The organism is Achromobacter veterisilvae (assembly GCF_037619525.1).
GTDB classification, from domain to species: domain Bacteria; phylum Pseudomonadota; class Gammaproteobacteria; order Burkholderiales; family Burkholderiaceae_B; genus Achromobacter; species Achromobacter veterisilvae.
The window spans coordinates 1,132,286-1,188,575 of the sequence record NZ_CP148753.1; the positions used below are offsets into that span (position 1 = coordinate 1,132,286).

Annotated in this window: 50 protein-coding genes (2 of these 50 cut by a window edge); 14 read left to right on the forward strand and 36 right to left on the reverse strand. The window is 67.4% G+C overall.

Annotated features, from left to right (window positions below; genetic code table 11):
• Together WHX56_RS05300 and WHX56_RS05305 are read right to left on the reverse strand one after the other, a co-directional pair.
• Positions 1-424, reverse strand: partial view of an RNA polymerase sigma factor gene (locus WHX56_RS05300; protein WP_338880661.1) — the 5' portion only. The gene continues 122 nt to the left of window position 1, outside the view; only the first 424 of its 546 coding nucleotides appear in the window; its start codon is at positions 422-424; its stop codon lies off the left edge, out of view.
• Between the two features lie 133 nt (positions 425-557).
• Positions 558-1,160, reverse strand: a complete 603-nt coding sequence (locus WHX56_RS05305; RefSeq protein WP_338880662.1) for a TetR/AcrR family transcriptional regulator — start codon at positions 1,158-1,160, stop codon at positions 558-560.
• Positions 1,161-1,249: 89 nt separating this feature from the next.
• On the opposite strand from WHX56_RS05305, the gene WHX56_RS05310 reads away from it, so the two are divergent.
• Positions 1,250-2,716, forward strand: coding sequence for an MFS transporter (locus WHX56_RS05310; RefSeq protein ID WP_338880663.1), 1,467 nt, complete (start codon positions 1,250-1,252; stop codon positions 2,714-2,716).
• A gap of 39 nt (positions 2,717-2,755) precedes the next feature.
• Here WHX56_RS05310 and WHX56_RS05315 read toward each other — a convergent pair whose 3' ends face one another.
• On the reverse strand, positions 2,756-3,976 hold the full coding sequence (locus tag WHX56_RS05315) for an MFS transporter (protein ID WP_338880664.1): 1,221 nt from the start codon (positions 3,974-3,976) through the stop codon (positions 2,756-2,758).
• 172 nt (positions 3,977-4,148) lie between these two features.
• Between WHX56_RS05315 and WHX56_RS05320 the strand changes: the two genes are divergently transcribed.
• On the forward strand, positions 4,149-5,081 hold the full coding sequence (locus WHX56_RS05320) for a LysR family transcriptional regulator (RefSeq protein WP_338880665.1): 933 nt from the start codon (positions 4,149-4,151) through the stop codon (positions 5,079-5,081).
• A gap of 3 nt (positions 5,082-5,084) precedes the next feature.
• On the opposite strand, the gene WHX56_RS05325 is transcribed toward WHX56_RS05320, so the two are convergent.
• The 9 genes from WHX56_RS05325 to WHX56_RS05365 all read right to left on the reverse strand — a co-directional run bounded on the left by WHX56_RS05325 (position 5,085) and on the right by WHX56_RS05365 (position 17,538).
• The gene (locus WHX56_RS05325; RefSeq protein WP_338880666.1) at positions 5,085-6,101 is read right to left on the reverse strand and encodes a tripartite tricarboxylate transporter substrate binding protein; all 1,017 of its coding nucleotides are present in this window, start codon (positions 6,099-6,101) and stop codon (positions 5,085-5,087) included.
• Between the two features lie 38 nt (positions 6,102-6,139).
• Positions 6,140-7,372 (reverse strand): CaiB/BaiF CoA-transferase family protein, encoded by a 1,233-nt coding sequence (locus WHX56_RS05330; protein WP_338880667.1) that lies wholly within the window; start codon positions 7,370-7,372, stop codon positions 6,140-6,142.
• Between the two features lie 58 nt (positions 7,373-7,430).
• Positions 7,431-8,009, reverse strand: coding sequence for a UGSC family (seleno)protein (locus WHX56_RS05335; RefSeq protein ID WP_129245564.1), 579 nt, complete (start codon positions 8,007-8,009; stop codon positions 7,431-7,433).
• A gap of 32 nt (positions 8,010-8,041) precedes the next feature.
• The gene (locus WHX56_RS05340) at positions 8,042-9,154 is read right to left on the reverse strand and encodes a hypothetical protein (RefSeq protein WP_338880668.1); all 1,113 of its coding nucleotides are present in this window, start codon (positions 9,152-9,154) and stop codon (positions 8,042-8,044) included.
• 208 nt (positions 9,155-9,362) lie between these two features.
• Positions 9,363-11,375 carry an acetyl/propionyl/methylcrotonyl-CoA carboxylase subunit alpha gene (locus WHX56_RS05345; protein ID WP_338880669.1) on the reverse strand — a complete coding sequence of 671 codons (2,013 nt, stop codon included), beginning with the start codon at positions 11,373-11,375 and terminating at the stop codon, positions 9,363-9,365.
• A 56-nt stretch (positions 11,376-11,431) separates the two neighbouring features.
• Positions 11,432-13,039: a carboxyl transferase domain-containing protein gene (locus tag WHX56_RS05350; protein WP_129245570.1), complete on the reverse strand. Its 1,608-nt coding sequence runs from the start codon at positions 13,037-13,039 to the stop codon at positions 11,432-11,434.
• A gap of 226 nt (positions 13,040-13,265) precedes the next feature.
• Positions 13,266-14,447 (reverse strand): acetyl-CoA C-acetyltransferase, encoded by a 1,182-nt coding sequence (locus tag WHX56_RS05355; RefSeq protein ID WP_129245572.1) that lies wholly within the window; start codon positions 14,445-14,447, stop codon positions 13,266-13,268.
• Positions 14,448-14,480: 33 nt separating this feature from the next.
• Complete coding sequence (aceK, locus tag WHX56_RS05360; RefSeq protein WP_129245574.1) at positions 14,481-16,349, reverse strand: bifunctional isocitrate dehydrogenase kinase/phosphatase; 1,869 nt, start codon at positions 16,347-16,349, stop codon at positions 14,481-14,483.
• 10 nt (positions 16,350-16,359) lie between these two features.
• Positions 16,360-17,538: an isovaleryl-CoA dehydrogenase gene (locus WHX56_RS05365; RefSeq protein ID WP_129245576.1), complete on the reverse strand. Its 1,179-nt coding sequence runs from the start codon at positions 17,536-17,538 to the stop codon at positions 16,360-16,362.
• A 247-nt stretch (positions 17,539-17,785) separates the two neighbouring features.
• Between WHX56_RS05365 and WHX56_RS05370 the strand changes: the two genes are divergently transcribed.
• Complete coding sequence (locus WHX56_RS05370) at positions 17,786-18,964, forward strand: M20 aminoacylase family protein (protein WP_338880670.1); 1,179 nt, start codon at positions 17,786-17,788, stop codon at positions 18,962-18,964.
• Between the two features lie 32 nt (positions 18,965-18,996).
• Here the strand turns inward: WHX56_RS05370 and WHX56_RS05375 are convergent, their stop codons facing one another.
• Positions 18,997-19,377 carry a MerR family transcriptional regulator gene (locus WHX56_RS05375; RefSeq protein WP_129245580.1) on the reverse strand — a complete coding sequence of 127 codons (381 nt, stop codon included), beginning with the start codon at positions 19,375-19,377 and terminating at the stop codon, positions 18,997-18,999.
• Between the two features lie 73 nt (positions 19,378-19,450).
• Between WHX56_RS05375 and WHX56_RS05380 the strand changes: the two genes are divergently transcribed.
• Positions 19,451-20,518: an MBL fold metallo-hydrolase gene (locus WHX56_RS05380; RefSeq protein ID WP_129245582.1), complete on the forward strand. Its 1,068-nt coding sequence runs from the start codon at positions 19,451-19,453 to the stop codon at positions 20,516-20,518.
• A 28-nt stretch (positions 20,519-20,546) separates the two neighbouring features.
• Here WHX56_RS05380 and WHX56_RS05385 read toward each other — a convergent pair whose 3' ends face one another.
• Positions 20,547-21,173 carry a LysE family translocator gene (locus WHX56_RS05385; RefSeq protein ID WP_287754938.1) on the reverse strand — a complete coding sequence of 209 codons (627 nt, stop codon included), beginning with the start codon at positions 21,171-21,173 and terminating at the stop codon, positions 20,547-20,549.
• A 135-nt stretch (positions 21,174-21,308) separates the two neighbouring features.
• On the opposite strand from WHX56_RS05385, the gene WHX56_RS05390 reads away from it, so the two are divergent.
• The gene (locus WHX56_RS05390) at positions 21,309-22,034 is read left to right on the forward strand and encodes a nitroreductase (protein WP_287754939.1); all 726 of its coding nucleotides are present in this window, start codon (positions 21,309-21,311) and stop codon (positions 22,032-22,034) included.
• 294 nt (positions 22,035-22,328) lie between these two features.
• Positions 22,329-23,522, forward strand: coding sequence for a cystathionine beta-lyase (metC, locus tag WHX56_RS05395; protein ID WP_287754940.1), 1,194 nt, complete (start codon positions 22,329-22,331; stop codon positions 23,520-23,522).
• Between the two features lie 20 nt (positions 23,523-23,542).
• Here metC and WHX56_RS05400 read toward each other — a convergent pair whose 3' ends face one another.
• From WHX56_RS05400 to argS, 5 genes are all read right to left on the reverse strand, one after another.
• Entirely contained in the window at positions 23,543-24,508 is a 966-nt protein-coding gene (locus WHX56_RS05400) for a hypothetical protein (protein WP_338880671.1), read from the reverse strand.
• The gene (locus WHX56_RS05405) at positions 24,487-25,704 is read right to left on the reverse strand and encodes an ABC transporter substrate-binding protein (protein WP_129245592.1); all 1,218 of its coding nucleotides are present in this window, start codon (positions 25,702-25,704) and stop codon (positions 24,487-24,489) included. Before WHX56_RS05405 ends, WHX56_RS05400 begins: the two co-directional genes overlap by 22 nt.
• A gap of 148 nt (positions 25,705-25,852) precedes the next feature.
• Positions 25,853-26,482: a thiol:disulfide interchange protein DsbA/DsbL gene (locus WHX56_RS05410; protein WP_129245594.1), complete on the reverse strand. Its 630-nt coding sequence runs from the start codon at positions 26,480-26,482 to the stop codon at positions 25,853-25,855.
• 81 nt (positions 26,483-26,563) lie between these two features.
• On the reverse strand, positions 26,564-27,292 hold the full coding sequence (locus WHX56_RS05415; protein WP_338880672.1) for an SPOR domain-containing protein: 729 nt from the start codon (positions 27,290-27,292) through the stop codon (positions 26,564-26,566).
• Between the two features lie 9 nt (positions 27,293-27,301).
• Positions 27,302-28,987, reverse strand: coding sequence for an arginine--tRNA ligase (gene argS / locus WHX56_RS05420; RefSeq protein WP_129246719.1), 1,686 nt, complete (start codon positions 28,985-28,987; stop codon positions 27,302-27,304).
• 323 nt (positions 28,988-29,310) lie between these two features.
• On the opposite strand from argS, the gene WHX56_RS05425 reads away from it, so the two are divergent.
• Entirely contained in the window at positions 29,311-29,658 is a 348-nt protein-coding gene (locus tag WHX56_RS05425; RefSeq protein ID WP_287754944.1) for a DUF1840 domain-containing protein, read from the forward strand.
• A gap of 82 nt (positions 29,659-29,740) precedes the next feature.
• Entirely contained in the window at positions 29,741-30,058 is a 318-nt protein-coding gene (locus WHX56_RS05430; protein WP_129246715.1) for a hypothetical protein, read from the forward strand.
• Between the two features lie 240 nt (positions 30,059-30,298).
• On the opposite strand, the gene WHX56_RS05435 is transcribed toward WHX56_RS05430, so the two are convergent.
• The 6 genes from WHX56_RS05435 to WHX56_RS05460 all read right to left on the reverse strand — a co-directional run bounded on the left by WHX56_RS05435 (position 30,299) and on the right by WHX56_RS05460 (position 36,362).
• Positions 30,299-31,099, reverse strand: a complete 801-nt coding sequence (locus WHX56_RS05435; protein ID WP_062685245.1) for a carbohydrate ABC transporter permease — start codon at positions 31,097-31,099, stop codon at positions 30,299-30,301.
• Complete coding sequence (locus tag WHX56_RS05440) at positions 31,096-31,971, reverse strand: carbohydrate ABC transporter permease (protein WP_129246714.1); 876 nt, start codon at positions 31,969-31,971, stop codon at positions 31,096-31,098. The genes WHX56_RS05435 and WHX56_RS05440 overlap by 4 nt, the downstream gene beginning before the upstream one ends.
• Before the next feature lie 16 nt (positions 31,972-31,987).
• Positions 31,988-33,283, reverse strand: coding sequence for an ABC transporter substrate-binding protein (locus WHX56_RS05445; RefSeq protein WP_287754945.1), 1,296 nt, complete (start codon positions 33,281-33,283; stop codon positions 31,988-31,990).
• 33 nt (positions 33,284-33,316) lie between these two features.
• Positions 33,317-34,372: an ABC transporter ATP-binding protein gene (locus tag WHX56_RS05450; protein WP_287754946.1), complete on the reverse strand. Its 1,056-nt coding sequence runs from the start codon at positions 34,370-34,372 to the stop codon at positions 33,317-33,319.
• Between the two features lie 121 nt (positions 34,373-34,493).
• On the reverse strand, positions 34,494-35,291 hold the full coding sequence (locus WHX56_RS05455) for a phosphodiesterase (protein WP_129246708.1): 798 nt from the start codon (positions 35,289-35,291) through the stop codon (positions 34,494-34,496).
• A 48-nt stretch (positions 35,292-35,339) separates the two neighbouring features.
• Positions 35,340-36,362, reverse strand: coding sequence for a substrate-binding domain-containing protein (locus WHX56_RS05460; protein WP_129246706.1), 1,023 nt, complete (start codon positions 36,360-36,362; stop codon positions 35,340-35,342).
• Positions 36,363-36,680: 318 nt separating this feature from the next.
• Between WHX56_RS05460 and WHX56_RS05465 the strand changes: the two genes are divergently transcribed.
• Positions 36,681-38,009, forward strand: coding sequence for an amidase (locus WHX56_RS05465; RefSeq protein ID WP_338880673.1), 1,329 nt, complete (start codon positions 36,681-36,683; stop codon positions 38,007-38,009).
• A 74-nt stretch (positions 38,010-38,083) separates the two neighbouring features.
• Here the strand turns inward: WHX56_RS05465 and leuA are convergent, their stop codons facing one another.
• The gene (leuA, locus tag WHX56_RS05470; RefSeq protein WP_129246703.1) at positions 38,084-39,796 is read right to left on the reverse strand and encodes a 2-isopropylmalate synthase; all 1,713 of its coding nucleotides are present in this window, start codon (positions 39,794-39,796) and stop codon (positions 38,084-38,086) included.
• 561 nt (positions 39,797-40,357) lie between these two features.
• Positions 40,358-41,002, reverse strand: a complete 645-nt coding sequence (locus WHX56_RS05475) for a hypothetical protein (RefSeq protein ID WP_338880674.1) — start codon at positions 41,000-41,002, stop codon at positions 40,358-40,360.
• Between WHX56_RS05475 and rpoN the strand changes: the two genes are divergently transcribed.
• Both rpoN and WHX56_RS05485 read left to right on the forward strand, forming a co-directional pair.
• Complete coding sequence (rpoN, locus tag WHX56_RS05480) at positions 41,001-42,446, forward strand: RNA polymerase factor sigma-54 (RefSeq protein WP_287754951.1); 1,446 nt, start codon at positions 41,001-41,003, stop codon at positions 42,444-42,446. The genes WHX56_RS05475 and rpoN overlap by 2 nt on opposite strands.
• A 121-nt stretch (positions 42,447-42,567) precedes the next feature.
• The gene (locus WHX56_RS05485) at positions 42,568-42,849 is read left to right on the forward strand and encodes a (2Fe-2S)-binding protein (RefSeq protein ID WP_129246697.1); all 282 of its coding nucleotides are present in this window, start codon (positions 42,568-42,570) and stop codon (positions 42,847-42,849) included.
• 33 nt (positions 42,850-42,882) lie between these two features.
• Here WHX56_RS05485 and WHX56_RS05490 read toward each other — a convergent pair whose 3' ends face one another.
• Positions 42,883-43,740, reverse strand: coding sequence for a LysR substrate-binding domain-containing protein (locus WHX56_RS05490; protein ID WP_338880675.1), 858 nt, complete (start codon positions 43,738-43,740; stop codon positions 42,883-42,885).
• Between the two features lie 130 nt (positions 43,741-43,870).
• Between WHX56_RS05490 and WHX56_RS05495 the strand changes: the two genes are divergently transcribed.
• Together WHX56_RS05495 and bfr are read left to right on the forward strand one after the other, a co-directional pair.
• Entirely contained in the window at positions 43,871-44,785 is a 915-nt protein-coding gene (locus WHX56_RS05495; protein ID WP_129246693.1) for a DMT family transporter, read from the forward strand.
• 366 nt (positions 44,786-45,151) lie between these two features.
• A complete protein-coding gene (gene bfr, locus WHX56_RS05500) occupies positions 45,152-45,628 on the forward strand; it encodes a bacterioferritin (RefSeq protein WP_129246691.1) in 477 nt (158 codons plus the stop codon).
• 73 nt (positions 45,629-45,701) lie between these two features.
• Here the strand turns inward: bfr and WHX56_RS05505 are convergent, their stop codons facing one another.
• From WHX56_RS05505 to WHX56_RS05520, 4 genes are all read right to left on the reverse strand, one after another.
• Complete coding sequence (locus tag WHX56_RS05505; RefSeq protein ID WP_208742467.1) at positions 45,702-46,385, reverse strand: hypothetical protein; 684 nt, start codon at positions 46,383-46,385, stop codon at positions 45,702-45,704.
• 24 nt (positions 46,386-46,409) lie between these two features.
• Positions 46,410-48,017 carry a peptide chain release factor 3 gene (locus tag WHX56_RS05510; RefSeq protein ID WP_129246687.1) on the reverse strand — a complete coding sequence of 536 codons (1,608 nt, stop codon included), beginning with the start codon at positions 48,015-48,017 and terminating at the stop codon, positions 46,410-46,412.
• Between the two features lie 108 nt (positions 48,018-48,125).
• Positions 48,126-48,755, reverse strand: coding sequence for a LysE family translocator (locus WHX56_RS05515; protein ID WP_129246685.1), 630 nt, complete (start codon positions 48,753-48,755; stop codon positions 48,126-48,128).
• A 42-nt stretch (positions 48,756-48,797) separates the two neighbouring features.
• Positions 48,798-50,354 (reverse strand): DEAD/DEAH box helicase, encoded by a 1,557-nt coding sequence (locus WHX56_RS05520; RefSeq protein ID WP_338880676.1) that lies wholly within the window; start codon positions 50,352-50,354, stop codon positions 48,798-48,800.
• A gap of 303 nt (positions 50,355-50,657) precedes the next feature.
• Between WHX56_RS05520 and WHX56_RS05525 the strand changes: the two genes are divergently transcribed.
• The gene (locus WHX56_RS05525) at positions 50,658-52,133 is read left to right on the forward strand and encodes a YdgA family protein (RefSeq protein ID WP_129245947.1); all 1,476 of its coding nucleotides are present in this window, start codon (positions 50,658-50,660) and stop codon (positions 52,131-52,133) included.
• 77 nt (positions 52,134-52,210) lie between these two features.
• Here WHX56_RS05525 and WHX56_RS05530 read toward each other — a convergent pair whose 3' ends face one another.
• The 4 genes from WHX56_RS05530 to WHX56_RS05545 all read right to left on the reverse strand — a co-directional run.
• Positions 52,211-53,419 (reverse strand): metal-dependent hydrolase family protein, encoded by a 1,209-nt coding sequence (locus WHX56_RS05530; protein ID WP_129245949.1) that lies wholly within the window; start codon positions 53,417-53,419, stop codon positions 52,211-52,213.
• Between the two features lie 25 nt (positions 53,420-53,444).
• The gene (locus tag WHX56_RS05535) at positions 53,445-55,175 is read right to left on the reverse strand and encodes an ABC transporter ATP-binding protein (RefSeq protein WP_338880677.1); all 1,731 of its coding nucleotides are present in this window, start codon (positions 55,173-55,175) and stop codon (positions 53,445-53,447) included.
• A gap of 7 nt (positions 55,176-55,182) precedes the next feature.
• Entirely contained in the window at positions 55,183-56,109 is a 927-nt protein-coding gene (locus WHX56_RS05540; RefSeq protein ID WP_338880678.1) for an ABC transporter permease, read from the reverse strand.
• Between the two features lie 91 nt (positions 56,110-56,200).
• Positions 56,201-56,290, reverse strand: the 3' end of a protein-coding gene (locus WHX56_RS05545) for an ABC transporter permease (RefSeq protein ID WP_129245955.1). Its footprint extends 882 nt past the window's final position; 90 of the gene's 972 nt are visible here — the last part of the coding sequence; the start codon falls outside the window, past its right edge — the gene reads right to left on this strand; it ends in the stop codon at positions 56,201-56,203.

Sequence of the window (56,290 nt, forward strand, 5' to 3'; positions counted from 1 at the left end):
ACCGATAAAGCAGGAAGGCCTCGCGCTGGCGCGGGGGCATGGCGTCGATGGCGGCCTGCAGCAGGCGCAGGCGCTGGTTCACGTCGGCGCGCGCCTCGGGCTGCGTTCCCGCGTCGGCGGCCAGGCTGCCGGCCTGCGGCGCGAAGTCCTGGTCGTCCAGGCTGGCCACAACGTGCTCGCCGCGCACGCCTTCGCGGCGCCAGTGGTCGCGCAGCAGGTTGCGCGCGATTTCATACAGGTAGGCGCGGGGCTTCTCGGGCGGTTCGGCGCCGTTGCTGGCCGCCAGCCATTTGGCGAAGGTCTCCTGCGCCAGGTCCTGGGCGGTGTCCGGCGAGCGCTTGAGCTGGCGGTTCAGGAAACCGACCAGTTCCGTGTTCCACGCTTTGTACGCCTCGGCGATCACGCCGAAGAAACGCTCCCCCATGGTGCCCCTGGATCCACGTTCGTCGCGCGGCCAGTGGAGCAGGCGCGTCGTTATGAGTTGAATGAAATGATAATGATTCCTATTGTATCAACTTTGGCCTGCCGCGCATAAAAGGCCCGGCGGCTGCCCGCCCTTATTTCGCCGAGACGATTTCCAGCGAGCGTTCCCGCGCCATGGTGAACTGCGCCTCGTCGCCCATTGCGGCGGCGACGTTGGCGATGGCCTGGTAGGCCAGCAGATCGAAAGCCAGCCTGACCGGGTTGGCGGCCGCTGGCAGCGCTTTCGCCGCGATCGCCTCGCGCGCCAGGGTTTCGAAGCGCTCGCGAGCCTCGTTCCTGTGCTGCTTCACGCGATCGCGGATCGCGCCGGGCCGGGTGCGGTATTCATTGCTGGCCGCCGTGAGGAAGCAGCCGCCCGGCAGGCTGCGGTCCTGCACGAACTGGAACCAGCCCGTGACCAGCGCGCGCAGCCGCTCGTCCGGGCGGGCGAGGGCCATGGCGGGCTCCACCACCGCCACGCGGTACAGGTCCACCGCGCTTTCCAGCGTGGCCAGTTGCAAGGCTTCCTTGTCGCCGAACAGCACCTGGATGTTGCCTTTGGCCACGCCCGCCTCGCTTGCCAGGCGACCGAAAGTCAGGCCTTCCAGTCCTTCGACCGATGCGATGCGCGCCGAATGGGCCAGCACGCCGGCGCGCGCCTTTTCGCCCCGGATGCGGCGGCGATCCGTTTCAACCATGAGTCCGTCCTCGCTTGTCAGCATGCAATGCTTCAATTTAATATACGGTCGTACGTATATTAATACTTCCCCTCTTCCGGGCCAACGATATGACCGACACACCTTCCGCCGGCTCCGGCCGCTGGTTCGCCCTGGCCGCGCTGCTTTCGGCGAATTTCCTCATCATTCTCGACCTCTTCATCGTCAATGTCGCCCTGCCCAGCTTGCAGACGGGGCTGGACGCCAGTTTCTCGCAGGTCCATCTGGTGATCGTCGCGTACAACGCCGCGCTGGCCGTGCTGCTGATCACCGGCGCCCGGCTGGGCGATCTCTTCGGCCGCCGCCGGATCTTCCTGTGGGGCATGGGGCTGTTCACCGCGTCATCGCTGATCTGCGGGCTGGCCCCCGGTCCCGGGATTCTAATTGGCGGGCGCGTGATCCAGGGGGCTGCCGCGGCCATGCTGATGCCGCAGGTCCTGGCCTCCATCCGCGTCATGTTCGCCGGCGCCAGCCGCGCGCGGGCCTTCGGGGCGATGGGCGCGGTGCAGGGCGTGGCGGCGACCATCTCGCAGCTTGCGGGCGGGTATCTGATCGAGCAGGACTATGCCGGCCTGGGTTGGCGCGCGATCTTCCTGATCAATCTGCCCTTGGGGCTGGCGGCGATGCTGGCGGCCTGGCTCTGCATCCGCGAGACCCGCGCCTCGGTGGCGAGCCGGCTCGATATCGTGGGCGCGGTGCTCGCGGCGCTGGGCCTGTTCCTGCTGCTGGTGCCCATCATGCTGGGGCATGACCACGGCTGGCCCTGGTGGTCTTACTCCGGTCCGGTGGCCGCGGTGCCGGTGTTGGCCGCCTTCGTGCGCTACGAGCGCGGACTGTCGCGGCGCGGCGGGGTGCCGTTGATCGAGATGGCCCTGTTCGCCAATCGCCGCTTCGTCACAGGTATCGGCGCGGTGTTCCTGTTCTTCTCGGCCATTAGTTCTTTCTTCCTGTCGCTGACTATGCTGCTGCAGTTCGGCCTGGAATTGAGCCCGTTCGCCGCGGGCGCGGTGTTCACGCCGTCGGCGGTCGCGTTCTTCGCGGCGTCGGTCAGCGGCCCGCGCCTGGCGGAGAAGCTGGGCCGCCGCGCGCTGCTTCTGGGCGTGCTGGTGTTCGGCGCCGGCATCGCGCTGTCGGCGGCCGGCGCGATCCTGGACGCCGCCAATCTGCCGCTGATCGTGGCGGCGCTGGTGCTCAATGGCGCGGGCCAGGGCATGGTGATACCCCTGGCGTTCAACGCCGTGCTGGGGTCGGTGCGGGCCGAAGACGCGGGCATGGGGTCGGGCATTTCGTCCACCATGCAATTGACCGGCACCACCGTCGGTGTGGCGGTGGTCGGCGTGGTGTTGTTCTCGGCCATCGGCTCGCCCGATCTGCCGGGTGTGGCGCAGGCGCAGCACTACGGCCATGCGCTGGCGTGGGCCACGCTCTACAACCTGGCCGCGGTGGCGGCCAGCTTCCTGTTGTTCGCGCGGTTGACGGCCAAGACGGCGGAGTCCGGCGCCGTGCCGACGGCGCGCGCGGCGCCAGCGGGCGACTGACCCGCCCGCCGTCCCCTTATCCGGTGAGGCGCCGCCGCGTCAGGCCGGGGTCAGCGAGCGCAGCTTGCGCAGCTCCGGGAACCACCACATCCACAGTCCCGCCACCGCCATGGTGCCGGCGCCGCCGATCACCACGGCCGGCACGGCGCCGACCAGGGCGGCCAGCATCCCAGACTCGAATTCGCCGAGCTGGTTGGACGCGCTGACGAAGAGCGTGTTCACCGCGCTGACGCGGCCCAGCATGTGGTCGGGCGTGTTCAACTGCACCAGCGAGGACCGCACCACCACGCTGATGGAGTCGGCCGCGCCCAGCACCACCAGCGCGGCCACCGACAGCGGGATCGAGGTCGACAGGCCGAACACCGTGGTCGCCAGGCCGAACAGCATCAGCGCGCCGAACAGCAGCCGCCCGACGTGCTCGCCCAGGCTCAGCCGGGCCAGCGTCAGGGACATGAGCACGGCCCCGCAGGCCGGCGCGGCGCGCAGCGCGCCCAGGGCCCAGGGGCCGGCGTTGAGGATGTCCTTGGCGAAGATGGGCAGCAGCGCGGTCGCGCCGCCCAGCAGCACCGCGAACAAGTCCAGCGACAGGGTGCCCAGCAGCAGGCGGCGCTGGAAGATGAAGGTGATGCCCGCGAACAGCGTGCGCCAGGTGGTCGGTTCCTTGCGCGGCGGCGCGCGGTCGATGCGCATGCTGGCGATGGAGGCGAAGGCCGTCAGGTACAGCGCGGCGGCCACGCAGTAAATCCAGCCCGCGCCCAGGCCGTAGCCGACGCCGCCCAGCGCGGGCCCGGCGATCTGCGCCATCTGTCCGCCCGAGGACGACAGCGCGGTGGCGCGCGGCAGCCATTCGCGCGGCACGATGGCGGGGATCAGCGTGGTGAGGGTGGGCGCCTCGAAGGCACGGGCGGAGCTCATGACGATGAGCGTGGCGTAGATCAGCGGCCGGCCGCCCAGGCCATGCAGCGCGGCCACCGCCAGGGTCAGCGTGGCCAGGGCCTCGATGGCCATGCAGATGGCCACGATCTTGCGGCGGTCGTAGCGGTCGGCCACGTGTCCCACCACCAGTGTCAGCACGGCCATGGGCAGGAACTGCGCCAGTCCGATCAGGCCCAGGTCCAGCGCGCTGCCGGACAGCTCATAGACCTGCCAGCCCACCGCGACGGACACGATCTGGAACGCCAGGGACGCGCCCACTCGGGCGCAGAGGAAATGCAGGAAGGCGGGACGGGAAAGCGGACTGGGGGAGTCGGGGACGGGCATGGAGGGGTTGGATGGCGGGCGCGCGGCGGGCGCCGGAACCGGCATTCTAGGGACAATTCGCTGACGGGAAACTAAGAGGGCCCACGAGTCCCGGCCCATTTATGCACGAAATGGCGGCTTGGTATCTATACTTCCATTTTCCGCATCGCCGCCTTCGACGGGCGAATCAGCCATGGCCGCGCTTCCCGACCTGAGTTCCCGCGAGTTGCAGGCGATCTGCACGGTTGCCGAGTGCGGCAGCTTCGTGGCCGCCGCCCTGACCATGAACATTTCGCAGCCGGCGTTGACGCGCACGGTGCAGCGCGTGGAAAAAGCGTTGGGCGTGGAGCTGTTCCATCGTTCCACGCGGCGGGTCGAGACCACGGTGGCGGGCCAGGAGTTCGTGTCGCTGGCGCAGCGGGTGCTGGCCGATCTGCGCATTTCCGTGGAGAACATGCGCGAAATCTCCGACGAGCTGCGCGGCCGCAGCATCGTGTCGGCGGTGATGTCGGTGGCCTACACGCAATTGCCCCGCATTGTCGCCCGGTATCGCAAGTCGCGCCCCGGCATCGAATTGCAGGTGCGCGAAGGCGTGCACGGCACGGTCATGGACGACGTGCGCAGCGGCGTGGCGGATATGGGGATCACCTATATCGACGACGTGCCGAACGAGTTCTCGGTGGTGTCGCTGGGCCGCGAGGCCTTTCATGTGGTGATGCCGCGCAATCATCCGCTGTCCGCGCAGGCCGGCGTGACGCTGGAAGCGCTGGCGCCGTATGCCCAGGTATCGTTGCCCCGGGAGGCCCAGACCCGGCGCCTGATCGACAGCCATGCGGCGATCGCCGGCGTTCCCTTGCGCCACACGGTGACCGTGAGCCAGTTCGCTACCGTGATGCAGTTTGTCTGGGCGGGCGTGGGCGTCGCGATCGTGCCCGGCGGCGCGGTGCCGGCCGCGCTGAGCGCGGACCTGGTGGCGCGGCCGCTGACCCGGCCGGCGCTGAGCCAGGCGATCGGCGTGGTGTTTCTCAAGGAACGCGGCCTGACCCCAAGCGCCAACGGCTTCCTGGCGCAATTGCGCAGCGATTGGGTCCAGGTCGTCGCTGCGCCGCGTTCGCGGCGCCGCTAGGGCCTATTGCAGCCGGATGCCGGCAAGCTTCACCAGTTCCGCATAACGCTTGGCCTCGCTGCGGCAATACGCGTCGAAGTGTTCCGGCGTATCGCCTATCGGCATGGCCTGCGCTTCGATCAGGCGGGCCCGCACGTCCGGCTGCCGCAGTATTCCGCTGACGCTGTTGTAAAGGCGCGCGATCAGGTCCGGGGGCGTTTTCGCCGGAACCCACATGCCGTACCAGGTGCTGAGGTTGACCGTGGGGTAGCCGAGTTCGGCGAAGGTCGGCACGTCCGGCAGCGCGGCCACGCGCTGCGGCGCGGTGACGGCCAGCGCGCGCAGCTTGCCGCCCTTCACCAGGGCGATCGACGACGGCATGGAGTCCAGCATGTAGGTGACCTGCCCGCCGACCACATCCGTCAGCGCGGGGGCGCTGCCTTTGTACGGCACGTGCGTGACGTCGAGTTTGGCCGCCGCCTTGAACGCTTCGCCGGCCAGGTGGCCGGGCGTGCCGTTGCTGGACGACGCGAAGTTGTGCCGGCCGGGCTGGGAGCGGACCAGGGCGATCAGGTCCGCCACCGAGCGCACCGGGGAATCGGCGCTGACGATCAATTGGATGGGCGTGGAGGCCAGGTTGGTGATGCCGCTGAAATCCTTCAGCGGATCGTGCGACATGTTGGTGTACAGCGAAGGATTGATCAACTGCCCCGACACATTGATGAGCAGCGTGTAGCCGTCCGGCGCGGCCTTGGCCACCATGTCGGCGCCTATCATGCCGCTGGCGCCCGGGCGGTTCTCGATGACGACGGATTGGCCGAGCTTGTCGGAGAGCGTGGCCGAGACGATGCGGCCGACGATATCGGTCGGGCCGCCGGGCGGATAAGGGATGACGACCCGCAGCGGCTTGGACGGGTAATCGGTTGCGGCCAGCGCCCCGGCGGCGCCGCCGAGGGTGCCCAGCGCCGCGCCGGCGGCGCCGATAAGCAGGCGGCGCCTGGATGGATTGACGACTGCCTTTGCGTGAACGGATGGTTCCATGGTTTGTCTCCCTTGTCGCCTTCTTGTGTGGGAACAGCTCAGGGTCCGACTGCGATCGCGCCATTGCGCCGCAGTTCGGCAAGCGCCTGCGGCGCCAGTCCCAGCACTTCGCGCAGTACCGGTTCCGTGTGGGAGCCCAGTACCGGCGGAGCGCTGCGGTATTCCACGGGTGTCGCTGAAAGATGCAGCGGGTTGCCGACCAGGTCGGCGCAGCCCGCTTGCGCGTCCGGCATCGGCACGCGCATGCCGCGTTGCAGGACCTGCGGATCGGCGAACACCTCGGCCAGGCCGTTGATGGGGCCGCAAGGCACCCCCAGCGCCTCCAGCTCGCGCAGCCAGTGCGCGCTGGGATGCAGCGCCATCCGCGCCTGGATCAACGGGATCAGCGTATCGCGCGAAGCCAGCCGCGCGGTGTTGTTGGCGTAGCGCGGATCGTCCGCCACGTCCGGCAGGCCGAGGGCGCCGCAGAACTTGCGGAACTGCGTGTCGTTGCCCACGGTGACGATGACATGGCCGTCGCGGGTGGCGAAATCCTGGTACGGCACGATGTTGGGGTGGGCGTTGCCCAGGCGCGCCGGTTCGCGGCCGCTGGCCAGGAAGTTCATGGCCTGGTTGGCCAGCACGGCGACCTGCACGTCCAGCAGGGCCACGTCGACGTGCTGGCCCTCGCCCGTGCGGTCGCGATGCGCCAGCGCCGCCTGGATGCCCGCGGTGGCGTACAGGCCCGTCAGGATGTCCGTGAGCGCCACGCCCACCTTCAACGGCCCGGCGCCGGGCTGGCCGTCTTCGCGGCCGGTGATGCTCATCAAGCCGCCCATGCCCTGGACCAGGAAGTCGTAGCCTGGGCGGGCGGCGTAGGGGCCGCTCTGTCCGAAGCCGGTAATGGAGCAGTACACCAGGCCCGGATGCTGGCGTTTCAGCGTGTCGTAGTCCAGCCCGTAGGCTTGCAGTCCGCCCACCTTGAAGTTCTCGATGAAGACGTCGCACTGCGCCGCCAAGGCCGCCACCAGGCGCCGGCCTTCGGGCGTGGCGATGTCGACGGCGACGGATTTCTTGTTGCGGTTGGCGCCGGCGAAATAGGCCGATTGCGCCACTTCGCCCCATTGGGGGTCGCTGATCCACGGCGGCCCCCAGCCGCGGGTATCGTCGCCCAGGCCCGGGCGCTCGATCTTGATGACTTCCGCGCCCAGGTCCGCCAGCAACTGGCTGGCCCAGGGGCCGGCCAGCACGCGCGAAAGGTCCAGCACCCGCAAGTGCGACAGTGCGCCCATCTTTCTCCTCCCCGTTTACGCCGCGGCGCGAGAGGCGCGCCGCGACGGAACGCCGCCGCTATTGAAGCGCCACGCGCAGCGCCATCGGCGCTTTGGTGCCCAGCCAGACCTGTTGCGCCTGCTCTTTGATCTGCGCCACGCGCTGCGCGATTTCATCGGCCGTGATGGAGCTGACCGGATGCGCGATCACGACGGGCTCCAGCGTCTTCATGCCGATGGCCTGCCGCGTCAGTTCGGTTTCGCGCGCGAACTCGGTGGTGATGATGACCGCGCTGGGCAGGCCCAGGCGTTCCAGCGCGATCGAGTCGCGCACGCAGGCCGAGCAGCACGAGCCGCAATCGCCGATGGCCGTCAGCACGATGTCGTTCTCGGCCGCGATGCGCTCGATCAATTCAGGCGCGGCGTCCTTGGAGAAGCTGTGCTTGACGTAGTAGTTCACCTCGGCGAATCCGATCTCTTCGCCCAAGGCGGCGACGGCGCCGCGCAACAGTTTGTTGGCGTTCCATTTGGAGTTGTCCAGAATGCCCAGGCGCAGGCCGGCCAGGCCCTTTTTGCGCGCCGAGACCGGCGCGTCTTCGAAGCGCAGCGCGCCGCGCGGATCGAACACCGCGACTTTTTCCGCGTCATTCATCAACATGTCTCTCTCCTGGTTTCGTATGCAGTGCCTGGCTAAATGGCGCACGCGCCGCTGGTGCAATCGGAACTATCGGCATTCGCGCCGTCGATCGCGCGCAGCACCGGCGTGCTCATGCTGCCCCAGCCGGGGATCAGCACGGAGAAGCGGCCCGCCTCGCCGCCCATCACGAATAGATGGATGTGGTCGGGGCTGTGCACGATGGGGATGCGGGTGTCGTCTTCGCGCTTGTAGTACTTGGGCAGATTGCGGTTGTAGACCTTGCCGTAGCGGTGGCCGTAGGCGAGGTCGATGAAGCGGTTGCCGTGGTTGACGTACAGGTAGTTGCGCACGTCGGCGCGCGACCAGCCGTGCTTGCCGATGGTCTGGGCGTGTTCCAGGCCCAGCACCACGGCGATGTGGCCGCCCAGCACCGCGCTGTTGGAGGCGATGGTGCTCATGGCCGAGCACATCGTGTCGAGGATGCCCTCGGGGTCGTTGGAGATGTGGTTGGTGACGCTGTGCGGCGCCTCGGCCGCCATGGCGAAGACGGTGGAGTCCTCGGGCTTGTAGCCGTGCTCCACGTGATACGGCGCCAGCGGGCTTTGCAGTTCGTTCTCGCAGACGCAGTAGGTGTACTTGCCGGGGTGGCCCAGCGTGCTCTTGTCCAGGTCTCCGGGCCAGCCGCCGCCCACGTTGAGCATGATCAGGCGCAGCGCCCGGCCGATGGTGGCGTTGGCGCGGTTGCCGGACCCGAACGCGTTGACGCCGCCGTTCATGCCGATTTCGCGGGCGATCGGCCCGTTGACCACCAGCAGGGGCGAGGCCACGTGCGTAGTCGCCTGCACGCCGTTGAGGTTGAAGGCCGGGTCGGTAATGGCCTTTACGCCCGCCAGCACCACCGGCGCGTATTCGGGCTTGCAGCCGGCCATCACCATGTTGATGGCCAGGACCTCGCGGGTCAGCTCGCCCCAGCGCGGGGCGACGCGGGCTTCCACGAAGCCGGCGTCCCCGCCCAGCCGCGCCACGATCTCGTCGATCTTTTCCCGGGTCGGCGGCACTACCGGCAAGCCGTCGGTGAAGCCCCGCTCGTAGTAGTACTCGACCAGGTCTATCCCGGCCGGCACCATGCTCACGGGCGATGCCTGGGTTTGCATAACCGCACTCATGGGAATCTCTCCTCGTTGCTGTCGGATGACGTTGAGAAGAGCATAGGAGCGGCCCGCTATTTATAACAAGGACAATCTATTTCGATAAATGATTGCGAAAAATGCATAAATTGATTGGAGCGCGCCGGGCACGAACGGAAACGGGGCGCCCCATGGGCCGCCCCGTTTCCGTTCAGGCATCGGACGATGCCGTCGGCGATGGCATGGGCTATTCGCCGATCGCCACCAGTTCCGCGCCCTCCGTCACCTGGTCGCCCACCGCATAGAACACTTCCGCCACCTTGCCGTCCGCCGGTGCGGAGATAGTGTGTTCCATCTTCATGGCTTCCATGACCAGCAGGGGCTGGCCCTTTTCCACGGTGTCGCCGGCCTGGACCGAGATGGAGATGATCTTGCCCGGCATGGGCGCGGTCAGCCCGCCGCCGTGTTCGCCCTGCGTGTCCTGCGAATGCGCCAGCGGATCGTAGAGTTCCAGCGCGTGCGAGCCGGCGTCGGTGAAGACGTGGGCGCGGTCGGCGTGCAGCACGACGGTGCCGGCGCTTTCATGGCCGTCCAGCGTGATGCGCAGGCCGTAGGCGAGGTTTGGATTGGCGCTGGCGTGGGCGCGCCACAGGAAGGCCTGGGGGCCGTTGCCGCAGTCCAGCGTCCAGGCCGCGCCGTCGCGCGCGATGAGCGCCTTGCGGGTTTCGCCGTTGTCCACCCAGTGCAGTTCGCGGCGGTAGCGGCCGCCCAGGCGCCAGCCGTCGCGGGCGTCCCAGGGGTCGGCGCTGCCCTTGCCCGGCGCGCCCAGGCCCTGGCGCACCAGCACCGCGGCGCTGGCCAGCGCCAGCACGGCGGCGCCGGCGGGTTCGGGTTCGGGCAGCAGCGTGGCGCGCTGGCGCTCGATGAGGCCGGTGTCCAGGTCGGCAGCGGCGAAGGCGCTGTCCTTCATCAGGCGCGACAGGAACGCGACGTTGGTCTGCACGCCCACCGCCTGGGTCTGCGCCAGGGCTTGCAGCATGCGCGCGCGCGCCTGGTCGCGGTCCGCGCCGTGCACGATGAGCTTGGCGATCATCGGGTCGTAGAACGGCGTGATGGTGTCGCCCATTCGCACGCCGCCGTCCACGCGGATGTCGCCGTTGACGAAGGCGGTGTGCGCGGGCAGGCCCAGGTAGGCCAGCGTGCCGATCGACGGCAGGAAGCCCTTCTCGGGGTTCTCGGCGTAGATGCGGGCCTCGATGGCGTGGCCGTCGATGCGCAGGTCTTCCTGGCGCGCCGGCAGCGGCTGGCCGGCGGCCACGCGCAACTGCCATTCCACCAGGTCGTGGCCGGTGATCATTTCGGTGACCGGGTGCTCTACCTGCAGGCGCGTGTTCATTTCCATGAAGTAGAAGCGGCCGTCGGGTTCGGAGATGAATTCCACCGTGCCGGCGCCCACGTAGCCTACGGCGCGCGCGGCGGCCACGGCGGCTTCGCCCATGGCGCGGCGGCGCTCTTCGGTCATGCCGGGAGCGGGGGCTTCTTCGATGACCTTCTGGTGGCGGCGCTGTACCGAGCAGTCGCGCTCGAACAGGTAGACGCAGTTGCCTTGGGTGTCCGCGAATACCTGGATCTCGATGTGGCGGGGCTTTTGCAGGTAGCGTTCGATCAGTACGCGGTCGTCGCCGAAGCTGGACGCGGCTTCGCGCTGGCAGGAGGCGAGCGCGTCGAGGAAGGCGCCCGACGATTCCACCACGCGCATGCCCTTGCCGCCGCCGCCGGCGCTGGCCTTGATGAGCACGGGATAACCGATGGCGTCGGCCTGGGTCTTGAGGAATTGCGGGTCCTGGTTGTCGCCGTGGTAGCCGGGCACCAGCGGCACGCCGGCCGTTTCCATCAGCGCCTTGGCGGCGGATTTGCTGCCCATGGCGGCGATGGCGGACGCCGGCGGGCCGACGAAGGCGATGCCGGCGTCGGCGGCGGCCTGCGCGAAGTCTTCGTTTTCGGAAAGGAAGCCGTAGCCGGGGTGGATGGCCTGCGCGCCGGTGTCGCGCGCGGCTTGCAGGATGGCGTCGGCGCGCAGGTAGCTGGCGCGCGGCTCGGAGCCGCCGATGTACACGGCCTGGTCGCAGGCGGCGACGTGGCGGGAGTTGGCGTCGGCGTCGGAATACACCGCAACGGTGCGTATGCCCATGCGGCGGGCGGTGGCGGCCACGCGGCAGGCGATTTCGCCGCGGTTGGCAATCAGCAAAGTGTCGAACATGGATGTCATCCAGGCTGAGATTATTCTTGGGCTGTGGTGGGGGCGGCTACGCCGCCCTACATCCGGAACACACCGAACTTGGTGTCCTCGATGGGAGCGTTCAGCGCGGCCGACAGTGCCAGGCCCAGCACGCGGCGCGTGTCGGACGGCGCGATGATGCCGTCGTCCCACAGGCGCGCGGTGGCGTAGTAGGGATGCCCTTCGTGTTCGTACTGTTCGCGGATGGGCGCCTTGAAGGCCGCCTCTTCGTCCGCCGACCACTGGCCGCCGCGACCCTCGATGCCGTCGCGCTTGACCGTGGCCAGCACGCTGGCCGCCTGTTCGCCGCCCATGACCGAGATGCGGGCGTTCGGCCACATGAACAGCATGCGCGGGGAATACGCGCGGCCGCACATGCCGTAGTTGCCGGCGCCGAACGAGCCGCCGATCAGCACGGTGAACTTCGGCACCGCGGCCGTGGCCACGGCCGTCACCATCTTGGCGCCGTGGCGGGCGATGCCTTCGTTTTCGTACTTGCGGCCGACCATGAAGCCGGTGATGTTCTGCAGGAAGACCAGCGGGATCTTGCGCTGCGCGCAGAGTTCGATGAAGTGCGCGCCCTTCTGCGCGGACTCCGAGAACAGGATGCCGTTGTTGGCGACGATGCCCACCGGCATGCCGTGGATGTGGGCGAAACCCGTGATCAGCGTGGCGCCGAAGCGCGCCTTGAATTCGTCGAATTCGGAGCCGTCCACGATGCGCGCGATGACTTCGCGCACGTCGTAGGGCTTGCGCGTGTCGGCGGGGATGATGCCGTTCAGTTCGCTCGGATCGTAGCGCGGCTCGCGCACCGGGAGGGTGGCCAGCGGCTGCGGCTTCTTGCGGTTCAGGCGCGCGACCGCGTTGCGCGCCAATTGCAGCGCATGCATGTCGTTGGCGGCCAGGTGGTCGGCCACGCCGGACAGGCGCGTGTGCACGTCGCCGCCGCCCAGGTCTTCGGCGCTGACCTCTTCGCCGGTGGCGGCCTTCACCAGCGGCGGGCCGCCCAGGAAGATGGTGCCCTGGTTCTTGACGATGATGGACTCGTCGCTCATGGCCGGCACGTAGGCGCCGCCGGCGGTGCAGGAGCCCATCACCACGGCGATCTGCGAGATGCCTTGCGAGGACATCTGCGCCTGGTTGTAGAAGATGCGGCCGAAGTGTTCGCGGTCGGGGAAGACCTCGTCCTGCTGCGGCAGGTTGGCGCCGCCCGAATCCACCAGGTAGACGCAGGGAAGGTGGTTCTGCGCGGCGATCTCCTGCGCGCGCAGGTGCTTCTTGACCGTCATCGGATAGTAGGTGCCGCCCTTGACGGTGGCGTCGTTGCAGACGATCACGCATTCCGTGCCCGCCACGCGCCCGATGCCGGTAATGACGCCGGCGCCCGGCGCTTCGCCGCCATACATGCCATGGGCCGCCATCGGCGACAGTTCCAGGAAAGGGGTGCCCGGGTCGATCAGGTGCTCGACGCGGTCGCGCGGCAGGAGCTTGCCGCGCGCCACGTGCTTGGCGCGCGCGGCTTCGCTGCCGCCCAGCGCGGTGTGCGCCAGCTTCTGGTTCAGATCGTCCAGTTGCGCCTGCATGGCCTGCGCATTGTCGGTGTAGTCCTGCGACCGCGTATTGATGCGGGATTCGATGATGGGCATGGGGTTCCACCCGTCCTGCTTGTTGGAAATTTGTGGGCGCTCGTCGAGCGGTTTGTCTCGCTGCCCGGTGCGCCGGGCATTCTTGTCGGAAATGGGAGAGGGATTCCGTTGCGCCTTTCCCGCACGGCGCGCGACCGACCCGTCGCGCACGACGCCATGCAGGAAAGGCGCAGCGCAATCCTTCTGGCGCGGGCAGGCCGGCAGGCCCTCCCGCGCCGGTGACGCTTTAGATCATTTCGATGGCCATCGCCACGGCTTCGCCGCCGCCGATGCACAGCGTGGCCACGCCGCGCTTGCCGCCGGTCTTGCGCAGCGCGCCGACCAGCGTGGCCATCAGGCGGGCGCCGGACGCGCCGATGGGGTGGCCCAGGGCGGTGGCGCCGCCGTGGATGTTGACCTTGTCATGCGGCAGCTTGAAGTCGGCCATGGCGGCCATGGTGACCACCGCGAACGCTTCGTTGATTTCGTAGAGGTCCACGTCCTCGGCCTTCCAGCCGGTCTTGGCGAACAGGTTCTTCAGCGCGCCCACGGGGGCGGTGGTGAACCAGTTGGGTTCCTGCGAGTGCTGGCTGTGGGCCACGATGCGGGCCAGCGGCTTCACGCCGAGCTTTTCGGCGGTGGAGGCGCGCATCAGCACCATCGCGGCGCCGCCGTCGGAGATCGACGACGAGTTGGCGGCGGTGACGGTGCCGTCCTTCTTGAACGCGGGCTTGAGCGTGGGGATCTTCTCCGGCATGGCCTTGGCGGGGGCTTCGTCGGTGTCGATCACGGTGTCGCCCTTGCGGCCGGCGACGGTGACGGGGGCGATTTCCCACTTGAAGCTGCCGTCTTCCGTGGCGGCGCGGGCGCGACGCAGCGACTCCAGCGAGAAGGCGTCCTGCTGTTCGCGGGTGAAGGAATACTTGGCGGCGCAATCCTCGGCGAAGACGCCCATGGCCTTGCCCTTGTCGTAGGCATCTTCCAGGCCGTCCAGGGCCATGTGGTCGTACACGGTGTTGTGGCCGTAGCGGTAGCCCTGGCGGCCCTTGAGCAGCAGGTACGGCGCGTTGCTCATGCTTTCCTGGCCGCCGGCGACGACGACGTTGGCGCTGCCCGCGGCCAGCAGGTCGTGGCCGAACATGGCGGCCTTCAGGCCCGAGCCGCACACTTTGTGGATGGTGGTGCAACTGACGCCCAGCGGCAGGCCCGCGCCGAGCGCGGCCTGGCGCGCCGGGGCCTGGCCCTGGCCGGCCTGCAGCACGTTGCCCATGATGACTTCTTCGACCAGTTCGGGCTTGATGCCCGCGCGTTCGACGGCGGCCTTGATGGCGACCGAACCCAGTTCGTGCGCGGCCAGGCCGGACAAGGCGCCCAGCATGCCGCCCATGGGCGTGCGGGCGACGGAAACGATGACGATGGGATCTGACATGACTAGCTCCTGTGAAGGTCGGGACAGCACGGGTTACGAGGCCGCGTCGGCGCCCGGCGGGCGTTCTGGACGCAAGCGTCTGTCTGTATCGTAAGGGAAAAATTCTTCAATCCGGCCTTGCGCCACGTGCGTCCGGCAGGCTTGCCACCATTCCGGCTCCAGCAGGTCCGCATGGTGACGCATGAAGGCGCCGCGCACCCGCGGGTCGCCCAGCAGGAAGCGGCCGAATTCTTCCGGGAACACGTCGTTCGGGCCGATGGCGTACCAGGGTTCCGACGCCATTTCCGCTTCTTCGTTGGGGGCGGCCGGAATGCGCCGGAAGTTCATTTCGGTCATGCGCTGGATTTCGTCGTAGTCATAGAAGACGACGCGGCCCAGACGCGTGACGCCGAAGTTCTTGTACAGCATGTCCCCGGGGAAGATATTGGCCGCGGCCAGTTGCCGGATGGCGTCGCCGTATTCGCGCACGGCCGGGTCCAGCAGCGCGTCGGAGGCCTGTTGCAGGTACAGGTTCAGCGGCGTCATCCGCCGTTCGATGTAGACGTGGCGGATGACCACCGTGTCCCCGGTTTCCTCGATCAGGCTGGGAACCAGCCGGCGCAATTCGTCCAGCAGCGCGGGGGCGAAGCGGCTGCGCGGCAGCGCCACCTGCGAGTATTCCCAGGTGTCGGCCATGCGGCCCACGCGGTCGTGCAGTTTCACCATCTGGTACTTGCGCCGCACGGTCGCGTGGTCCATGCCGTCCTTGTCGATGCGGTCCTTGATCAGCTTGAAGACGTAGGGATACGACGGCAGCGTGAACACGCACATCACCATGCCCTTGATGCCGGGCGCGATGTCGAAGGCGTCGCGCGAATGGGCCAGGTGGTGCAGGAAGTCGCGGTAGAACAGCGTCTTGCCCTGCTTTTGCAGGCCGATCATGGTGTAGAGCTCGGCCTTGGGCTTGCGCGGCAGCAGGCTGGACAGGAAGTTCACCACCGCCGCCGGCGTTTCCATGTCCACCAGGAAGTAGGCGCGGGTGAAGCTGAACAGGGTGCTGAGGTCGTCCGCGCCCAGGAGCAGCGCGTCCAGCCGGACCTGGCCGGCCGGATTGCGCGTGAGCGCCACGGCGAACGGATACACCGTGGACTGGTTGATCAGGCGGCCGACGATATAGGCGCCCTTGTTGCGGAAGAACAGCGAGCCCAGCGCGTGGATCTGGCAATCGCTGGCGATGCGCCGGCCCACATCGCGCGGAAGCTGCGCGCGCAGTTGCTTGATCGCGGCCCGCGCGAGCAGCCGGGTGTCGCGCGGCAGGTCTTCGAAGGGCAGCGCCAGCCCGAAGTCGGCCACCATGCGGATCAGGCTTTTCCGCAGGCCCTCGGCCACCGGGTAGTACACCCGGTACGAAGGCTTGTGGCTGTCCAGGTAGTCGGTGGCCACGGCCGGGCGCACGAACAGGAAATCGTTGTGGAAGTAGTCGCGGTGCAGGATGCGGCACGACACCGAATTGAAGAAGGTCTCGGCGCACTCGGGCTGGCGATGGTCGCCCAGCAGGCCCACGTATTCCTGCTTCACCAACTGCCAGAACGCGGTCTGCGCGTCGTCCAGCGGCGCGGGGGCGTCGGCGCCGCTGGCGCCATTCGCGCCCGGGGCGCCGCCCGGCCGGCCGCGCAGCGCGCCTTCCAGTTGCGAGGCGCATTCGCGCACCCGCATGTCGTAGTACTCGATGCGCTCGCGCGACAGGCGCTGGATGCCGTGCCAGTCGCCGGATTCGAACAGCGCCTTGGCGCGCTGGGCGCTGTAGCGGAACAGCGCGTAGTGGCGGTCGAAGCCCGCCAGGACCAACTGCGCGACGTCCAGCGGCGAGGGCCCCGGGGCGGGGGCCTGCTCGATGCGCTGGACGTCGGACATGCGGATCATGGCGGCGGGGTCAGGCGGTTTCGTTGAACAGTTCGCGGCCGATCAGCATGCGGCGGATTTCGCTGGTGCCCGCGCCGATCTCGTACAGCTTGGCGTCGCGCCACAGGCGGCCCACCGGGTACTCGTTGATGTAGCCGTTGCCGCCCAGGATCTGCACGCCTTCGCCCGCCATCCAGGTGGCCTTCTCGGCCGTGTACAGAATCAGCGCGGCGCAGTCCTTGCGGACCTGGCGCACGTGTTCCGCGCCCAGCTTGTCCAGGTTCTTGCCCACCTGGTAGCAGAAGGCGCGGCTGGCCTGCAGCGTGGTGTACAGGTCGGCGACCTTGCCCTGGATCAACTGGAATTCGCCGATGGCCTGGCCGAACTGCTTGCGGTCGTGGATGTAGGGAACCACCACGTCCATCACGGCCTGCATGATGCCCAGCGGTCCGCCGGACAGCACGGCGCGTTCGTAGTCCAGGCCGCTCATCAGCACCTTGACGCCGCCGTTGACCTGGCCCAGCACGTTTTCCTCGGGGATTTCGCAGTCCTGGAACACCAGTTCGCCGGTGTGGCTGCCGCGCATGCCCAGCTTGTCCAGCTTCTGCGCCACCGAGAAGCCCTTGAAGCCCTTTTCCACCAGGAAGGCGGTGATGCCGCGCTGGTGCGCCTCGGGGTCGGTCTTGGCGTAGACCACCAGGGTGTCGGCGTCGGGGCCGTTGGTGATCCACATCTTGGTGCCGTTCAGCACGTAGCGGTCGCCCTTTTTGTCGGCGCGCAGCTTCATGCTGACCACGTCGGAGCCGGCGCCCGGCTCGCTCATGGCCAGCGCGCCCACGTGCTCGCCGGAAATCAGCTTGGGCAGGTACTTGGCCTTCTGGGCCGCCGTGCCGTTGCGGTTGATCTGGTTCACGCACAGGTTGGAGTGGGCGCCGTAGGACAGGCCGACCGATGCGCTGGCGCGGGAGATTTCCTCCATCACGACCATATGGGCCAGATAGCCCAGGTTGGCGCCGCCGTATTCTTCGTCGGCCGTCATGCCCAGCACGCCGAGTTCGCCGAATTTGCGCCAGAGGTCCATGGGGAACTGGTCGCTGCGGTCGACTTCGGCCGCGCGCGGCGCGATCTCGGCCTGCGCGAAATTGCGCACCGCGTCGCGCAGCATGTCCAGGTCTTCGCCCAGGTCGAAGTTCAGGCCGGGAAGATTCATCGATGTCTCCGTGATAGTAGGTACTTACATTCTTATCGGCGTGCGTGCTCGGCGCCATGCGCCGCCCGTGGGCCCATGATGCGCCGATCGGCCATTGCTGCGCAATGATGCACTGCAAATATTACGTTTACGTAAACGTAAAGTGGAGTCGGGTTATCCCTAGGGGAAACCCGGTTTCGCAGGGAGGGCCGCTGAGTAATATTCGACCCCTGTCCCTGAAATTCTGCGTTATCGCGACGGAGTTGCCGTGCTCGAACTATCCAATCTCGACGAAATTGTGGCGCTGCGGCGCGACATCCACATGCATCCGGAGCTTTGCTACGAAGAGCACCGGACGGCCAAGGTGGTGGCGGACACGCTGCGCGGCTGGGGCATCGAAGCGCACACCGGCATCGCCAAGACCGGGGTGGTCGGCGTGATCAAGCGGGGCGCGTCGGACCGCGCCATCATGCTGCGCGCCGACATGGACGCGCTGCCCATGCAGGAAGAGAACCAGTTCGAACACCGCTCGCGCCACGACGGCAAGATGCACGGCTGCGGCCATGACGGCCACACCGCCATGCTGTTGGCCGCCGCCCGGCACCTGCAGACGGCGGGCGGCTTCGACGGCACCGTCTATCTGTGCTTCCAGCCGGCCGAGGAAGGCGGCGCGGGCGGCCGCGCGATGATCCAGGACGGCCTGTTCACGCGCTTCCCGTGCGAAGCCGTGTTCGGCATGCACAACTGGCCGGGCCTGCCCGCGGGTTCGTTCGGCGTGTGCGCCGGCCCGATGATGGCGGCTGCCAACGGTTTCAAGATCACGGTCAAGGGCAAGGGCGGCCACGCCGCGGCGCCGCAGGACTGCAACGACCCGGTGCCGGCGCTGTTCGCCATCGGCCAGTCGCTGCAGACCATCCTGACGCGCAGCAAGCGCCCGCTGGAAGCCGCCGTGCTGTCCATCACGCAGGTCCAGGCCGGCGGCAGCGTGATCAACGTCATTCCGAACACCGCCTGGATGGGCGGCTCGGTGCGTGCCTACAGCACCGCGGTGGTGGATCTGATCGAGCGCCGCATGAACGAGATCGCCGGCAGCATCGCGGCGGCGCACGGCTGCGAGGCCGAGGTGCTCTTCGAGCGCCGCTATCCGGCGCTGGTCAACACCGTGGCCGAGACGGAATTCTGTATGGAGGTGATGCGCGAGGTGGCGGGCGAGGACCGCGCGCTGACGATCGAGCCGGCCATGGCCTCGGAGGACTTCGCGTTCCTGCTGCAGGAAAAGCCCGGCTGCTACGTGTTCCTGGGCAATGGCGATGGCGAACACCGCAAGGCGGGCCACGGCCTGGGCCCCTGCATGCTGCACAACGCCAGCTACGACTTCAACGATTCCCTGATTCCGGCGGGCGCCTCGTACTGGGTCCGACTGGCGCAGCGCTACCTGGCGGCCTGAGCGCCGCGCTCGTGAAGGCCGTGGCCGCGCTTTCAGGGCTTCTGGGCAAGCAGTTCGCGGCATTGCCGTTCCTGCAGCGAGATTTCCTGCAAGGTGTCCTCGATGTCGCGGCGCTGCTGTTCCAGGGTGGAGCGATGCTGTTGCAGTACGCTCAGGTACTGGCGCAGTTGGACTTCCGTGTCGCCCGGCCCGTCGTACATGTCGATCAGGGTGAGGATTTCGGACAGTTGCAGGCCCAGGCGCTTGCCGCGCAGGGCCAGCTTCAGGCGCGTGCGGTCGCGCGGCCCGAAGATGCGGTTGCGCCCCTCGCGCGCCGGGCTGACGATCCCCTGGTCTTCGTAGAAGCGGATCGTGCGGGGCGTGACGTCGAACTCGCGCGCGAGTTCGGAGATGGTCCAGGTTGACGGGGACATGCGAGATGTGGCAGTTTACGTAAACGTAAATTATGATGACTTGACCGGAACGTCAAGCGTGGAGCGAGAGGCAATGAATCCCAACGAGCAGAAACTGCAATACCCCTGGGCCGACTTCCAGCCCGAGGCCGGCCGCGCGCACGTGGTGGCGGAAGGGGTCAAATGGATACGGATGCCCTTGCCGTTCGCGCTGGATCATATCAATCTCTGGCTATTGCGCGACAACATCGACGGCAGGGACGGCTGGACCATCGTCGATTGCGGCATCTCGCGCGACGAGGTCAAGGCCCTGTGGGAACAGGTCTTCGAGAACGAGCTGGAAGGCCTGCCCGTGCTGCGCGTGCTGGTCACCCACATGCACCCCGACCACGTCGGCCTGGCCCACTGGCTGTGCGAACGCTGGAACGCCGATCTGTGGATGACGATGACCGACTTCATGGTGGCCTCGCTGTGGTCGTCGCGCCGCGGCGACGCGGGCGCGGGCCCGGGCGGCCAATCGGCGGTCGATCATTTCGCCCGCCACGGCCTGACCGATCCGGACGCGCAGGAACAGATCCGCCAGCGCGCCAACTACTACCCCAATCTGGTGCCGTCGATGCCGTCGCGCTACACGCGCATCCTGCACGGCGACCAGGTCCGCATCGGCGGGCGCGACTGGCGCGTGATCGTGGGCTACGGGCATGCGCCCGAACACGCTTCGCTGTTCTCGCCGGACCTGGGCGTGCTGATCTCCGGGGACATGGTGCTGCCGCGCATTTCCACCAACGTCAGCGTGTTCGACTACGAGCCCGACGCGAATCCCCTGCCCCTGTATCTGCGTTCGCTGGACCGCTACGCGGACCTGCCGGAAGACGCGCTGGTGCTGCCCGCGCACGGCCGGCCCTTCAAGGGCCTGCACGAACGCATCGCCCAGCAGCACGACCACCACCGCGACCGCCTGGCGGAAGTGCTGGAAGCCTGTGCCGTCCAGCCGCAATCCACCTCGGACATCGTGCCGGTGCTGTTCAAGCGCAAGCTGGACCTGCACCAGTTGACCTTCGCCATGGGCGAGGCGCTGGCGCACCTGCACGCGCTCTACTTCGAAGGCAAGCTCAAGCGCGCGCAAGGCGCGGACGGCATCGTGCGGTTTTCGGCGGCCTGACCGCGGCAGGCAAGGCGGCGCGCGCCCGTCACCGCGTCGCCGTCGCCAGCCGCAGGGCCAGGCCCACGAACACCAGCGCGGCGATCCGGTTCAGCCAGCGCTTGGCGGTCGCCGAACGCTGCAGCAATTCGCCGAACGCGCCCGAGAAGAACGCGATGGCGCCGAACACCAGCAGCGTGGACACCATGAAGACCGCGCCCAATTGCATGGTCTGCACGCCCACGGACCCCAGCGCCGGTGAGGTGAACTGCGGCAGGAAGGCGAAGAAGAACAGCAGCACCTTCGGATTGGTCAGGTTCATCACGATGCCGCGCCGGTACAGCGCGCCGGGCTTCATCGGCTCCGGACGCGAGCCGGCGTCGCCGCCGACCGGCGCGCGCAGGATCTGCCAGGCCAGGTACGCCAGGTAGGCGGCGCCCGCCAGCTTGAGCGCGGTGAAGGCCATGGGCGAGGCCGCGAACACGGCGGCCAGCCCCACGGCCACGGCGGCGGTATGCCCCAGCAGGCCCGTACACAGCCCCAGCACCACGAACATGCCCGCCTTGCGGCCCCAGATGGCCGATTGCATCAGCACGAACAGGTTGTCCGGCCCCGGCGTCAGGGCCAGCAGGACGGCAATGCCGAAGAATGCGATCAGGGTGTCGAAGGGCAGCATGGGTTACGCCTGGAACGGGCCGGCCGGCCACGGGAAAGCTGGAGATGGCATCATAAGGGCAAAGCAGACCGACATCATGAGCGCCTCATGCGTCCCTTCGGGACGCAGCGGGCCTCGACCAGGAGAGACCAGGCCATGCCCCACACCGCCGCCCAGCCCCGTCCGCAAGATCCGCCGCAAGCCGATACGCGCCCCGATGCGGCGCTGGAAACCTGGCTGCTTGCGCGGCATAGCTGCCGCGCGTTCCTGCCCGATCCGGTGCCCCGCGCCACCATCGAACGCATCCTGGAACTGGCGCAGCGCACGGCCTCCTGGTGCAACTGCCAGCCCTGGCAGGTGGCGATCGCCGAGGGGGCGGCCACGGACCGCCTGCGCGGCGCGTTGCAGCGCCGCGCGGAGCAGGCCGGTTTCACGCCCGATTTCCCGTTTCCGCGCGAATACCAGGGCGAATACCTGGCCCGCCGGCGCGAGTCCGGATTCCAGCTCTATGGCGCCGTAGGCGTGGCGCGCGGCGACCGCGAGGCCTATCGCCGCCAGGAAATGCGCAATTTCCAGTTGTTCGACGCCCCTCACGTGGCCATCATTACCACCGACGAGGCGCTGGGCGAGTACGGCGCGATCGATTGCGGCGGCTATGTCGCCAATTTCATGCTGGCGGCCCAGGCCAATGGCGTGGCGACCGTGGCGCAGGCGTCCTTGGCCATGTATCCGGAAGTGCTGCGCGAGGTGCTCGGCATCCCCGCCGGCCGCCGCGTGGTCTGCGGCATTTCCTTCGGCTACGCCGATACCTCGCATCCCGCCAACAGCTACAGAACCCGTCGCGCGGAGCAGGCCGAGACCGTTAGCTGGGTCACGGACTAGAGACAGGGCTTCGAGCTTGCGGATGTGAGGGTTCTTTAGCCGCCGAATGCGCGGCGTGGGGGGGCCTTTTTTTCTGCGATGGGCAGATGCCGTGAGCCGGGGGCCGGGCGGAGGGATCCGAAGCGCAGCCCCATTGGGGCGAGCATCGGAATCCCGCAGTCCGGACGCCGGCGGCTTAAGAACGAACCCCGGCCTCACAAAGCCAAACGTCAACAATCCAGGCAAAAATGCTCTAAGGTTCATCCTATTCGTTTCTCTTTCCCGCCTTTCCACTTGCCAGCCGTTCCCCCGAAGATGCCTACCAAACACATCGATACGCTTCTGCAGCACGCCGGTACCGCTCCGTTCAACCCCGAGACCGGCACGGCGCCGGTGCCGCTGCCCCCGATGCGGGCCAGCACGGTGCGCTTCGCGAATATCGCCGCGCTGGAACAGGCGCAGCGCAGCAAGGCCGCCGGCGGGCGCGCCACGACCTACGGGCGCATGGGCATGGACACGCACGCCGCCCTGGAGCAGGTCTTCACCCAGCTCGAAGGCGGCACGCACTGCTATCTGGCGTCCTCGGGCCTGTCGGCGATGACCATGGTCATGCTGGCCCTGTGCTCGGCCGGCGACCACGCCCTGATCTCGGACTGCGTGTACGGGCCGATGCGCGAGCTGGACGACGCCGTCCTCAAGCGCATGAACATCGACATCACCTACTTCGCGGCCGGCGAGGACCTGGACGAACTGGTGCGCCCCAACACCAAGCTGCTGTACGTGGAATCGCCGGGCTCGCTGCTGTTCGAGATGCTGGACATGGGCGCCATGGCCGCGGTCGCGCAGCGCCACGGGCTGGTGCTGGCCACCGACAATACCTGGGGGTCGGGCTATATCTATCGGCCGCTGACCCTGGGCGCGCAGGTGTCCGTCATCGCCGGCACCAAGTACGTGGGCGGGCATTCCGACCTGATGCTGGGCGCGGTCGTCACCAACGACGAACAGATCGCCCGCAAGCTGAACCGCACTCAGTACGCCATGGGCTATTCCATCAGCGCGGACGACGCCTGGCTGGCGTTGCGCGGCGTGCGCACCATGCCGATCCGCATGGCGCAGCACGCGCGCCACGCCATGCAGGTGTGCGAGTTCTTCAAGAGCCGTCCCGAAACCGTGCGCCTGTTCCATCCGGCCTGGCCCCAGGATCCGGGCCACGCGTTGTGGCAGCGCGACTGCACGGGCTCCAACGGCATGCTGTCGGTCGAGTTGCGCCTGTCGCCCGCCGCGGCGCGCGAGTTCGTCGATTCGCTGACGCTGTTCGGCATCGGCTTCTCCTGGGGCGGCTACGAAAGCCTGGTGCAACTGGTGTCGGGCAAGGACCTGGCCAAGCACCGCTACTGGGGCGAAGGCGACAACGCGCTGGTCCGCCTGCACATTGGCCTGGAATCGCCCGAGGACATCATCGCCGACCTGACGCAGGCCCTGGAGAAGGCTGCGGCCGTCAAGGATTGAGCGGCCGGCGCGCGGCGCCGTCAGGCCGCCGCGCCGCGTATCCAGGCGCCGATGCGCGCCGCGATGTCGTCGCTGTTGTCGTCCATCATGGGCATGTGGGAATTGCCGGCCACGCCCATGTCGGCCAGGCGCCACGCCGTGACGCGCGCGCCCTGGCGCTCCAGTTCGCCGGCGTAGGCCCGGCCGGCGTCGCACAGCCGTTCCCATAGCGGCGTGGCGTCCAGATAGTCGCCGTAGACGAACAGGAAGGGCTTGCCGGCCACGCTGGCGGCGGCCACCTCCGGCGAGAAGCCCGAGGGCTCCACGCCAATCACGCCGCGCACCAGTTCCGGCCGGGCGTGCAAGGCGCGGTAGGCGACCTCGCCGCCGTGGCTGTGCGCCATCACCAGGCAAGGGCCGACCCGGTCGAGCACCGCGCAGAATCCCTCCAGGGCAGCATCGTTGTTGCCCAGCCAGCGCGGCACCGCGTGGCGGATGAAGGCATCGAACGCGGAGACCGGAAAGCGCTGGCCGTCGAAGGCCCGCCGCGCCGCAAAGTCCTCGGCGCGCCCGAACCGGAACAGCGACCAGCTTTCCTCGGCATTGCGGATGATGGGCGCTTCCGGCCACACCTCCCGAAAAGGCGCCCAGCCCGCGCGGCCGCGCTCGACGTTGTCCACCACGTACACCGCAAAGCCCTGCCGCAGGAAATGCTGCAGCCAGCCCGGCCGGCCGTCGGGCGTCTGTTCCCACATCGCGCCCGTCATGCCGCCGCCGTGCAGCAGCACGATGGGCAGGGGATGCGCCAGCGCCGCCGGAACGAAATACTGCACGTAGGCCTGTTCGAAGTGGTAGAGGCCGTTGGGGTCGTAGGCCAGCGAGGCGGTCTGTGTGAACGCGATGTCGCGGGCCGGCAGGCCGGCGATGCGCACCTGCCGGCCGCCCGCGTAGAAGCTGCCGAAATCCGCCAGCGCCAGCGGCGGGTTCATTGCCTGGCCAGCGGGCATTGGCTTTCCGACAGCGGCCACGCCAGCGTGTCGCCGGGAATGCGGCGCACGATGTTGTAGTAGTCCCAGGGGCCCTTGGATTGTTCCGGCGTCTTGACCTGCGCCAGCATCATGTCGCGCACCACCAGGCCGTCCTGGCGGATGCGGGCGTTCAGGCTGAAGGGGTCGTCGATGGGCAGCGCCTTCATCTTCGCCATGACGGCGTCGGCGTCCGCGGTGCCGGCCGCCTGCACCGAACGCAGGTAGTGCCTCACCGAGCCGTACACGCCCGCCTGCAGGAAAGTGGGCGGACGGCCGACGCGGGCCTCGAACTTCTTGGCGAAGGCGCGGGTGCCGTCGTTCATGTCCCAGTAGGAAGGCACGGTCAGGTAGGTTTTCTGCGCCGCCTGCAGGCCCAGGCTGTGCACGTCGGTGATCAGCAGCAGCATGGCCGCCAGCCGCTGCGCGCCGCCGATGCCGAATTCCGCCGCCTGCTTGATGGCCGAGATGGTGTCGCCGCCCGCGTTGGCGATCGCGATGATCTGGGCCTTGGAGCCCTGCGCCTGCAGCAGGAAGGACGCGAAGTCCGAGGCGTTCAGCGGGTGGAAGACGGTGCCCACCACCTCGCCGCCGTTGGCCTTTACCACCGCTTCGGTGTCCGCCGCCAACTGCTTGCCGAAGGCGTAGTCCGAGGCCAGGATGAACCAGCGCTTGTTGCCTTCGTTCACCACCGCGGTCGCCGTGCCGCGCGACAGCGCGTAGGTGGTGTAGGTCCATTGCACGCCATAGGGCGAGCACTGCGCCTGCGACAGCGCGGTGGTGCCGGGGCTGGAGAACAGCACCAGCTTTTTCTTCTCGCGCGCGATGCCCTGCACCGCCAGCGCCACCGACGAATTGGGCACGTCCACGACCACGTCCACGCCGTCGGTGTCGTACCACTTGCGCACCATGCTGCTGCCGATGTCGGGCCGGTGCTGGTGGTCGCCCGACACCAGGGAAATGGGTTTGCCCAGTACGGTGCCGCCCATTTCCTCGATGGCCAGCCGGGCGGCTTCGACGGAGCCCTTGCCGGTGGCGTCGGCGGTAACGCCCGCCATGTCGGTGAGGACGCCGATCTTCACGCCATCGGCGTCGTTGGCATGGGCCAGGGTTGCGGCCAGCGCCAGGCACAGGCCCGCCGCCGCCGCAGCGCGGCCGCGCAGTAGTTGCTGTCTCATTTGTCTTCCACCCGTTGGATGCCGCCGTGGCGGCGATTTATTGTGTGGAAAGTGTAGCGTGGGGGGAAGCGGTCCGGCGGCAAAAAGCAAAAACAAAAACGCCCCGGCCGGCAGGGCTCGGGGCGTTGCGGATCCTGCCGGGGGCGTATCAGTTGCGCGCCATCGGGATCAGGCGGTCCACTTCCTTCAGCGCGCCTTCGTAGCTGTTGCCCGCCATGACCGGCGAGGTCATGAACTTGCCGCCGACGGCGAACGACGGCGTGCCTTCGATGCGGTAGGCGTCGGCCAACTGGGTGGCGCGCTGCACTTGCGTCTGCACGCTGAACGAATCGAACACCGAGTCGAACTTGGCGCGGTCCACGCCTTGCGTGGCGATCCATTCGCCCATGGCCTTCTTGTCGAACAGGCGCTTGTGCTCGCCGTGGATGGCCGTGAAGACCTTGGCGTGCAGGTCCGGGCGGTCCAGCGCCAGCAGCGTGTAGTAGAGCTGCTGCAGCGGCTTCATGCCGGCGTTGAACGCGATGGGAATCTGCTTGAGCACCACGTCGGGAGGCGCGGTCTTGACCCAGTCTTCGACCAGCGGTTCGATCGCCGCGCAGTGCGGGCAGGTATAGGCGAAGAATTCCAGCACTTCCACTTTGCCCGGGGTGTCCGACGGCAGCGGCGGATTGATGGGCACGTATTGCTGCGCGCCTTGGGCATGGCTCGCCGGGCTGAAGAACGCCGTGGCGGTCAATGCGGCCGCGGCCAGGATGCGGATAATCTTGGGGGACAGCATGGATGAGAGGTTCCTGAGTAAAAAGTTACAGACAGGGCCGGGGCCGGATAAGTTCAATGCCTGTGCCCGCGCGGGCGCGCATTATTGGCGCACCACCGCGGTTTCGATCTTGTTCTCGCCCAGCCTGCCGCGGGCGCGGTTCATGTCGTCCAGGCGGGCAAACGGCCCCACCCTGACCCGGTTGATGGGTTTGCCGTTCACTTCGGCCTTTTGCACGGCGACGGGTAAGCCCAGCAGGATGATCCGGGCCTTCAGGGATTCCGCGTCGTTCTCGCCGCGGAAGGCCCCAGCTTGCAGGTAGTACGTTCCGGTGGCCGCGGGGGCGGCGGGAGCCGGCTTGGCGGCCGGGGCCGGCGCGGCCGCGGGGGCCGCTTTCGAGATGGGCGTCGGCGCGGTGCCAGGCGCGGCGGTGGGCGCCGGTGCCGCCGGGGTGGGCTGCCGGGTGGAGGGCAAGGTGGCGATCAGCGCGCCCAGGTCGTCCATCCTGGAGGGCGGTTCGTCGCCCTTGGCGGTGCCGGCGCCAGGCAGCGGCGCCGGCGCGGTCGCGGTGGGGCCGGTGGGCGCGGCGCCCGCGCCGCCGTCGCGTCCGTACAGGCCGGCGTTGGGGTCCGGCGCCTGCCGGGGATCGGGCAGCTTGCCCATGTCGCCCTGGCGGCTGGCGCGGTCCACGAAGGGCACGGGGGCCTTGGTGACGTAGAAGGCGACGACGGCGGCCACGATCAGGCCGATGAGCAGGCCGGCCAGCGCCCCGTACAGGGTGCTGCCGCTTTCGCCGGAGGAACGGCGGGTGGTTTTGCGCTTGGTTGCCATGAACCGATGTTACATCCGCTCGGGCGCGGACACGCCCAACAGCTCCAGGCCGTTGGCCAGCACCTGGCGCGTGGTCGAGGCCAGGCGCAGGCGGGCCAGCTTCAGCGCCGTATCGTCGACCAGCACGCGCTCGGCGTTGTACCAGGCATGGAAGTCCGACGCGCAGTCGCGCAGCCAGAAGGCGATGTGGTGCGGGGACAGTTCCTGGGCGGCCAGCGCGATCACGCCGGGGAATTCGGCCAGGCGCTGCATCAGGGCGAATTCGGTCGGGGCGGTCAAGAGCGCGGCGTCGGCCTGCGCCACGTCGGCGGCCGGCATGGCGGCATTGTTCACCACCGAGCAGATGCGGGCATGCGCATACTGGATGTAATAGACGGGGTTCTCGTCGCTCTTGGACAGCGCCAGGTCCACGTCGAACACGAATTCCGTGTCGGCGCGGCGCTGGATCAGGAAGTAGCGCACCGCGTCGCGGCCCACCCAGTCGATCAGGTCGCGCATGGTCACGTAGCTGCCGGCGCGCTTGGAGATCTTGACCTCTTCGCCGCCGCGCATCACCTTGACCATCTTGTGCAGCACGTAGGACGGGTAGTCCTTGGGGATGCCTTCTTCCAGCGCCTGCAGGCCGGCGCGCACGCGCGCCACGGTGCCGTGGTGGTCGCTGCCCTGGATGTTCACGGCGCGGTGGAAGCCGCGCTCCCATTTGGCCTTGTGGTAGGCCACGTCGGGCACGAAGTAGGTGTAGCCGCCTTCGCTTTTCCGCATGACGCGGTCTTTGTCGTCGCCCGTGCCCAGTTCGGTGGTGCGCAGCCACAGGGCGCCGCCTTCCTCGTAGGTATGGCCGCCGGCGACCAGCGCCTTGACGGTGGCCTCGACGCGGCCGGACGTGTAGAGCGAGCTTTCCAGGTAGTAGTTGTCGAACGCCAGGCCGAAGGCCTGCAGATCCAGGTCTTGTTCGCGGCGCAGGTAGGCCACGGCGAAGACGCGGATGTCGTCGAGGTTGTCGATATTGCCGCTGGCGGTGACGGGCTCGCCGTCCGAGGCCTGGATGGTCTTGCCGGCCTGGAAATCGCGCGCGATGTCGGCGATGTAGTCGCCCTTGTAGCCGTCGGCGGGCCACTCGGGGGAATCGGTCGTCAGGCCGCGGGCGCGGGCCTGCACGCTGATGGCCAGGTTATGGATCTGGTTGCCGGCGTCGTTGTAGTAGAACTCGCGGGTGACGTCCCAGCCGTTGGCGTCGTACAGGCGGCAGATCGCGTCGCCCAGCGCAGCCTGGCGGGCATGGCCCACGTGCAGCGGGCCGGTGGGGTTGGCCGACACGAATTCGACCAGGATCTTTTCGCCGCTGCGGGGCGCGCGGCCGAAGTCGGCGCCCTGTTCGGCCACGGCGGCGATGACGGCCTGGCGGGCCGCGGCGGTGATGCGCAGATTGATGAAGCCGGGGCCGGCGATTTCGGCGCTTTCGACCAGGGCGGCGGCGCCGGGCTGCGCCATCAGGGCGTCCACGATGGCCTGGGCCAGTTCGCGCGGATTGCGGCGGGCCGGCTTGGCCAGTTGCATGGCCACGTTGGTGGCGACGTCGCCGTGGGCGGCAACCTTGGGGCGTTCCAGTAGCACAGTGGCCTGGGCGTCGGGCAGGCTTTGCGCGACGGCGGCCTGGATCAGGGAGATAAGCTGTTTCTGTTGCTCGAGGAGCATGGGCGTCTGGAGAGTTTCTGAGTTAGTGACGGACGCGCCCGCGGGGGGGCCGTGCCTGGCGAGGGCGGGGGCGCAGCCTGACGTGTGGAGCGCGACCGCGCGCATGCCCGATTCCGGGGCGGCGCAGGTCCTCCTGTCAGGGAATCTCCTGAATCATAGCTTGATTTGGCCCTCGGACCGGCATGGGCCGGCGGGCCGGGCTGCCCGGCCAGGCCTCCGTGGGGGACGGATGGCACGCCCCGGCGGACCTCCTTTCCGGCGCCAGTTGGCATCCCCCGCGCGTTGCGGTAGTGTGTGTAAGTAATCATTGTGGAGACCGGAATATGTTGATCACCTTTCACTCCAAGGTCGTGGCCGAGGTTCTGATGCTGACCGACCATGCGGGCGTGCTGTTGCAGGCCGCCGGCAAGTCCTTCGGAGACAAGATTCCGGAGCGCGGCGTTTTCACCGTGGAACAACTGCAGCCCGCCATCAGCGGCATCGAGCACGCGATCGACGACTACCAGCGCGCCCACGAGGGCAGCGACGAAAGCGACGAGGACAAGGCGCCCGTGTCCCCGATGGCCCGCATGGTGGGCATGAAGGAACGCGCCTTCCCCCTGCTGGACATGATGCGCCAGTCCCTGGCGGCCGGCTCGGAAGTCACCTGGGAGGTGTCGCGCGGCTGGTAGCCGGGCCAATGTCGCCGGGCCGACAATCTGCCCGGCCGTTTTTGCCTACGCTTCTGGCCTGACGACCACTGAAGGAACCCCCATGCGCAGCGATATCACCATTGTTTTCGACCCCCGCCGTTCGCTGGACCTTTCCGCCGACGTCGAACCGTCCCCGCAGAGCCAGAGCCAGGCGCGGGACTGGTTCGACGGCGCCTGGGAAACGCTGGGGTGCGAACCCCTGCGCCCCAGCGGCAAGGTCCTGCTGCTGGACAAGGTGCTGGGGGTGGCGGACGCGCTCGGCTACGACACCCTTTCCACCGACGAAAAAGAAGCCCGCGAGTTCGCGGACAACCTGGCGCTGGCGCTGGAACGCCCGCGGATCACGGTGGACCTGCCGGGGTTGACGGTGGGGTATTGAGGTCTCCCGGACCCGTACGATAGGGCCAGGTGTCAGACACCCATACGAGAAAATCTTTCGGCCAGGTGTCAGACACCCATACGAGAAGACCTTTAATTCAAGTTTTTCTTCCCGGGTGTCTGACACCCAATATGTGTCAGACACCCGGGAAGGCCAGCTTCAATCCGAAAGAGCGTCTCGTACGGGTGTCAGACACCCCCCTCTGCCTCATACGGGTGTCAGACACTCCCCTCCAACGTTCTACCGGATCCCCGCCCGCATGAACGACTGCACGAACTGGCGCTGGAACAGCAGGAACGCGATCAAGAGCGGCGCGGCCGACATCAGGGTGGCGGCGGTGATGACCGACCAGTCGATGCCCTGGTCGGTGGACGAGAACACTTGCAGCCCCACCGTCAGCGGCCGGGATTCCACCGAGTTGGTGATGATCAGCGGCCACAGGAAGTTGTTCCAGTGGTGGCTGACCGACACCAGTCCGTAGGCCACGTAGATCGGCTTGGCCAGCGGCACGTACACCTTCCACAGGATCTGCAGCGCATTCGCGCCTTCCATTCGGGCGGCCTCTTCCAGTTCGCGCGGCACCGTCTTGAAGGTCTGGCGCAAGAGGAAAATGCCGAACGCCGACGCGAAGTACGGCAGGCCGATGGCGAACACCGTGTCGCGGATGCCCAGTTGGCTCATCGACCGGTAGTTCTCCACCAGCAGCACGTCGGGCATGATCATCAGTTGCAGCAGCACCAGCATGAAGACGAAGTCGCGGCCGCGGAACTCGAAGCGCGCGAACGCGTAGCCGGCCAGCGTCGACAGCACCAGTTGCGCCGCCAGCACCATCGTGACCAGCAGGAAGGTGTTGAGGAAGTAGCGCGGGAACGGCGCGGCGTGCCAGGCCCGCACGAAGTTGTCCAGCGTCAGCGGCGCGAACAGGTCGAAGCGGGTCGCGTAGGCTGGCGGATGGAACGCCGCCCACATCGCGTACGCCAGGGGCAGGATCCACAGCAGGCCGAGCGCCCACGCGCCCAGGGTATCGAGCTTGTCTTTCATTGATAGTGCGTCCTGCGGTCCAGCCAGCGGAACTTGACCAGCGCGGTCAGCGCCAGCACCACCAGCAACACGACGGTCAGCGTGGCGGCGTAAGCCGTGTCCCAGAAACTGAAACCCACCTGGTAGATGTAGTACAGCAGCAGCGTGCTGGCGTTGTCGGGCCCGCCGCGCGTCATGACCACCACGTGGTCCACCAGGCGGAACGCGTTGATCAAGGCGTTGATCAAGACGAAAAGCGTGGTGGGCATCAGCAGCGGCCACAGGATGCGGCGGAAATACTGCCAGCGCGACGCGCCCTCCAGCATGGCGGCTTCGCGCAGGGACGGCGACACCGTCTGCAAGGCCGCCAGGTAGAAGATCATGAAGAAACCGGCTTCTTTCCAGACCGTTACGAGCATCAGCGCGGGCAGCGCGGTCTCGCGGTTGCCCAGCCAGTTGGGGCCGGGCGAGCCGAAAAGCTGCATGACCTGCGCGATCAGCCCGTACTGCGGCGTGTAGAAGAACAGCCAGATATTGGCCACCGCCACCATGGGCAGCACCGTGGGCGTGAAGTAGGCCATGCGCAGGAAACCGCGCCCGCTGAGGTTGCGGTTCACCCACAGCGCCATGATCAGCGCGATGCCGATCGACGTGGGGATCGTGCCCAGCGCAAACCACAGGTTGTTCCACAGCGACTGCCAGAACACCGGGTCGTCGCGCATGACCGCGTAGTTGTCCAGCCCGACGAAGCGGGCCGGGCGCGCGCCCTTGGGGGTGGAGAAAAAGCTGTGCCATAGCGTCGCCAGCGCCGGGTAGTGCGTGAACGCGGCGAGCAGCACGATGGCTGGCAGCAGAAGCAGCCAGCCATAAAGCGCGTTTAAAGAGCGGCTCATCGTGCTAAGGGCTTGTTTATTTGTAGGGGCGCAGTACGCGGTCGGCCTCGCGCTGCGCGTCGGTCAGGGCCTGCTGGGGCGTCTTGGAGCCCGTCAGCGCCGCTTGCAGAGCGTCGTTCAGGGTCTTGGTGACGCGCTGGTTCTCATGCGTGGAGAACTCCGCCACGCTGACTTCCAACTGGTCGCGCGCGACCGCGGCGGCCGGCACTTCCTGCGCGTACTTCTTCATCTTCTCGGTCTGCCACGCGGCCGGCGTCACGGCCACGTAGCCCGTGGCGATGCTCCAGTCCGCGGCGCGCTCGGGCGTCGTGACCCATTGCGCGAACTTCAGCGCGGCCTGCTGCTGTTCCGGCGTGCCGCTCTTGAAGATGTAGAAGTTGCCGCCGCCGGTCGGGCTGCCGCCGCGCTTCTGCTTCGGCATCATGGCGACCCCGAACGGGAAGTCGGCATTCTTGCGGATGTTGGTCAGGTTGCCCGTCGTGGTCCAGACGATCGCGGCCTTCTTTTCCAGGAAGTCCTTGGGCGTGGTGCCCCAGTCGATCGTGCCGGTGGGCATGATCTTGTGCTTGGCGGACAGGTCGCGCCAGAACTGCGCGGCCTCGACGACCGCCGGCTTGTCCAGGTAGACCTCGTTGCCGGCCTCGTTCATGAGGATGGCGTCGTTGGGCGTGGTGAGCGCCTGGAACAGCCAGTACGCGAACGCGCCGCCCGAGGGGATCTCGATGCCCCATTGCGTGGTATTGCCGGAGGCGTCCTGCTTGGTCAGCTTCTTGCCGTATTCGACCAGTTCGGCCCACGTCGCGGGCGCGCGTTCGGGATCCAGCCCCGCGGCCTTGAACAGGTCCTTGTTGTAGTACATGACGATGGTCGAGCGCTGGAACGGCACGCCCCAGGTGTGGCCGCCCGTGCGGCTGTTCTGCATGAAGGCGTCATAGAAGCCGCCGAGCCACTTCTTGTCGGCGTCGGTCTTGGCCAGGCCGTCGATCGGGACGATGGCGTCCTCGTCGATCAGCGTGAACATGTCGGTGGACAGCAGCACCGCGAGCTGCGGCGGGGTGCCGCCCTTGAGCGCGGTCAGCGCCTTGGCGATCGAGTCCTGGTAGGAGCCGGCGTAGATCGGCTTGATCTTGATGCCGGGATTTTCCTTCTGGAAATCCGCCACCATGTCGTCGACGATCTTGGTGATGGGGCCGCCGACCGCGACCGGATAATAGAACTCCACCTCGACGGGCTTGTTCTGCGCCTGCGCGGGCAGCGAAAGGCAAGCGGCGGCCAGGCTGGCGGCCAGGGTCTTCAGTACGATGCGTCGCATGTTGCGTTTCCTTATCCGTGGAATGGGCGCCCTCTAGCGCCCGTCGATGTTGATGACCGCCGAATCGGCGGCAAAGAAATGCTGCTGCCCGTCCGGCCAGGACAGGCGCAGGGCCTCGCCGGCGCGCGCGCGCAGGTGTCCGCCCACGCGCACAGCCACGCCGCTGGTGTCGCCGACGCGGCACACCACGATGGAGTCCGCGCCGAAATACTCGACGCTTTCTACCGTGGCGGCGATGCCGCCGTCGTCGATACGGATGTGTTCCGGCCGAACGCCCAGCTTCACCGCGCCGGCGGGCGCGTTGGCGATGACGGGCCCGTCGGTGCCGGCGATGACCGCGGCGCCGCCCAGCGTCGTCAGGCCGATCAGGTTCATGGGCGGCGTGCCGATGAAGCGCGCCGCGAATTCGCTGGCCGGACGCGCGTACAGGCCGTCGGGCGTGTCGTGCTGTTCGATCTGGCCGCCGCGCAGCAGCACGACCTGGTCGGCCATGCTCATGGCCTCGGTCTGGTCGTGCGTCACGTAGACCATCGTGATGCCCAGGTCCTGCTGCAAGGCGCGGATCTCGCGGCGCATTTCATGGCGCAACTGCGCGTCCAGGTTCGACAGAGGTTCGTCCATCAGGCAGACCGGCGCCTCCGAGATCACGGCGCGGCCCAGCGCCACGCGCTGCTGCTGGCCGCCCGAAAGCTGCGAGGGCTTGCGGTCCAGCAGGTGGTTCAGGCCCAGGAGGCCCGCCACGCGCTGGAGGCGGCGGTCGTAGTCGCGCGCCGGTTCCTTGCGCACCTTCAGGCCGAACAGGATGTTCTCGCGCACCGACAGGTGCGGAAACAGCGCGTATGACTGGAACACCATGGAGATGCGGCGCTTGGAGGGTGGCAACTGGGTGACGTCGCGGTCGCCGATGCGGATGGTGCCCGAGGTGGGGGTGTCCAGCCCCGCGATCATGCGCAGGGTGGTGGACTTTCCGCAGCCCGACGGACCCAGCAGGACCGTGAAGCTGCCGGCTGGCACCGTGAAGCTCACGCCATGGATCGCGGCGGCGCCGCCATATTGTTTGGTGAGGTTATCCAGAACGATGGATGACATGCTGTCTCGAAGATCTAATAGTTAGATCCGCATTGTTGCCTGTGATGAAAACCTTTTCATTGTGCAGCGCAAACATGACGGATATATGGCAATGCGAGGTTTCGTAGTCTAGCCGCTGGCCCTAGCCGAAAGGATACGGGCCGGGGTATTCCCCAATGACGGCGTGATGCGTGACCAGGTTGCCGCCCTGCCACCAGTGCAGTTGATAGCCGGGCGGCTCCATGATGTATTGCAGGGTCGGGCGTGGTCCCAGTTCCAGCGCGAGCTGGTGCGCCGTGCCCGGACAGGTGGATGCGATCGTGCCGCCGAAGCGCTGGAATATCGTGCGGTGCAAATGGCCGCAGAGCACGCGCTGCACGTTCGGAAAGCGCGCCACGATGCGTTCGAGTTCCGCCGCGCCGGCCAGCAGGCCGATGGCGTCCATGTGTTCGATGCCGGTCAGGAAAGGCGGGTGATGCATCAGCACCAGCGTAGGCCGTTCCGGCTGTTCGGCCAGGCGCGCGGCCAGCCAGTCCAGGCGGTCCTGGCAGAGTTCGCCGTGGCTCTTCATGGGCACGACGGTATCCAGCGCCAGCATGCGCAGCGGATAGGCTTCGACGGCGTACTGGATGAACGGCCCCCGGCCTTGCAGATACCCGTGGTCGGGGAAGGCCTCGCGCAACTGGGCGCGGTCGTCGTGGTTGCCGGGGAGGAGGAAATACGGAATCTCCAGCGCCCGCAGGTGGTCCCGCAGCGCCTGGTATTCCTGCGGCCTGCCCAGGTCCGTCAGGTCCCCCGTGATGAGCACGCAGTCGGGGCGCGGCGTCAGGGCATTGAGCGCGCGCACGGCCGGCGCCAGGAAAGCGGCGGGGTCGATGATGCCGTAGGCCTTGTCGCCGGGGGTGCGCATGTGCAGGTCGGTAATCTGTGCGATGAGCATGACGCGTCGATGTCGGAATGATTATCGTGAAATGGGTGGGGGCCGCGGCTATGCGGACTTGCGGCGGACCGGCGCAGCGGTGCCGCCGACCACGATGCAATGCGGCAGGCGGTCCGATTGCGGCGGATGGCCGTGGATCTGCGCCAGCAGGTTCGAGCAGGCCGCGACACCGATGCCGTCGCTGGGCTGGGCCACGGTCGTCAGCGGCGGCGTCAGCAAGGCGCCGAAGCGCATGCCGTCGAACCCGCATACCGAGATGTCGGCCGGCACGGACAGCCCGAGAGCCACCAGGTCCGCGATGACCGCGGTGGCCAGCAGGTCGTTCGAGCAGAACAGAGCGGTAGGGGCCTGCTTGCCGCGCAGCGCGGCCTTCAGGGCGTCGGCGTCGCTGCCGGTGTGAGAGCTCATGGAAATGTGCTGGACGGCGTCCAGGCCCAGCTTCTTGGCGCAGGCGCGGGCGCCCGCCAGCCGGCGGCGCGCGCGGTCGGATGCCGTCAGCGGACCGGTCACCAGGGCGATGCGGCGGTGGCCCAGCGCGGCCAGGTGGGCCACCATGTCGCTGGCGGCGGCGCGGTTGTCCACCGATGCGTAGGGATGGGCGGCCGATTCGTTGTAGACCAGCACGTAGGGAATGCCGGCGCTGTCCAGGTCGTCCAGGGTGGCGCTCTTGGCCACGTCGGCGACGGTCAGGATCAGCCCATCCACCTGGTGGTCCATCAGTCCCTGGACGGCGGCCGATTCCACCGCCGGATCGTAGCCGGTGGCCGTGAGCATGACGCTGTAGCCGGATTCGCGCGCGCGGCGTTCCGCGCCTTCGAAGCATTCGGCGAACACCGGGTTGGACAGCGTGGGCAGGATCAGCCCGATGGTGCGCGTGCTGCCCGAACGCAGGCTGCGGCCCACGCGGTTGGGCCGGAAGCCCGCGCGCTTGGCGACGTTGCGGATGTGCGCCAGCGTGTCGGGGTGCACGATGTCCGGCTGGTTGAACGCGCGCGAAACCGTGGCCGGCGATACGCCGGCCTTGCGAGCCACTTCGATGATGGAAAAGCGGGGCGACGAGCGCGATGCCATGGCGGTATTGCTGCCGGATCAGTGAAAACGATTTCATCATACAAGACAAATATGACCTTTGTGTTGCACGGGTTTGCGCTATGCTGAGGGCGACGCAACAACAAAGCCAAGGCGCGGCGCGCGATTTGCCCAGGAAAACAAGGCGTGTTCCGTGTTTTTCCCAATTGACGCGCAGCGAACAATGGTGGGTATCGGTCCGTCCGAATCGCATGGCAAGGCAACCGCCTCGCGGGATCGGGCAGGCCCTCGGTCAAGGGGACCGGGTGCGTAGTTCAGCCGCCGCGCGTGACGCGCGGCGCCGGTAAAGAGGAAAGGACCATGTCTACTGCCTTGAACAGACTTGGCGCGCTGGAAGCCGCGCGCAAGCTGCAACGGCGCGAATTGACCGCGGAACAACTGGTGCGCGCCTGCTTTGCGCGCATCGAGCAGCGCGAGAACACCGTGCACGCCTGGACGGCGCTGCAAAAGCAGGCCGCGCTGGACCGCGCGCAGGAACTCGACCGCGGCGCCCTGGCCGGCCCGCTGCACGGCCTGCCCATCGGCGTCAAGGACCTGTTCGATACCGACGACCTGCCCACCCGCTACGGTTCACCCATCTACGAGCGCCACCGCCCGGGGCTAGACGCCGCCGCCGTGGCGCTGTGCCGCGGCGCGGGCGCGATCGTCATCGGCAAAACCGTGACCACCGAGTTCGCCACCTACCAGGCGGGCCCCACGCGCAATCCGCGCAACGAGGCCTACACGCCCGGCGGTTCGTCCAGCGGTTCGGCGGCCGCGGTGGCCGACGACATGGTGCCGTTCGCATTGGGTTCGCAAACCGCGGGCTCCATCATCCGTCCCGCGTCCTATTGCGGCATCGTGGGGTTCAAGCCCACCTTCGGCGCCATCCCGCGAGCCGGGGTCAAGAGCCTGGCGGAATCGCTGGACACGATCGGCGGCTTCGCGCGCTCGGTGCCGGACGTGGCGCTCTTCGCCTCGGTCCTGATGCGGGACCCGCGCATGCTGGAACTGGCCTACGACGGCAAGCCGCGCATCGGCATGTACCGCAGCCTCCAATGGCGCCACGCCCAGGCCGAAACCAAAGAGGCCTTCGCGCAGGCGGCGGCCATCCTGTCGCGGGCCGGCGCCATCGTGGAAGAGGTGCCGCTGCCGCCGGAACACTGTGTGCTGGTCCAGTTGCACTCGGACATCATGGCGTTCGAAGCCTCGCAGTCGCTGGCCTATGAACGCCTGGAGCACGCCGCGCAGCTCAGCCCCAAGATCCAGGCCATCCTGGAAGCGGGCGCGCGCATCACCGCGGAAGAACACCTGAAGAACCTGGCCCGCGCCGCCGAGTCGCGCGTGCGCGTGGACGCATGGTTCGACACGTACGACGTGCTGCTCGCGCCCAGCGCGGCCGGCGAAGCCCCCTTCGCGGACCTGGGCACCGGAGACCCGCAGTTCTCGCGCGCCTGGACGCTGTTCGGCGTGCCCTGCCTGAACCTGCCGTTCGCCACCGGCCCGCAAGGCCTGCCGGTGGGGCTGCAACTGGTCGGCAAGCGCCATAGCGACCATTTCACGCTGGCCGTCGCCGCATGGGTCCATCAACGCCTGCTGGCCGCCAACGCGCCGGACATCGGCGCGTCGGACATGTGGCCTCGGGGGTGAGGCGGCAGCGCCATCCGCTTCCCAGAAAAAAGCCCGCCGGATAAGGCGGGCTTGTTTTCATGCCGGGGTGCGGATCACGCGGCCTCGGCAGTTTCCTGTTCGGCGGACGCCACGGCGCCGGCATTGATGTGGCGGTTGACGGCGCTCAGGACGGCCTGGAACGAGGCCGTCACGATGTCGCGGTCGATGCCCACGCCGAAGCCCGTGCTCGAATCGCCGACGCGCAATTCCACATAGGACGCCGCGCGCGTGTCGGTGCCGGTGCCGATGGCGTGCTCATGGTAGTCCATGATGCGCACGGGCACGTCCAGCGCGGCCACGAAGGCCGAGATGGCGCCGTCGCCCTTGCCGGTCACGATGCGGCGTTCGCCGTTGTATTCCAGTTCGGCCTCGATGCTGAAATGCTGGCCTTCGCCGGCTGCCGGGTTGCCGTCGATGCGGTGGCGCACCAGCTTCCACGGCGCCTTCTGTTCGAGGTATTCGCGGTTGAAGATCGTGTGCACGTCGTCGGCGGTGACTTCGCGGCCGGTCTCGTCGGTGACGCGCTGGATGGCGCGGCTGAATTCGATCTGCAGGCGGCGCGGCAACACCAGGCCGTGCTCCTGTTCGAGCAGGTACGACACGCCGCCCTTGCCCGACTGGCTGTTCACGCGGATCACGGCGTCGTAGCTGCGGCCGAGGTCGGCCGGGTCGATCGGGAGGTACGGCACTTCCCAGACGGCATCGGCCTTCTGCTGCGCGAAGCCCTTCTTGATGGCGTCCTGGTGCGAGCCCGAGAACGCGGTGAAGACCAGGTCGCCGGCATACGGATGGCGCGGGTGCACGGGCAACTGGTTGCAGTATTCGGCGCAGCGGCGCACTTCGTCGATGTCGGAGAAGTCCAGGCCGGGATGCACGCCCTGCGTGTAGAGGTTCAAGGCCAGGGTGACGAGGTCGACGTTGCCGGTGCGCTCGCCGCTGCCGAACAGGCAGCCTTCGATGCGGTCGGCGCCGGCCATGACGGCGAATTCGGCGGCGGCCACGGCGGTGCCGCGGTCGTTATGCGGGTGCACGCTGAGCACGATGCTGTCGCGGCGCGCGAGGTTCTTGTGCATCCACTCGATCTGGTCCGCGTACATGTTCGGGGTGGTGGCCTCGATGGTGGCGGGCAGGTTCAGCACCATCTTGCAATCCGGCGTGGGTTCCCATACGTCGGCCACGGCGTTGGAGACTTCCAGCGCGAATTCGGGTTCGGTCGTGCTGAAGACTTCCGGCGAGTACTGGTAGCGCCACTTCGTTTCCGGGTGCTGGGCCATGTACTGCTTCACCAGGCGCGTGCCGGTCGTGGCGATGTTCTTGATTTCGTCCTTGCTCATGTTGAACACGACCTTGCGGAACGCCGGCGCGCAGGCGTTGTACAAGTGGACGATGGCCTGCTTGGCGCCCGCGGCGGATTCCACCGTGCGGCTGATCAGGTCTTCGCGGGATTGCGTCAGGACGATGATGGTGACGTCGTCGGGGATGCGCTTTTCGTCGATGAGCTTGCGGACGAAGTCGAAGTCGGTCTGCGAGGCCGACGGGAAGCCGACTTCGATTTCCTTGAAGCCGATCTTCACCAACTGTTCGAAGAAGCGGAGCTTGCGCTCGACGCTCATCGGCTCGATCAGGGACTGGTTGCCGTCGCGCAGGTCCGTGCTCATCCAGATCGGCGCCTCGGTAATGCGGCGGCTGGGCCAGGTGCGTTCGGAGAAATCGCGGGCAAAGGGGGCGAAGGGGACGTACTTGGTAGCGGGGTTGGCAAGCATCATGACTACACCTCGATCGGTTTCTTTTGAATCCCGGGAGCACTACTCTCGGCGGCATTTGTGACCGGATGACGGTCTTGTGCCAGGGGTTGCCGTGATTGACCGGCAGGATTCACAAATAAAAGGGGGAAATCGCGTGTGGCAAGCGTGGCTGCCGAGCTACCACGGGGACACTAGGCCCGGCAACCGATCGGTAGGTATAGCGATAGCGCGGCAAACGTGGAGGTGCGAGCGCGCAGGCCGGCAACCGGAGCGGCGGAGCGTCCGGTTGCAATCGCGAGGGAGGTGCGGTGTGCGGCCATAAGTTGCTAGTCAAACATACTTTGCGCCGAAGCGCAAACGGAAAACATCCGAAAAAACAGGGGGCGGAACGCCCCGCCGTCTTTTCCGCCATGCGTTCACTGCGTCTGCATATGGCCGTCTTTCACGACTTTACCCAGACGTTCGCGTTCGCTTGCCGCTCTGGGCCAGTGGCCTCTTTCATCATTTCCGCCACGAAATGCGGGGCTGGCTGGCAAGCGACTGAAACAAACAGGCCGCCTCAGCGGGCGGAAGCGGAACGCCTCAGCGGGCCGGGCCGATGCGCGGTTCGATGTAGCGGTCGCCGCGGGTTTCGCCACGGACGGCGGCGTTCGGGTCGCGGCGGCCGTCGTCGCGGGGTTCGCGGGTCGGGCGGCTGTCGAAACCTTCCAGGATCCGGGCCTGGTCGGCCACCATCGCGATCTTGCCGATGCGATTGTGGCGGATTTCAGACAGGGAGCGGCGCAAATCGCCTACCGTGAAGGGTTCCTGGCGGTCGCCCCAGGCCCAGCGCAGTACGCCGAGGGACTCTTCCGACAGGTTCGGAGCCAGGTCGGCGAGCACGTCCGTGCCCACCGGCGTGGCGCTGCCCGAGGCCAGGCTGGCGGACAGCCAGGCGCGGACGGCGAAGAATACGATCAGGGACCAGATGGCCGTGATGGCCCACCAGAGGTACGGGTTGACCTTCTGCACCATGTCCACGGTCGGCTGGCCCAGGGAATGCAGGAAGTCGTAGTTCATGCCGCGGCCGAAATCCAGTATCCACCGGGCGGCCAGATACCAGACGACGAGCGCGACGGCGATGACGATCGCGCGCACAACGAGTCGGGGAAGCGCCAGTTTGAGCAGGGTCTGGCCGATAAGGCGGCAGTCCTGGCGGACGCTTGCGGGCGAAGTCAGATTCATCATGCAAAATATTGTACCTATGACCCGTCCAATTTTAGAACTGCGACCCGGTCAGCATTTGACGCTGACACCACAGTTACAACAATCGATCCGATTGTTGCAACTGTCCACGCTCGAACTCGAGGCCGAGATTTCGCAAGTCCTCGCGGAAAACCCGCTGCTGGAGCGGGACGACGAACCCCTGTCGGCCCAGGACCAGGCCGATTCCGAGCGCGAATCTTCCGTGCAGGACGACGAAACGCCGGTCGAGCGCGAGACGGCGGCCGAGGAAATGCCAGGATCCGGCGGCGTTTATCCGGACGACGATTCCTCCCTGCCCGAGGCGGCGCGGCCGGACACGCTGCGCGAACATCTGATGGGCCAACTGGTCCTGACGCGCGCCGCGCCCCGCGACGTCGCGCTGGCGGGGCTGCTGATCGACGAATTGGACGAAAACGGCTACCTGGGATCGCCGCTGGAGGAAATCCTGGGCTGGCTGCCGGCCGAGATGGAGCCGGACCTGGACGAACTGAAGGCGGCGCTGTCGCTGCTGCAATCGTTCGACCCGCCCGGCATCGGCGCGCGGGACATGGCGGAATGCCTGCTGCTGCAACTGCGCAATCCCGACCTCGGCCGCCTGCCGGAAGCGGCGGACGCCGCCGCGCTCGCCTGTGCGCGCCGGATCTGCGCGGAGCACCTGTCCTTGCTGGCGACCGGCAACACCGCGAAGCTGTGCGCGGCCGCGGGCTGCGACGAACCCACGTTCCGGGCGGCCCATGCCCTGATCCTGCGGCTGGAACCCCGGCCGGGACGGGCCTGGACCGTGCCCGCGGCCGATTACGCGGTGCCGGACGTCATCGTGCGCAGGACCCGGCGCGGCTGGCAGGCTACTTTGAACAGCGCCGCCGTGCCCCGGCTGCAGATCAACGGGCTGTACGCCCAGATGCTGGGCAACCAGAAGGAGTCCGCGCACGCCGGCCTGCAATCGCAACTGCAACAGGCCCGCTGGATGATCCGCAACGTAGAGCAGCGTTTCGACACCATCCTGCGCGTGGCCCAGGCCATCGTGGAGCACCAGACGGCCTTCTTCAGCCAGGGCCCCGCCGCCATGCGGCCGCTTATCCTGAAGGACATCGCGGGCGAGCTGGGCTTGCACGAATCCACGATTTCGCGGGCCACGACACAGAAGTACATGCTTACTCCGTTCGGCACCCTGGAGCTCAAGCGCTTCTTCGGCACGGGCGTGTCGACCGAAGGCGGGGACGCCACGTCGGCCACGGCGGTGCAGACTTTCATCCGGCAGATGGTGGCGGAAGAGAACCGGGCCAAGCCGCTGTCGGACAGCCAGATCATGCAAAAACTGGCCGATCAGGGGATAGTCATCGCCCGCCGGACGGTGGCAAAGTACCGCGAAGCGCTGCGGATCGCCCCGGCCGCGCTGCGCAAGGCACAGGCCGCCGCCCGCTGAAATAAGGGACGGGCATATTCAAATTCGTCCCTTTTTTCAAGGACTTGCGTGACACTTCGGTTGCAAATTTATTTGCCGGCGGGGCTTGCCAGTGATCGAATAATTTTCGATAATTATTCTCATGTACATTTGCGTATGTAATGCCATCACCGAACGCCAAGTCCGCGCCAGCGTGGACGGTGGCGCGACGACGCTTTCCGACCTGCAGTTCGAGCTGGGCGTGGCCACGTGCTGCGGCTGCTGCGCGGCGACCGCCGCCGAATACCTGCCGGGCGGCCGCTGTTCCAGCGTATGCGACGTGCGCTCGATTGCCGTTCCGGTCAATCCTCCGGCCGCCATGGTCGAATCGGGCGCGCCTGCTGCCAACAGCAGCTTCCCGATTCCGCTCGTCGCCACGGCCTGAACGGGTTGGCTGTCCCCTCCGGCTCGCTGCCTGTCATGCGGCGAGCCGCGTCGTTTCCTTCTCGCAAAAATCCTGGATAGCCATCGCCAGCCGGCGCACCGGCAGGCGCGCGGTGTCGGCCATGCATAGCGCCAGCTCGGTCGGCGGCACGCCAGGCAGGGCCGCATCGACGACCCGCAGGCCCGGCACCATGCAGCGGCGCTCCAGCAGGGCGACCCCCAGCCCTCCTTTCAATGCGGCTTGCAGGCCCGTCAGGTTCGGGCTTTCGTACGCGATGCGCCAGTGCCGGCCGGCCGCCTCCAGGGCGTGGATCGCCCGGTTGCGGTAGATGCAGCCCTGCGGAAAGGCCACCAAGGGCACCGGTCCGGCCTCCTCGAGATTCAGGGACGGGCCACAGATCCAGTGCAGGTTTTCCGGCCAGGCGGCCAGCGCGCTGCCGGCGCCGGGTTCGCGCTTGATGAGCGCCACGTCCAGGTCGCCCCGTTCCAGCGCGCGCGCAAGCGCGGCGGTCAGGTCGCACCGCACCGACAGCCGGACGCCCGGGTGGGACCGCGCGAACTCCGCCACGACGGCGGTCAGCGTTTCCGCCGCGAAATCGTCGGGAACGCCCAGCCGGATCACGTCCACGCGCTTGCGCCCGCTGACCGCCTCCCGCACCTCCGTCGACAGGGCCAGCATCCGTCGGGCATAGCCCAGCAGGCGTTCGCCGTCTTCGGTCAACGAGACCTGCCGGCCTTCGCGGACGAACAGCGCGCATTCCAGCGACTCTTCCAGTTTGCGGATCTGCTGGCTGACGGTGGACTGGCTGCGGTGCACCCGTTCGCCGGCCGCCGTGAAACCGCCGGCGTCCACCACCGACACGAAACTGTGGAGAAGGTCGAGATCCAGCATCGGGTCACCTCAGACATTTGATTTTCAAATACTGTCGATCCGAATAAAGAGTTTGTCAATGGATCCGGGCCCGCGCAGAATCGCTTCACCCGCCGCGCCCGCGGCTTTCGCGCCCAGTCCCGGATTCCCCATGAAGGCCACATCGACCCTGCCCGCCGCCGCCCTGCCCGCCGATGCCCCGCCCGGCATCAGTTGGGCGCCGATCGCGGCATTCTGCTTCCTGTGGAGTTCGGCATTCGCGGCGGCCAAGATCGCGGTGCGGGACTGTCCGCCGCTGACCTTGCTGACCATCCGCTTCCTGATCGCCGGCGCGCTGATGCTGGGCCTGGCGGCGGCCAGCGGCCGCTGGAAGCTGCCGGCGGGGCGCGACCTGGCGGCGCTCGCGCTGCTCGGCGTGCTGAACAACACGCTGTACCTGGGCCTGAGCTGGTCCGGCATGACCACCGTGTCGTCCGCATTCACGGCCGTGCTGATCAGCACCAACCCGCTGCTCATCGGCGTGCTGGCCGGCCCGGTGCTGGGCGAACGCCTGGGGTGGCGCAAGCTGGCCGGCCTGTGCCTGGGATTGGCGGGCGTGGCGCTGGTGCTGCGATCGCGGCTGTCCGGCATGCAGGAAGACCTGCACGGCACCTTGCTGGTCACCGGAGGACTGGTGGCGCTGGTGGCGGGCACGCTGCTCTACAAGCGCCTGAAGCCGGCCTCGGGCCTGTGGACGTCGACGGGCATACAGTCGCTGGCCGGCGCGGCGGCGTTGCTGCCCTTCGCGCTGGCCACCGAAAGCATCGGCGATGCGCGCATGACGGCCAGCCTGTTCTGGAGCATGGCCTACATGATCGTCGCGGTGTCGATGGGCGGCTACTACTTGTGGTTCATGATCCTGGGCCGCGCCAGCGCCACGTCGGCCAGCGCGCTGCACTTCCTGATGCCGCCGCTGGGGCTGCTGTTCGGGTGGCTGGTGCTTGCCGAACCGGTGTCGTGGCTGGACCTGCTGGGCATCGTCCCGATCGCGTTCGGTATCTGGCTCGCGACGCGGCGGACCGCTTAGCGCGCGAGTTGCCGGCACAGTTGCCGATCCGCAACGAGCGGGCCCGCGCGGCCTTGGCGCCGGATCCGCCGGGCCGAAAGCCTGAATCTGCATCAGGCTTCGCCGCCTTCCGCGTCGGAATCCACGGGCCGCTTGCGGGCAGGCCGCATGAGCGCTGTCTCGCGCATGCAAGGCATCGCGCACGCATACTCATTCTCATTAGCCTAACGCTTTCTGATAGCGCTCCTAAAGCGGTTTACCAAATGCAGCGCAAGGCTAGGCGCGGCCCTGCGCCAGATGGTAGTCTGCCGAAGTTGCGTACGCGCGGCATCGTGCGCTCCTTTGTCGCGATGCACTCGCGTCGCGCCTGACTGCAAGGAGTCCATCATGAAAGGCGACAAAACCGTCATCCAGTTCCTGAACAAGCAACTGACCAACGAACTGACGGCCATCAACCAGTATTTCCTGCATGCGCGCATGTTGAACCATTGGGGCTTCGACAAGCTGGGCAAGCACGAGTACGAAGAATCCATAGGCGAGATGAAGCACGCCGATCGCCTGATCGAACGCATCTTCATGCTGGACGGCCTTCCCAACCTGCAAGACCTGCACAAGCTGCTGATCGGCGAAGACGTGCCGGAACTGCTGGCCTGTGATCTGAAGCTCGAACAAGGCGCCCAGGCGACCGTCAAGGAAGCGATCGCGTACTGTGAATCGGTCCGGGACTATGTTTCGCGCGATCTGTTCCAGGACATCCTGGACGATACCGAAGAGCACATCGACTATCTGGAAACGCAAATCGACCTGGTCGACAAGGTCGGTCTCCAGAACTATCTGCAGAGCCAGATGTCCGTGCCGGAATGATTGCCGGATACCCATGAAAATGGCGCCCCGCGGGGCGCCATTTTCATTGCCGGGCATTCAGCCTGGGGGGCGATTACGGGCGGGCCGGGCATTCGGCCATGGTGCCCCAGGCGCGGTTGGGCGCGCAATACTTGTTGCGCGCGGCCCAGGAGCAGGACGGGCGCTCGAAGAAGCCCTGCGTGGCGCATTGCGCGAGTTCGCGCTTGAGGGCGTCCTGCCAGCCCAGGGCGCCGGGCGCCTGCGCGGTGTTGGGGGGCGGCGGGGGCGCCTGCACCATCTGGGGCGTGCCGTAGCCGCCGGCCTGCGCCTGGCCGCCATTGACCGCGGCGGACGTGCCGGGCGCCTGCAGGTCCAGGGTGCTGACGTCCGACGGGCCCGAGGGCAGCGGCACTTGCGAGGCGTCCGCGATTTCGCGGGCCTGTTCCGGGCTGATGCGTTCGCGCGAGATCTTCACCGAGGGGTCGCTCACGCTGTCGAACAGCGACACGGTGTTGACCTGCCATTCCCGGTCGGCCGGCTTGTCGGGCACGCCCAGCGTGCCGTCGATGCGGGGCTGGGGAGGCTGCGCCACGTACGGGCGGCCGTTGGCGTCCAGCACGGGCTGCTGGGAGGCGGCCGCGTCCTGGCCGGGAGCGGGCGCGGCGGTGGGCGCATGCGCCACCAGCCAGTCGCCCAGTTGTATGCCGCCCCAGGCGGACGCGCCAAGCGCGACCAGGAGCGTTGCGAATAAGAAACGCCAAGACATTGCTACCCTCATCTGCCGTGCGGAACCCTGACGGGTCTACGCTTTGTCTCCGAAAACCTTGCCGCCGTGCTCGCGCATGGCGTGGAATTTCACATCGGGATACAGTTCTTCGGCAACGCGCAATTGCGCGGGAGAACCGATCAAAAACGCCGCCGCATCCACAACATCATAGGCGATATGGGCCGCATTGGCATCCATGAACTTGCGCAGCGCCTTGGGGTTTTCAGAAGTAATCCAACGTGCCATTGTGTAGCGGGAAGGCAGCATCCGGGCGTCCACGCCGTACTCGGTCTTCAGGCGGTGGGCGACCACTTCGAATTGCAGTTGGCCGACCGCGCCGAGCAGCAGGGAGCCGCCGGCGGCCTCGGGGCGGAACACCTGGATGGCGCCTTCCTCGCCCAATTGGGTGAGGCCGGTGCGCAGTTGTTTGGTGCGCAGCGGGTCCTTCACTTCCACCGCCTGGAACAGCTCGGGGGCGAAGAACGGCAAGCCCGTGAATTGCAGCGTCTCGCCTTCGGTCAGCACGTCGCCCAACTGCAGCACGCCGTGGTTGGGAATGCCGATCACGTCGCCGGCATAGGCCTCGTCCAGCAGTTCGCGCCGCTGCGACAGGAAGGACACGACGTTGTTGGGGCGCATTTCCTTGTTGGTGCGCGCGACCTTCAGGCGCATGCCGCGCTCGAAGCGGCCGGAGCTGACGCGCACGAACGCCACGCGGTCGCGGTGCGCCGGGTCCATGTTGGCCTGCACCTTGAACACCACGCCCGTGAACTTGGGCTCTTCGGGCTGCACCTCGCGCTGCAGGGCCATGCGCGGGCCCGGGGGGGGCGCCTGTTCGACCAGCGCGTCCAGCACTTCCTGGACGCCGAAGTTGTTGATGGCGGACCCGAAGAACACCGGGGTCTGCCGGCCGGCCAGGAACTCGTCGCGATCGAAGGCGGGCGCGGCTTCGTTGATGAGTTCGATCTCGCCGCTGGCCTGCTCGAACGCCGCGCCGAAGCGCCGGGCGATTTCGGGGTTGGCCAGGCCTTCGATGAAGTCGTCGCTGTCGGAGCGGCGTTCCTGCCCCGGGCGGAATACGCGCATGCGGTCGCGGCGGATGTCGAACACGCCGCCGAAGGCCTTGCCCATGCCGACCGGCCAGGAGAACGGCACCGCGTCCATGCCCAGGTGGCCTTCGATTTCGGACAGCAGTTCCAGCGGTTCGCGCACCTCGCGGTCCATCTTGTTGATGAACGTGATGATGGGCGTGTTGCGCGCGCGGCAGACCTGCAGCAGGCGGATGGTCTGGGGCTCGACGCCGTTGGCGGCGTCGATCACCATCAGCGCCGCGTCCACCGCCGTCAGCACGCGGTAGGTGTCTTCGGAGAAGTCCTGGTGGCCCGGGGTGTCCAGCAGGTTGATGACGCAGTCGCGGTATTCCATCTGCATCACGGACGACGCCACGGAAATGCCGCGCTGCTTTTCGATTTCCATCCAGTCCGACGAGGCGTGGCGCGAGGCCTTGCGCGCCTTGACGCTGCCGGCGATCTGGATCGCGCCTGCGAACAGCAGCAGCTTTTCGGTCAGTGTGGTCTTGCCCGCGTCAGGGTGGGAAATGATGGCGAACGTACGGCGCCGCGCAACTTCTTGGGTGATGTTCATGATCGGGGGATTTTACTTAACGCCGTTGCTTCGCCCGGCGCGTCCGGTATCGGGCACGAAAGCGCGCGGGGCATGCGCCGCTGCCGGCGCATGCCCCGCGCATGGGATTCAGGAATGGCGGCGGAACGACGCCAGGAACACGCCCGCCAGGATGAACAGCGAACCGAAGGTCCGGTTCATCCAGCGGATGTGTTTCGCGTCGCGCAGCATGCGCAGCACGCGCGCGGCCAGCAGCGTGTACACGCCCATGGCCACCAGGTCGGTGAATGCCAGCGTGCCGGCCAGCGCCGTGTATTGCGGCGTCAGCGGCAGCGCGGGATCCACGAACTGCGGCACCACGGCCAGCAGGAACACCGTGCCCTTGGGGTTCATGGTGTTGATCAGGAAGCCGCGCAGCACCAGTTCCCGGATCGACGCGCGCTTGGGATCGCCGGAATCGACCGTGACCGGCGCCGCGTCCGTGCGGATCTGGCGCACGCCCAGGTAGATCAGGTAGGCCACGCCCAGGTACTTGACCACGTTGAAGGCCATTTCCGAGGTGGCCAGCACGGCGCCCAGGCCCACGGCCACCACGACGAACTGGAACAGGATGCCCAGGATCAGGCCGGCCGTGTTCCAGTAGCCGCGCGCGAACCCGTATTTCAGCCCGGAGGACATGGCCGAGATCGCTCCCGCGCCGGGCGAGAACGAAATGGCCCAGGAGGCCAGGAAAAACGTCAACCAGGTGGATAAGGGCATGGCGCAGGTCCGTGGGTCGCAGTTCTGAGGTTGCCAGTGATATTACTTGCTCAGCAGGGCAGCGCGCGGGCCGCCCGCCGGGCGCCCCTGAGCCGGGCGCCCCTGAGCCGGGCGCCCGGCCCCACCGTTGCCGGCCGGACGGGCGGTGCCTTCCGGACGGCGGTGGTTCTGCTGGGGCCGGTTTTCGTTGCGGCCGGCGTGCGCCGGGCGGTCGGCGGGCTTGCCGTCGCGGGTTCCGTGGCTGGCGCGGCCTTCGCCGGCGCGGGCCGGGGCCGGAGCGCGGCCGCCGGCGGCCGCGCGGGGCTGGCCTTGCGCCGGACGCCCTTCAGCCGGGCGCGAACGGCCGGCATTGGCGTTGCCGCCGCGGCCGTTGCGGTTGCCGCCGCCGCCGCGCGGGCTGCGGCCGTCTTCCTCGCGTTCCTGGCGTTCGAACGCCGCGGCGCTGGTCGCGGGCGGCGTCCAGCCTTCCACGGGCTTGCGCTCGATGGTCTTCTTGATCAGGCGCTCGATGTCCTTGAGCAGCTTGATTTCGCTGCTGTCGACCAGCGAGACCGCGGCGCCGGTGGCGCCGGCGCGGCCCGTGCGGCCGATGCGGTGCACGTAGTCTTCCGGCACGTTGGGCAGCTCAAAGTTCACCACCTGGGGCAACTGGTCGATGTCCAGGCCGCGGGCGGCGATGTCGGTCGCGACCAGCACCGTCACGGTGCTGTCCTTGAAACCGGCCAATGCGCGGGTGCGGGCCGATTGGCTCTTGTTGCCGTGGATGGCGGCGGCGGTCAGGCCGTCCTTCACCAGTTTTTCGGCCAGGCGGTTGGCGCCGTGCTTGGTGCGGGTGAACACCAGCACCTGGTGCCAGCCGCTTTCGCGGATGATGTGGCTGATGAGATCGCGCTTGTGATGCTGGTCGACCATATGCACCGTCTGGGTGACCAGCTCGGTGGCGGTGTTGCGCGGGGTGACCGAGACTTCGCCCGGGTTGTTCAGCACGCCGCGCGCCAGGGTACGGATCTCGTCGGAGAACGTGGCCGAGAACAGCAGGTTCTGGCGTTGCTTGGGCAGCAGCGCGAGGATCTTGCGGATGTCGCGGATGAAGCCCATGTCCAGCATGCGGTCGGCTTCGTCCAGCACCAGGATCTCGACGCCGGACAGGTCGACCGTTTTCTGGCCGCAGTGGTCCAGCAGGCGGCCCGGGGTGGCGACCAGGATGTCCAGCGGCTTTCTCAGCGCGGAGATCTGGGGGTTGATATTGACGCCGCCGAACATCACCATGGACGTCAGCGAGGTGTATTTGCCGTAGGTCTGCACCGATTCCGCGACCTGCGCGGTCAGTTCGCGCGTCGGGGTCAGGATCAGGCAGCGGGGGCGGCCGGGCTTTCTCAGCTCGGACTTTTTCTGCATCAGCAGGTGCAGGATGGGCAGCGTGAAGCCCGCGGTCTTGCCAGTGCCGGTCTGCGCGGCGGCGAGCAGGTCGCCGCCTTTCAGGACCTGGGGAATGGCCTGGGCCTGGATGGGGGTGGGCGCGGTGTAGCCGGTATCGGCAATGGCGCGCAACAGGGAATCAGCCAGCCCGAGGTCGGCGAAAGGGGAAGAGGTAGTCAAGACAACTCCAACGGCAGCCCGTCGCTCAAGTTGAGAGACTCCAATCCAGGCGGACGAACAAGGAGAAATGGGAAGCGCCCTGATGGGCGAAGCTTGGCAGCGAAGGGCCTAGCGGACGTGTGCAGATTGGCAAAGCACACAGCCGGATTGTAGCCGATGTCGCGTTGCAGCACCGCCGGGGACCCACCAGTGAGTATCACTAAGTAACAAATTGCAGTGCCTATGCACCAAATAAGCGTTTTCCCTAGGCCCCACTCCCTATAATCCGTCCGCTTTCATCCATTTGAAGAATAAAGGATCGCTATGAAGAAATCGGCAGTAGTAGGCGTCGTCGTCGCGCTGGGCGCGGTCTGGACCGGCACGGCCTGGTACACGGGCCAGAAGGCCGAGGCCTTCGTCAAGCAATCGATCGATCAGGCGAATGCCGAGCTCCAGAAGTTCGGTGAGAAGTGGGGCGTGACGCCCGTGGTCGAACTGATGTCGTTCGAGCGCGGCGTGTTTTCGTCCACCGAGCGCTACCGCGTGAAGTTCACCACGCCGGCCGCCGAAGGCAAGCCGGCCCAGGAACACGACATCCAGTTCGTCGAATACCTGGACCACGGCCCCTTCCCGCTGTCGAACCTGAAGTCGGGTTCCTTCGCGCCCGCCATGGTGGCCAGCCGCTTCCAACTGGAAGAGACGCCCGCCGTGAAGGAGTGGTTCGCCGCGACCAAGGGCGCCGCCCCCCTGTCGGGCGCGTATAGCGTCAGCTACGCGAAGAACGCTTCGGGCACGTTCGACATGGCGCCCGTGGAATTCGCCAAGGACGACACCAGCCTGGTGTTCTCGGGCATGAAGGGCGACGTCACCTACGCCACCGATAGCCGGCGCGGCACGGTCGCGCTATTGGCCGACAGCCTGGTGATGAAGGGTCCGGCGTCCGACGAAAGCGACATCGTGAGCATGGCCATGCAGGGCCTGACCCTGACCAGCGACATGGCGCCCGCCAAGAACGAGATGTACGTGGGCAGCCAGAAGCTGGGCCTCAAGAACTGGACGATCACCTCCAGGGAGAAGCCGCCCGTCCAGTTGAAGGACACCGTCATCGCCGTCGACATGACGGAAGCCGACGCGACCATGGGCGCCAAGATGGCCGTCGACTTCGGCATGATCAACGTCCAGGAAAAGGACGTGGCCGGCCTGAAGCTGGCCGTCGACGTGAAGCGCCTGGACGCGAAGGCGTTCAAGGCCTTGAACGACGTCTACGAAGCCGCGTCTCGCCGCATGTTGCAGAGCAAGGGCGAAGAGCAGGCTCCCCAGTTCACGGATGAAGAGAAGCAGGTGCTGAAGACCAACGTCGAACTGCTGCTGGCCGGCAACCCGACGCTGTCCGTGTCGCCGCTGGAAGTGCGCACCGCCAACGGCACCTCGACCTTCAACCTGGACCTGGACCTGACCAAGCCGGCTTCGATGGACGGCGAGTTCGCCGAGACGGCGATGGAAGTCATCCGCAAGCTGAACGCCAAGCTGGTGCTGTCCAAGGGCAACCTGGGCGACCTGATGGCCATCGAGCCGCAGATGCGCGGCGTGCCGGCGGAACAGGCCGCGCAGACCGCCAAGGGCCAGGCCGAAATGGTGGGCACCATGGCCACGGCGATGGGCATGGCCAAGGTCGAGGACGGCAACATCGTCACCTACCTGAACTACGCCGACGGCGAGGTGGACTTCAACGGCAAGAAGATGCCGGTCGAACAGTTCATGATGATGGTCATGAGCGGCGTCATGGGCGGCGCCCGCTAAACGCAGGTCGCAGCCGTAGCGAAGGCCGCCGCAGCTCCAGGGCGCGGCGGCCTTTTTTCATAGCCGGGACTTCCGGGTCAGAACGGCAGGGCGCCGGCCGCCAGTTCCCCATTGCGCAGCACCGCCACGTGGAAGCGCTTGTCGGCGGCTTTCAGGATGTCTTCGGTGGGATCGCCCTGCACCAGCAGCAGGTCGGCCGCGTTGCCGTCGGCGATCACGCCATGGCGGTCCATGCCCATCAGGTCGTGCCCGCGCGACGTGCCCGCGATCAACGCGTCCACGGGCGTCATGCCGAACTCCACCATGTAGGCCAGCTCCATGGCGTTTTCGCCGTGCAGGTTGAACGGCGTGCCGGCGTCGGTGCCCATGGCGATGCGCCCGCCCGCCTTGTAGTACATCTGGAACGATTCGCGGTGGCGTTGCTCCACCGCGCGCGCTTTTTCGACCGCATAGGCGGGGATGCCGTTGTCGGCGTTGGCGATGATGTTGCGCACCGCGGCGATGGTGGGCACCAGGTAGGTCTGCGCGTCGAGCATTTCGCGCAGGCAGTCGTCGTCCATGAAGATGCCGTGCTCGATCGAGTCGATGCCCGCGCGCACCGCGTTCAGGATGCCTTGCGTGCCCTGGGCGTGGCTGGCGGTGCTCTTGCGGAAGCGCTTGGCCTCGTGCACGCCCGCCTTCATTTCGTCGAAACTGTAGTGCGCGTCCATCGGATTGACCCCCGGCGTCATGACGCCGCCGGTGGCCATGATTTTCACCAGGTCGCAGCCGGCATGGACCTGCTCGCGCACGGCCTTGACGACGTCTTCACAGCCGTCGGCGATGCGGCCGATGCGGTTGCCGTGGCCGCCCGTCATGCAGATGATGCGGCCCGACGCCCGGATCGTGGGGCCGGGAAACACGCCGCGCGCGATGGCGTCGCGCACGCCGAATTCCAGGTAGTCCTTGCCGCCGCAGTCGCGCACCGCGGTGACGCCGCCGCGCAGGCTGGCCTGGGCGTTTTCCAGCGCCGTCAGCGTGATCTGCGCGGGGCCCTGCTTGCTCAGGTGCGCGTTGGGATCGGCGCCGCCGGTATAGACCAGGTGGACGTGGCAGTCGGCCAGGCTGGGCATCAGGGTCATGCCCGCGGTGCGCACCGTGGCGCCGGCGTAGCCGGAGAATTCGCCGGCCGGCGCCACGCGCGCCACGCGCTGGCCTTCGACCAGCACGCCGTGGTTGGGCAGCAGGCCGCCCTTGCCGTCGAAAACCTGGCCGCCGATGAAGAGGGTCTGCGGTGTCGCCGTCATGTCTTGCTCCGGATGGCGCCTGGCCCTAGCCCTCCACCACGTCCAGTCCTTCGCGGGACATGGATTGCAGGCGGGGCATCAGGCCAAGCAGGTGTTGGCTGTAGGGATGCTGCGGGCGTTCGAAGAGGTCTTCCGTTTCGGCGACTTCCAGCAATTCGCCGTAGCGCATCACGCCCACGCGATCGCACATCTGGCGGATCACGGGCAGGTCGTGGCTGATGAACAGCATGGTCAGGCCCAGCTCTTCCTGCAGGTCCTTCAGCAGGTTCAGGATCTGCGCCTGGATGGAAACATCGAGCGCCGACGTGGGCTCGTCGCAGATCAGGAAGCGGGGGCGCGTGGCCAGGGCGCGCGCGATGCAGATGCGCTGGCGCTGCCCGCCCGAGAACTCGTGCGGGAAGCGCTCGGCGGCGCGGTCGCCCAGGCCGACCACGTCCAGCAGGTCCGCCACGATGCGGCGCGCTTCGGCCTCGCTGGCGGCGAGCTTGTGGAAGCGGATGGGCTCGGCCACGATGTCCAGCACGCGCATGCGCGGGTTGAGCGAAGAGAACGGGTCCTGGAAGATCATCTGGATCTGCCGGCGGAACGGGTTCAACTGCTTTTCGCCCTTGAGCGCGGTGAGATCGACGCCGCCGAAATCGACCGAGCCTTCGCTGGGCGTGTACAAGCCCGAGATCAGCCGCGCCACGGTGGACTTGCCGGAGCCCGACTCGCCCACCAGGCCGAAGACCTCGCCTTCGCCGATCGAGAAGTTGACGCGCTTGACCGCGTCCAGCGTGCGCTGGTTGCGCTTGAGCAGCGCGCTTTTCAGCACGAAGCGCATGCTCAGGTCGTGGACCTGCACCAGCGGGCCGCCGGTGCGCGCGCCGAAGTCGCGCCGCTGTCCCAGCCAGTGGGTGGCGAGGTCCAGCGGCTGGGCGGGCGTCTTCACGTCCTCGATGTAGGTGACGAGCGGGAAGCGCTTGAGCTTGACGTCGGGGCGCGGCACGGCCGAGATCAGGCTGCGCGTGTACGGATGGTCGGGGTCGCCCAGGATCTTCGCGGTGGGCCCCTGCTCGACCAGCTTGCCGTGGTACAGCACCGCCACGCGGTCCGTCACGTCCGCGATCACGCCCATGTCGTGCGTGATGATGATCATGCCCACCTGTTCTTCGCGGCACAGCTTTTTCAGCAGTTCCAGGATCTGAGCCTGGATCGACACGTCCAGCGCCGTGGTGGGTTCGTCGGCGATGATGACTTCGGGTTCGCAGCACAGCGCCAGCGCGATCACCACGCGCTGCCGCATGCCGCCGGAGAACTGGTGCGGGTACTGCTTGACACGCAGCTCCGGCTTGTCGATGCCGACCTGCACCAGCAACTGGATCGCGCGCTTCTTGGCTTCGTCGTGCGACAGGTTCAGGTGCACCTGCATGGTCTCGACCAACTGGCTTTCCACGGTCTGCAGCGGGTCCAGCGAGGTCAGCGGATCCTGGAAAATCATGCCGATCCGGCGGCCGCGGACCTTGCGCTTCTGGGCCGGGCTCAGCGTGTCGATGCGTTCGCCGTTCAGCAGCACCGCGCCGCCGGCCAGGCGCCCGGGCGCTTCCAGCAGGCCGATCACCGCGTTGCCGATGGTGGACTTGCCCGCGCCGGACTCGCCCACCACGCCCAGGATCTCGCCTTTCTCCAGGGACAGCGATACGCCGTCCACCGCCACCAGCGTGCCGCGGCGGCTGGGGAATTCGATGCGGATGTCTTCGATGTTCAACAGGGCCATGGCGTCCTCAGCGCAGCTTGGGGTTGAGCGCGTCGCGCAGCCAGTCGCCCAGCAGGTTGACCGACAGCACCAGCGCCACCAGCGCGATGCCGGGGAAGATGGAGATCCACCACATGCCCGAGAACAGATAGCTGTTGCCGATGCGGATCAGCGTGCCCAGCGACGGCGCGGTGGGCGGGACGCCGACGCCCAGGAACGAGAGCGTGGCCTCGGTGATGATGGCGATCGCCAGGTGGATGGTGGCGATGACCAGCACCGGCCCCATCACGTTGGGCAGGATGTGCCGGCGCAGGATGGTGATGGGGCCGATGCCGATGAGGCGGGCCGCCTGCACGTATTCCTTGTTGCGTTCGACCAGCGTGGAGCCGCGCACGGTGCGCGCGTACTGCACCCATCCGGAGATGCCGATGGCGAAGATCAGGACGTACAGCGCGAGCTGGTCGTGCATGTCGCGCGGCAGCAGGCCGCGCGCCACGCCGTCGATCAGCAGCGCCACGAGGATGGCCGGAAACGATAGCTGCACGTCCGCGACGCGCATGATGAAGCTGTCGGCGCGGCCGCCGGCGTAGCCGCTGATGAGGCCCAGGGTCACGCCCAGCACCATCGAGAACAGCACCGAGGCGAAGCCCACCAGCAGGGACACGCGCGACCCGTACAGCACGGCCGACAGGATGTCGCGTCCCTGATCGTCGGTGCCCAGCAGGAAGTCGGGGCTGCCGCCTTCTTCCCAGGCGGGGGGAGTGTTGGCGTCCATGATGCTCAGGGAGGCCAGGTCAAACGGATTGTGCGGCGCGACCACGGGCGCGAACAGCGCGCCCAGCAGGATGGCCAGCGTGACGATCGCAGCGACGATGGCGCCGGGCGAACGCTTGAAGCTGTGCCAGAGGTCGCTGTCGGCGGCGCGGGCAAACATTGGAGCGATGCGAGCAATCATGTGGGTTCCTTTTTTACCGCTGGGCCGCCCCAAGGTAAAAAGCGCCCCCTTGGGGGGCAGCAAGCCGAAGGCGCGGCGTGGGGGCTCTTTTTCATTTGCTCTGCACGCGCAGGCGCGGGTCCACGGCGAAATACAGCAGGTCCACGACCAGGTTGATCACGACGAACATGAAGGCGATCAG

Excerpts from the sequence above, each read along its gene's own strand:
- WHX56_RS05415 (WP_338880672.1), bottom strand. The coding sequence starts at position 27,292 with ATGGCAACCAAGCGCAAAACCACCCGCCGTTCCTCCGGCGAAAGCGGC.
- WHX56_RS05325 (WP_338880666.1), bottom strand. The coding sequence starts at position 6,101 with ATGGAACCATCCGTTCACGCAAAGGCAGTCGTCAATCCATCCAGGCGC.
- argS (WP_129246719.1), bottom strand. The coding sequence starts at position 28,987 with ATGCTCCTCGAGCAACAGAAACAGCTTATCTCCCTGATCCAGGCCGCC.
- metC (WP_287754940.1), top strand. The coding sequence starts at position 22,329 with ATGCCTACCAAACACATCGATACGCTTCTGCAGCACGCCGGTACCGCT.
- WHX56_RS05390 (WP_287754939.1), top strand. The coding sequence starts at position 21,309 with ATGCCCCACACCGCCGCCCAGCCCCGTCCGCAAGATCCGCCGCAAGCC.
- bfr (WP_129246691.1), top strand. The coding sequence starts at position 45,152 with ATGAAAGGCGACAAAACCGTCATCCAGTTCCTGAACAAGCAACTGACC.
- WHX56_RS05445 (WP_287754945.1), bottom strand. The coding sequence starts at position 33,283 with ATGCGACGCATCGTACTGAAGACCCTGGCCGCCAGCCTGGCCGCCGCT.
- WHX56_RS05320 (WP_338880665.1), top strand. The coding sequence starts at position 4,149 with ATGGCCGCGCTTCCCGACCTGAGTTCCCGCGAGTTGCAGGCGATCTGC.
- WHX56_RS05400 (WP_338880671.1), bottom strand. The coding sequence starts at position 24,508 with ATGCCCGCTGGCCAGGCAATGAACCCGCCGCTGGCGCTGGCGGATTTC.
- WHX56_RS05505 (WP_208742467.1), bottom strand. The coding sequence starts at position 46,385 with ATGAGGGTAGCAATGTCTTGGCGTTTCTTATTCGCAACGCTCCTGGTC.
- WHX56_RS05425 (WP_287754944.1), top strand. The coding sequence starts at position 29,311 with ATGTTGATCACCTTTCACTCCAAGGTCGTGGCCGAGGTTCTGATGCTG.
- WHX56_RS05510 (WP_129246687.1), bottom strand. The coding sequence starts at position 48,017 with ATGAACATCACCCAAGAAGTTGCGCGGCGCCGTACGTTCGCCATCATT.
- WHX56_RS05455 (WP_129246708.1), bottom strand. The coding sequence starts at position 35,291 with ATGCTCATCGCACAGATTACCGACCTGCACATGCGCACCCCCGGCGAC.
- WHX56_RS05530 (WP_129245949.1), bottom strand. The coding sequence starts at position 53,419 with ATGACGGCGACACCGCAGACCCTCTTCATCGGCGGCCAGGTTTTCGAC.
- WHX56_RS05385 (WP_287754938.1), bottom strand. The coding sequence starts at position 21,173 with ATGCTGCCCTTCGACACCCTGATCGCATTCTTCGGCATTGCCGTCCTG.
- WHX56_RS05375 (WP_129245580.1), bottom strand. The coding sequence starts at position 19,377 with ATGTCCCCGTCAACCTGGACCATCTCCGAACTCGCGCGCGAGTTCGAC.
- WHX56_RS05495 (WP_129246693.1), top strand. The coding sequence starts at position 43,871 with ATGAAGGCCACATCGACCCTGCCCGCCGCCGCCCTGCCCGCCGATGCC.
- WHX56_RS05440 (WP_129246714.1), bottom strand. The coding sequence starts at position 31,971 with ATGAGCCGCTCTTTAAACGCGCTTTATGGCTGGCTGCTTCTGCTGCCA.
- WHX56_RS05365 (WP_129245576.1), bottom strand. The coding sequence starts at position 17,538 with ATGAATCTTCCCGGCCTGAACTTCGACCTGGGCGAAGACCTGGACATG.
- WHX56_RS05535 (WP_338880677.1), bottom strand. The coding sequence starts at position 55,175 with ATGGCCCTGTTGAACATCGAAGACATCCGCATCGAATTCCCCAGCCGC.
- WHX56_RS05355 (WP_129245572.1), bottom strand. The coding sequence starts at position 14,447 with ATGTCAGATCCCATCGTCATCGTTTCCGTCGCCCGCACGCCCATGGGC.
- WHX56_RS05525 (WP_129245947.1), top strand. The coding sequence starts at position 50,658 with ATGAAGAAATCGGCAGTAGTAGGCGTCGTCGTCGCGCTGGGCGCGGTC.
- WHX56_RS05305 (WP_338880662.1), bottom strand. The coding sequence starts at position 1,160 with ATGGTTGAAACGGATCGCCGCCGCATCCGGGGCGAAAAGGCGCGCGCC.
- WHX56_RS05380 (WP_129245582.1), top strand. The coding sequence starts at position 19,451 with ATGAATCCCAACGAGCAGAAACTGCAATACCCCTGGGCCGACTTCCAG.
- WHX56_RS05490 (WP_338880675.1), bottom strand. The coding sequence starts at position 43,740 with ATGCTGGATCTCGACCTTCTCCACAGTTTCGTGTCGGTGGTGGACGCC.
- WHX56_RS05515 (WP_129246685.1), bottom strand. The coding sequence starts at position 48,755 with ATGCCCTTATCCACCTGGTTGACGTTTTTCCTGGCCTCCTGGGCCATT.
- WHX56_RS05335 (WP_129245564.1), bottom strand. The coding sequence starts at position 8,009 with ATGTTGATGAATGACGCGGAAAAAGTCGCGGTGTTCGATCCGCGCGGC.
- WHX56_RS05460 (WP_129246706.1), bottom strand. The coding sequence starts at position 36,362 with ATGGCATCGCGCTCGTCGCCCCGCTTTTCCATCATCGAAGTGGCTCGC.
- WHX56_RS05350 (WP_129245570.1), bottom strand. The coding sequence starts at position 13,039 with ATGCCCATCATCGAATCCCGCATCAATACGCGGTCGCAGGACTACACC.
- WHX56_RS05450 (WP_287754946.1), bottom strand. The coding sequence starts at position 34,372 with ATGTCATCCATCGTTCTGGATAACCTCACCAAACAATATGGCGGCGCC.
- WHX56_RS05340 (WP_338880668.1), bottom strand. The coding sequence starts at position 9,154 with ATGAGTGCGGTTATGCAAACCCAGGCATCGCCCGTGAGCATGGTGCCG.
- WHX56_RS05405 (WP_129245592.1), bottom strand. The coding sequence starts at position 25,704 with ATGAGACAGCAACTACTGCGCGGCCGCGCTGCGGCGGCGGCGGGCCTG.
- WHX56_RS05315 (WP_338880664.1), bottom strand. The coding sequence starts at position 3,976 with ATGCCCGTCCCCGACTCCCCCAGTCCGCTTTCCCGTCCCGCCTTCCTG.
- WHX56_RS05345 (WP_338880669.1), bottom strand. The coding sequence starts at position 11,375 with ATGTTCGACACTTTGCTGATTGCCAACCGCGGCGAAATCGCCTGCCGC.
- WHX56_RS05330 (WP_338880667.1), bottom strand. The coding sequence starts at position 7,372 with ATGGGCGCACTGTCGCACTTGCGGGTGCTGGACCTTTCGCGCGTGCTG.
- leuA (WP_129246703.1), bottom strand. The coding sequence starts at position 39,796 with ATGATGCTTGCCAACCCCGCTACCAAGTACGTCCCCTTCGCCCCCTTT.
- WHX56_RS05465 (WP_338880673.1), top strand. The coding sequence starts at position 36,681 with ATGTCTACTGCCTTGAACAGACTTGGCGCGCTGGAAGCCGCGCGCAAG.
- WHX56_RS05430 (WP_129246715.1), top strand. The coding sequence starts at position 29,741 with ATGCGCAGCGATATCACCATTGTTTTCGACCCCCGCCGTTCGCTGGAC.
- WHX56_RS05435 (WP_062685245.1), bottom strand. The coding sequence starts at position 31,099 with ATGAAAGACAAGCTCGATACCCTGGGCGCGTGGGCGCTCGGCCTGCTG.
- rpoN (WP_287754951.1), top strand. The coding sequence starts at position 41,001 with ATGCAAAATATTGTACCTATGACCCGTCCAATTTTAGAACTGCGACCC.
- WHX56_RS05475 (WP_338880674.1), bottom strand. The coding sequence starts at position 41,002 with ATGATGAATCTGACTTCGCCCGCAAGCGTCCGCCAGGACTGCCGCCTT.
- aceK (WP_129245574.1), bottom strand. The coding sequence starts at position 16,349 with ATGATCCGCATGTCCGACGTCCAGCGCATCGAGCAGGCCCCCGCCCCG.
- WHX56_RS05410 (WP_129245594.1), bottom strand. The coding sequence starts at position 26,482 with ATGCTGTCCCCCAAGATTATCCGCATCCTGGCCGCGGCCGCATTGACC.
- WHX56_RS05540 (WP_338880678.1), bottom strand. The coding sequence starts at position 56,109 with ATGATTGCTCGCATCGCTCCAATGTTTGCCCGCGCCGCCGACAGCGAC.
- WHX56_RS05485 (WP_129246697.1), top strand. The coding sequence starts at position 42,568 with ATGTACATTTGCGTATGTAATGCCATCACCGAACGCCAAGTCCGCGCC.
- WHX56_RS05310 (WP_338880663.1), top strand. The coding sequence starts at position 1,250 with ATGACCGACACACCTTCCGCCGGCTCCGGCCGCTGGTTCGCCCTGGCC.